This window comes from Terriglobus albidus, from assembly GCF_008000815.1.
In the GTDB taxonomy this organism is placed as follows: Bacteria; Acidobacteriota; Terriglobia; order Terriglobales; family Acidobacteriaceae; genus Terriglobus; species Terriglobus albidus_A.
Window position 1 is genome coordinate 2,130,052 of sequence record NZ_CP042806.1, and the last position, 57,091, is coordinate 2,187,142.

At 58.7% G+C, this 57,091-nt stretch carries 53 protein-coding genes (2 of these 53 running past the window's edge); 20 read left to right on the forward strand and 33 right to left on the reverse strand.

Annotated features, from left to right (window positions below; all coding sequences use genetic code 11):
• Positions 1 to 1,185, reverse strand: partial view of a glycerol-3-phosphate dehydrogenase/oxidase gene (locus FTW19_RS08575; protein WP_147647229.1) — the 5' portion only. The gene continues 375 nt to the left of window position 1, outside the view; the window shows 1,185 of its 1,560 coding nt (coding positions 1-1,185); its start codon is at positions 1,183 to 1,185; its stop codon lies off the left edge, out of view.
• Between the two features lie 304 nt (positions 1,186 to 1,489).
• Positions 1,490 to 3,490 carry a M3 family metallopeptidase gene (locus tag FTW19_RS08580; RefSeq protein ID WP_147647230.1) on the reverse strand — a complete coding sequence of 667 codons (2,001 nt, stop codon included), beginning with the start codon at positions 3,488 to 3,490 and terminating at the stop codon, positions 1,490 to 1,492.
• 136 nt (positions 3,491 to 3,626) lie between these two features.
• Here FTW19_RS08580 and FTW19_RS08585 point away from each other — a divergent pair, with 136 nt between their 5' ends.
• Together FTW19_RS08585 and FTW19_RS08590 are read left to right on the forward strand one after the other, a co-directional pair.
• Entirely contained in the window at positions 3,627 to 3,890 is a 264-nt protein-coding gene (locus tag FTW19_RS08585) for a hypothetical protein (RefSeq protein WP_147647231.1), read from the forward strand.
• Between the two features lie 53 nt (positions 3,891 to 3,943).
• The gene (locus FTW19_RS08590) at positions 3,944 to 4,444 is read left to right on the forward strand and encodes a hypothetical protein (RefSeq protein WP_147647232.1); all 501 of its coding nucleotides are present in this window, start codon (positions 3,944 to 3,946) and stop codon (positions 4,442 to 4,444) included.
• A 22-nt stretch (positions 4,445 to 4,466) separates the two neighbouring features.
• Here FTW19_RS08590 and FTW19_RS08595 read toward each other — a convergent pair whose 3' ends face one another.
• Complete coding sequence (locus FTW19_RS08595) at positions 4,467 to 4,799, reverse strand: phage holin family protein (protein ID WP_147647233.1); 333 nt, start codon at positions 4,797 to 4,799, stop codon at positions 4,467 to 4,469.
• 53 nt (positions 4,800 to 4,852) lie between these two features.
• Between FTW19_RS08595 and FTW19_RS08600 the strand changes: the two genes are divergently transcribed.
• Positions 4,853 to 5,737: a hypothetical protein gene (locus tag FTW19_RS08600; RefSeq protein ID WP_147647234.1), complete on the forward strand. Its 885-nt coding sequence runs from the start codon at positions 4,853 to 4,855 to the stop codon at positions 5,735 to 5,737.
• 81 nt (positions 5,738 to 5,818) lie between these two features.
• A complete protein-coding gene (locus FTW19_RS08605; protein WP_147647235.1) occupies positions 5,819 to 6,694 on the forward strand; it encodes a hypothetical protein in 876 nt (291 codons plus the stop codon).
• A 68-nt stretch (positions 6,695 to 6,762) separates the two neighbouring features.
• Here the strand turns inward: FTW19_RS08605 and FTW19_RS08610 are convergent, their stop codons facing one another.
• The 6 genes from FTW19_RS08610 to FTW19_RS08635 all read right to left on the reverse strand — a co-directional run bounded on the left by FTW19_RS08610 (position 6,763) and on the right by FTW19_RS08635 (position 11,343).
• A complete protein-coding gene (locus FTW19_RS08610) occupies positions 6,763 to 6,963 on the reverse strand; it encodes a cold-shock protein (protein WP_147647236.1) in 201 nt (66 codons plus the stop codon).
• Between the two features lie 381 nt (positions 6,964 to 7,344).
• Complete coding sequence (locus tag FTW19_RS08615) at positions 7,345 to 7,758, reverse strand: LIC_13387 family protein (RefSeq protein WP_147647237.1); 414 nt, start codon at positions 7,756 to 7,758, stop codon at positions 7,345 to 7,347.
• The gene (locus FTW19_RS08620; RefSeq protein WP_147647238.1) at positions 7,758 to 8,234 is read right to left on the reverse strand and encodes an SRPBCC family protein; all 477 of its coding nucleotides are present in this window, start codon (positions 8,232 to 8,234) and stop codon (positions 7,758 to 7,760) included. Before FTW19_RS08620 ends, FTW19_RS08615 begins: the two co-directional genes overlap by 1 nt.
• Positions 8,235 to 8,238: 4 nt before the next feature.
• Entirely contained in the window at positions 8,239 to 8,640 is a 402-nt protein-coding gene (locus FTW19_RS08625) for an ArsR/SmtB family transcription factor (RefSeq protein ID WP_147647239.1), read from the reverse strand.
• A 263-nt stretch (positions 8,641 to 8,903) separates the two neighbouring features.
• The gene (pgeF, locus tag FTW19_RS08630; RefSeq protein WP_147647240.1) at positions 8,904 to 9,677 is read right to left on the reverse strand and encodes a peptidoglycan editing factor PgeF; all 774 of its coding nucleotides are present in this window, start codon (positions 9,675 to 9,677) and stop codon (positions 8,904 to 8,906) included.
• Between the two features lie 262 nt (positions 9,678 to 9,939).
• Positions 9,940 to 11,343 (reverse strand): sigma-54 interaction domain-containing protein, encoded by a 1,404-nt coding sequence (locus FTW19_RS08635; RefSeq protein WP_147647241.1) that lies wholly within the window; start codon positions 11,341 to 11,343, stop codon positions 9,940 to 9,942.
• A gap of 250 nt (positions 11,344 to 11,593) precedes the next feature.
• Here FTW19_RS08635 and aroE point away from each other — a divergent pair, with 250 nt between their 5' ends.
• Complete coding sequence (aroE, locus tag FTW19_RS08640; protein ID WP_147647242.1) at positions 11,594 to 13,522, forward strand: shikimate dehydrogenase; 1,929 nt, start codon at positions 11,594 to 11,596, stop codon at positions 13,520 to 13,522.
• Positions 13,523 to 13,739: 217 nt separating this feature from the next.
• Here the strand turns inward: aroE and FTW19_RS08645 are convergent, their stop codons facing one another.
• A complete protein-coding gene (locus FTW19_RS08645) occupies positions 13,740 to 14,390 on the reverse strand; it encodes a TetR/AcrR family transcriptional regulator (RefSeq protein ID WP_147647243.1) in 651 nt (216 codons plus the stop codon).
• 66 nt (positions 14,391 to 14,456) lie between these two features.
• Between FTW19_RS08645 and FTW19_RS08650 the strand changes: the two genes are divergently transcribed.
• Entirely contained in the window at positions 14,457 to 15,335 is an 879-nt protein-coding gene (locus FTW19_RS08650) for an aldo/keto reductase family oxidoreductase (RefSeq protein ID WP_147647244.1), read from the forward strand.
• Between the two features lie 70 nt (positions 15,336 to 15,405).
• Here FTW19_RS08650 and FTW19_RS08655 read toward each other — a convergent pair whose 3' ends face one another.
• The gene (locus FTW19_RS08655) at positions 15,406 to 15,939 is read right to left on the reverse strand and encodes a vitamin K epoxide reductase family protein (protein WP_246153649.1); all 534 of its coding nucleotides are present in this window, start codon (positions 15,937 to 15,939) and stop codon (positions 15,406 to 15,408) included.
• A gap of 47 nt (positions 15,940 to 15,986) precedes the next feature.
• Here FTW19_RS08655 and FTW19_RS08660 point away from each other — a divergent pair, with 47 nt between their 5' ends.
• The 8 genes from FTW19_RS08660 to FTW19_RS08695 all read left to right on the forward strand — a co-directional run bounded on the left by FTW19_RS08660 (position 15,987) and on the right by FTW19_RS08695 (position 25,663).
• Complete coding sequence (locus FTW19_RS08660; RefSeq protein WP_147647245.1) at positions 15,987 to 17,630, forward strand: MFS transporter; 1,644 nt, start codon at positions 15,987 to 15,989, stop codon at positions 17,628 to 17,630.
• Between the two features lie 124 nt (positions 17,631 to 17,754).
• Positions 17,755 to 18,888, forward strand: a complete 1,134-nt coding sequence (locus FTW19_RS08665) for a CocE/NonD family hydrolase (protein ID WP_147647246.1) — start codon at positions 17,755 to 17,757, stop codon at positions 18,886 to 18,888.
• A gap of 27 nt (positions 18,889 to 18,915) precedes the next feature.
• Positions 18,916 to 19,902, forward strand: coding sequence for a threonine ammonia-lyase (locus tag FTW19_RS08670; RefSeq protein ID WP_147647247.1), 987 nt, complete (start codon positions 18,916 to 18,918; stop codon positions 19,900 to 19,902).
• A 54-nt stretch (positions 19,903 to 19,956) separates the two neighbouring features.
• Positions 19,957 to 20,955 (forward strand): SH3 domain-containing protein, encoded by a 999-nt coding sequence (locus tag FTW19_RS08675; RefSeq protein WP_147647248.1) that lies wholly within the window; start codon positions 19,957 to 19,959, stop codon positions 20,953 to 20,955.
• Between the two features lie 180 nt (positions 20,956 to 21,135).
• Positions 21,136 to 22,002 carry an undecaprenyl-diphosphate phosphatase gene (locus FTW19_RS08680; RefSeq protein WP_147647249.1) on the forward strand — a complete coding sequence of 289 codons (867 nt, stop codon included), beginning with the start codon at positions 21,136 to 21,138 and terminating at the stop codon, positions 22,000 to 22,002.
• Between the two features lie 110 nt (positions 22,003 to 22,112).
• The gene (locus tag FTW19_RS08685; RefSeq protein WP_222705548.1) at positions 22,113 to 22,490 is read left to right on the forward strand and encodes a gamma-glutamylcyclotransferase family protein; all 378 of its coding nucleotides are present in this window, start codon (positions 22,113 to 22,115) and stop codon (positions 22,488 to 22,490) included.
• A 119-nt stretch (positions 22,491 to 22,609) separates the two neighbouring features.
• On the forward strand, positions 22,610 to 22,954 hold the full coding sequence (locus tag FTW19_RS08690; RefSeq protein ID WP_147650549.1) for a PadR family transcriptional regulator: 345 nt from the start codon (positions 22,610 to 22,612) through the stop codon (positions 22,952 to 22,954).
• A 12-nt stretch (positions 22,955 to 22,966) separates the two neighbouring features.
• On the forward strand, positions 22,967 to 25,663 hold the full coding sequence (locus FTW19_RS08695) for an ABC transporter permease (RefSeq protein WP_147647250.1): 2,697 nt from the start codon (positions 22,967 to 22,969) through the stop codon (positions 25,661 to 25,663).
• Between the two features lie 18 nt (positions 25,664 to 25,681).
• Here the strand turns inward: FTW19_RS08695 and FTW19_RS08700 are convergent, their stop codons facing one another.
• The 6 genes from FTW19_RS08700 to FTW19_RS08725 form a co-directional block, all read right to left on the reverse strand.
• Positions 25,682 to 27,925 carry a PQQ-binding-like beta-propeller repeat protein gene (locus FTW19_RS08700; RefSeq protein ID WP_222705549.1) on the reverse strand — a complete coding sequence of 748 codons (2,244 nt, stop codon included), beginning with the start codon at positions 27,923 to 27,925 and terminating at the stop codon, positions 25,682 to 25,684.
• A 216-nt stretch (positions 27,926 to 28,141) separates the two neighbouring features.
• Entirely contained in the window at positions 28,142 to 28,561 is a 420-nt protein-coding gene (locus FTW19_RS08705) for a hypothetical protein (RefSeq protein WP_147647252.1), read from the reverse strand.
• Between the two features lie 115 nt (positions 28,562 to 28,676).
• Entirely contained in the window at positions 28,677 to 29,630 is a 954-nt protein-coding gene (locus FTW19_RS08710) for a nuclease (protein WP_246153651.1), read from the reverse strand.
• Entirely contained in the window at positions 29,627 to 30,715 is a 1,089-nt protein-coding gene (locus tag FTW19_RS08715) for an alkaline phosphatase (protein ID WP_147647253.1), read from the reverse strand. Before FTW19_RS08715 ends, FTW19_RS08710 begins: the two co-directional genes overlap by 4 nt.
• A 205-nt stretch (positions 30,716 to 30,920) precedes the next feature.
• A complete protein-coding gene (locus FTW19_RS08720) occupies positions 30,921 to 32,348 on the reverse strand; it encodes an MFS transporter (RefSeq protein WP_147647254.1) in 1,428 nt (475 codons plus the stop codon).
• 136 nt (positions 32,349 to 32,484) lie between these two features.
• Positions 32,485 to 32,832 (reverse strand): helix-turn-helix domain-containing protein, encoded by a 348-nt coding sequence (locus tag FTW19_RS08725; RefSeq protein ID WP_246153652.1) that lies wholly within the window; start codon positions 32,830 to 32,832, stop codon positions 32,485 to 32,487.
• A 271-nt stretch (positions 32,833 to 33,103) separates the two neighbouring features.
• Here FTW19_RS08725 and FTW19_RS08730 point away from each other — a divergent pair, with 271 nt between their 5' ends.
• Complete coding sequence (locus tag FTW19_RS08730; protein WP_147647256.1) at positions 33,104 to 34,027, forward strand: PhzF family phenazine biosynthesis protein; 924 nt, start codon at positions 33,104 to 33,106, stop codon at positions 34,025 to 34,027.
• Between the two features lie 542 nt (positions 34,028 to 34,569).
• Positions 34,570 to 35,019: a response regulator gene (locus FTW19_RS08735; RefSeq protein ID WP_147647257.1), complete on the forward strand. Its 450-nt coding sequence runs from the start codon at positions 34,570 to 34,572 to the stop codon at positions 35,017 to 35,019.
• A 289-nt stretch (positions 35,020 to 35,308) separates the two neighbouring features.
• Here the strand turns inward: FTW19_RS08735 and recG are convergent, their stop codons facing one another.
• On the reverse strand, positions 35,309 to 37,624 hold the full coding sequence (gene recG / locus FTW19_RS08745; RefSeq protein WP_246153653.1) for an ATP-dependent DNA helicase RecG: 2,316 nt from the start codon (positions 37,622 to 37,624) through the stop codon (positions 35,309 to 35,311).
• A 133-nt stretch (positions 37,625 to 37,757) separates the two neighbouring features.
• On the opposite strand from recG, the gene FTW19_RS08750 reads away from it, so the two are divergent.
• Both FTW19_RS08750 and FTW19_RS08755 read left to right on the forward strand, forming a co-directional pair.
• Positions 37,758 to 38,669: an ABC transporter ATP-binding protein gene (locus FTW19_RS08750; RefSeq protein ID WP_147647258.1), complete on the forward strand. Its 912-nt coding sequence runs from the start codon at positions 37,758 to 37,760 to the stop codon at positions 38,667 to 38,669.
• Positions 38,662 to 39,906 carry an ABC transporter permease gene (locus tag FTW19_RS08755; RefSeq protein ID WP_147647259.1) on the forward strand — a complete coding sequence of 415 codons (1,245 nt, stop codon included), beginning with the start codon at positions 38,662 to 38,664 and terminating at the stop codon, positions 39,904 to 39,906. Before FTW19_RS08750 ends, FTW19_RS08755 begins: the two co-directional genes overlap by 8 nt.
• A gap of 95 nt (positions 39,907 to 40,001) precedes the next feature.
• On the opposite strand, the gene polA is transcribed toward FTW19_RS08755, so the two are convergent.
• The 15 genes from polA to FTW19_RS08830 form a co-directional block, all read right to left on the reverse strand.
• Positions 40,002 to 42,764: a DNA polymerase I gene (polA, locus tag FTW19_RS08760; protein WP_147647260.1), complete on the reverse strand. Its 2,763-nt coding sequence runs from the start codon at positions 42,762 to 42,764 to the stop codon at positions 40,002 to 40,004.
• Between the two features lie 121 nt (positions 42,765 to 42,885).
• A complete protein-coding gene (gene queA, locus FTW19_RS08765) occupies positions 42,886 to 43,908 on the reverse strand; it encodes a tRNA preQ1(34) S-adenosylmethionine ribosyltransferase-isomerase QueA (RefSeq protein ID WP_147647261.1) in 1,023 nt (340 codons plus the stop codon).
• Positions 43,909 to 44,547: a lysophospholipid acyltransferase family protein gene (locus tag FTW19_RS08770; protein WP_147647262.1), complete on the reverse strand. Its 639-nt coding sequence runs from the start codon at positions 44,545 to 44,547 to the stop codon at positions 43,909 to 43,911. It abuts the gene before it with no gap.
• Positions 44,548 to 44,558: 11 nt separating this feature from the next.
• On the reverse strand, positions 44,559 to 45,899 hold the full coding sequence (gene glmM, locus FTW19_RS08775) for a phosphoglucosamine mutase (protein ID WP_147647263.1): 1,341 nt from the start codon (positions 45,897 to 45,899) through the stop codon (positions 44,559 to 44,561).
• 27 nt (positions 45,900 to 45,926) lie between these two features.
• Entirely contained in the window at positions 45,927 to 47,390 is a 1,464-nt protein-coding gene (gene xseA / locus FTW19_RS08780; protein WP_147647264.1) for an exodeoxyribonuclease VII large subunit, read from the reverse strand.
• Positions 47,391 to 47,400: 10 nt separating this feature from the next.
• Entirely contained in the window at positions 47,401 to 47,625 is a 225-nt protein-coding gene (locus FTW19_RS08785; protein WP_147647265.1) for a DUF2905 domain-containing protein, read from the reverse strand.
• Positions 47,626 to 47,633: 8 nt separating this feature from the next.
• Positions 47,634 to 47,999: a response regulator gene (locus FTW19_RS08790; RefSeq protein ID WP_147647266.1), complete on the reverse strand. Its 366-nt coding sequence runs from the start codon at positions 47,997 to 47,999 to the stop codon at positions 47,634 to 47,636.
• Between the two features lie 160 nt (positions 48,000 to 48,159).
• Positions 48,160 to 48,882, reverse strand: a complete 723-nt coding sequence (locus tag FTW19_RS08795) for a tetratricopeptide repeat protein (RefSeq protein ID WP_147647267.1) — start codon at positions 48,880 to 48,882, stop codon at positions 48,160 to 48,162.
• A 177-nt stretch (positions 48,883 to 49,059) separates the two neighbouring features.
• A complete protein-coding gene (locus FTW19_RS08800) occupies positions 49,060 to 49,338 on the reverse strand; it encodes a hypothetical protein (RefSeq protein WP_147647268.1) in 279 nt (92 codons plus the stop codon).
• A gap of 31 nt (positions 49,339 to 49,369) precedes the next feature.
• Positions 49,370 to 49,933, reverse strand: coding sequence for a flagellar basal body-associated protein FliL (locus tag FTW19_RS08805; RefSeq protein WP_147647269.1), 564 nt, complete (start codon positions 49,931 to 49,933; stop codon positions 49,370 to 49,372).
• A gap of 41 nt (positions 49,934 to 49,974) precedes the next feature.
• A complete protein-coding gene (locus FTW19_RS08810; RefSeq protein WP_147647270.1) occupies positions 49,975 to 50,421 on the reverse strand; it encodes a hypothetical protein in 447 nt (148 codons plus the stop codon).
• 55 nt (positions 50,422 to 50,476) lie between these two features.
• The gene (locus FTW19_RS08815) at positions 50,477 to 51,553 is read right to left on the reverse strand and encodes a hypothetical protein (protein WP_147647271.1); all 1,077 of its coding nucleotides are present in this window, start codon (positions 51,551 to 51,553) and stop codon (positions 50,477 to 50,479) included.
• 50 nt (positions 51,554 to 51,603) lie between these two features.
• Positions 51,604 to 52,617 (reverse strand): hypothetical protein, encoded by a 1,014-nt coding sequence (locus FTW19_RS08820; RefSeq protein ID WP_147647272.1) that lies wholly within the window; start codon positions 52,615 to 52,617, stop codon positions 51,604 to 51,606.
• A 29-nt stretch (positions 52,618 to 52,646) separates the two neighbouring features.
• Positions 52,647 to 53,054: a hypothetical protein gene (locus FTW19_RS08825; RefSeq protein ID WP_147647273.1), complete on the reverse strand. Its 408-nt coding sequence runs from the start codon at positions 53,052 to 53,054 to the stop codon at positions 52,647 to 52,649.
• A 38-nt stretch (positions 53,055 to 53,092) separates the two neighbouring features.
• The gene (locus tag FTW19_RS08830) at positions 53,093 to 53,653 is read right to left on the reverse strand and encodes an SRPBCC family protein (protein WP_147647274.1); all 561 of its coding nucleotides are present in this window, start codon (positions 53,651 to 53,653) and stop codon (positions 53,093 to 53,095) included.
• A gap of 248 nt (positions 53,654 to 53,901) precedes the next feature.
• Here FTW19_RS08830 and FTW19_RS08835 point away from each other — a divergent pair, with 248 nt between their 5' ends.
• Positions 53,902 to 56,523, forward strand: a complete 2,622-nt coding sequence (locus FTW19_RS08835; RefSeq protein ID WP_147647275.1) for a TonB-dependent siderophore receptor — start codon at positions 53,902 to 53,904, stop codon at positions 56,521 to 56,523.
• A gap of 60 nt (positions 56,524 to 56,583) precedes the next feature.
• On the forward strand, positions 56,584 to 57,091 hold the 5' portion of the coding sequence (locus FTW19_RS08840) for a Fe2+-dependent dioxygenase (protein WP_147647276.1). 173 nt of this gene lie beyond the right edge of the window; only the first 508 of its 681 coding nucleotides appear in the window; its start codon is at positions 56,584 to 56,586; its stop codon lies beyond the right edge, outside the window.

A 57,091-nucleotide genomic window follows, 5' to 3' on the forward strand; every position in this document is an offset into this window, starting at 1 on the left:
TGTTCTGCACGCTGCGGCAGGCAACATCTCATGTTTGATGGCAAAGTCCACCAGATCCTGCGCCATGCGGCGATAGGTGGTCCACTTGCCGCCGGCAATGGTCAACAAGCCTGACGAGGAACGTTCGATATGGTGCTCGCGTGAGAGCTTTGCGGTCGATGCCCCGGGTCCGGTAATGAGCGGACGCAGACCGGAGAAGACCGAAAGGATATCGGCACGGGTGATGGTGTGCTGCAAGTAAGGATTGATGTGGTGCAGGATGTAGTCGATCTCGTCATCCTGATGGCCGGGTTCGACCTCGGGTTTCGGAGCAGCGAGATCCGTGGTCCCGATCACGACCTTGCCCAACCACGGAATGGCGAAGATGACACGGCCATCCTCCGTCTTCGGCACCATGATGGCGTAGTCGCGTCCGAGAACTGTCGGTGGCACGACAATGTGTGTGCCGCGCGAGACGTTCAGCAGCGAAGCGTCAGATGGGTTGTCGAGATGGCGCACCTCATCGGTGAAGATGCCGGTGGCATTGACAACAACCTTTGCGTTTACCTGGAAGGAGTTGCCGGTCTCTTCATCTCTCAGCACTGCCCCGTTGATCTTGCCGGAGGCCTTTTCGAAGGAGACGCAGCGGACGTAGTTCAACACGGTTGCGCCATGGTCGACCGCCGTGCGGGCCAGGGCCAGGCAAAAACGCGCGTCATCGAACTGGCCGTCGTAGTAGACGATGGATCCCTTCAGATTCTTCCGTGCAATGTTGGGTAGCAACGTCAGGGTCTTGTCATGACCGAAGATGGAGGTCGGCCCCATAGTCGCCTTGCCGCTGAGGACGTCGTAGAGCTTTAACCCGGCGCCGTAATATGGCAGATCGAACCACCGATACGCGGGTGTGACGAAGGGAAGAGGCTGCACCAGGTGCGGGGCATTGCGCAACATGGCTGCTCGTTCGTGCAGGGCTTCATAGACCAGAGAGATCTGACCTGAGGCAAGATAGCGAACGCCGCCGTGGACGAGCTTGGTCGCCCGTGAGCTGGTTGCCTGCGCAAAATCGCCGGCATCGACCAGAGCGGTGCGATAACCGCGGGTAACCGCATCGACGGCGATACCGAGGCCGGTGGCTCCGCCTCCAAGGATGAGTACATCAAATGTGTCGGACTGGATCTGTTGCAGAGCCTGTGTGCGTTGGTTCATGCCGGTAAAGCATTTCTCCTGTAGGTGTAGTGCGGGGCTTGTGCATCGAGAGCATTTCTCCTAAAGCTGTAGATTTGGAAAAATCTGCGAATGCCGTTTTCTTCGCGGAAAACGGCGCAAACAGCCAAAACTCCGTTCTACACCATTAGGAGAAATGCTCCATGGGCGTTTTCCTCAATGAAAACGCCGCTGCACGCTTCTCCCGGGATACCCAGCAACAGGAGAAATGCTCTAGAGGAAATGCTACGACATGAGAATGAAACAGAAAACCCACGTCTTTCTCCGGCGTGGGTTTTCTTTGTTCCTACTGCGCCGGTAGACCCAGTGCGATCCAATGTTTGAGGGCGTCCATGGACTGAGGACGTCCGAGAAAATCTTTGATCAGATCGTTAGCCGATTTATTGCCACCTGGTTCAAGGACAGTCTTGCGGTACCTCATCGCCGCAGGCCCGCCCAGCAGGTTCTTGGGATCGAAGGCTGAGAAGAGATCGACAGCGATCACCTTATCGAGCACATAGGTGTAGTAGTTCGACGAGTAGCCGGTCAGGTGCGTGAAGCTGGCATACATGTGGCTGTCATCAAGGAAGACATATGGCATGTGGTCGACAAAGGTCTTCTTGTTTATGGCATCGAGATCGATCTGCTCCGGAGCACGGTCGTGAACGGAGAGGGAGAGCTCAGAGTAGCGAAGCTGTCCCTGCACCCACGATCCGCGGGCAAAGCGCCCGGCACGCACCATTTTGTCGATCGTCGTCGAAGGAAGTACTTCGCCGGTCTTGTAGTGTTTTGCGAAGGACTGCAGAATTCCAGTGTCCTCGAAGAACTCTTCCAACATCTGCGAAGGAGCTTCGACGAAGTCACGCTCGGTGCTGACGCCGGCCGTCCCCGCCCACTGACCGTGGCCGCCAAGCACCTCGTGCATCATGTGCCCGAACTCGTGGAAGAAGGTCACCACATCGGAGTACTGCAGCAGACCGGGATCACCGTTCTCCGGGCCAGGGAAGTTGCACAGCAGGGCTGCTTCGGGAATCTGCGAACCGGAGCCCGGAATTACGCCGGACTCTGAGAACCACTTGTCCTTGCCCTCACGCGGATGCATATCCAGATAGATACGGCCGGCCAGCTTGCCCTGGTCGTAGATGTCATATACCGTGACGGTCGGGTTCCAGATAGGAGCTTTGCTGGGGCGGAACTCGATATGGAACAGCTTGCCTGCGGTGGCCAACACGCCTTTCTCCACCTCGGGATAAGGGAAGTAGGGACGTACCGACTGCGAGTCGAAGTCATACTTCGCGCGGCGGTACTGTTCGCTCCAGTAGCTGGAGTCGCTGGCGGCGAGCGGCAGGGCAGAAGGGTCCTTCTCCTTGACGAAGGCCTCCAGCAGCGCGAACTCCTTGGCCGCGGAGGGACGGGAGGCCTCGTCGACCTCCTTCAGGAAAGCGCGCAGCTTGTCGGCGGAGCCGATCATCATGTCGGCGGTGGCGAGATCCGCCCAGGTCTTATAGCCGAGCGTGGTTGCCATCTCCTGCCGGGTCTTCAGCAGATCGAGCAGGACGGCCTTGTTCCCCGGGAAAGCGCGGTTATTGTAGGCAAGGTACATATCCCGCCGCAGGCGCGGGCTCTTCGCATAGGTGACGACCGGCAACATATCAGGCTGGTCAGTGGTAAGTGTGATGGTCCCATCGGCAGCGGGTTTGTGCTTCTCGATGTAATCCGCGGGGAGTCCATCGAGATCGGCGGGATCCTTCACGACGACCTTGCGGACATCGTCCTGCACCGTGCGGGAGAAGTGCAGCGACTGCTCGGTGATCTGGTCTGAGAGTTTGCGGACTTTCTCGCGGATCTCGGCGTCCTTATCCACACCGGCAAGGCGGTATTCCAGCAGCGTGCGGTCCAGGTAGTATCTGGTCGCGGCGTCCGCCTTTGTCTTATCCACGGCTACCAGGGCGTGGTAGACATCCTGGTTGAGCTGCAGGGCGGTGCCTTCAGCGGAGATGTTCTGCAACAGCGCCTGCGCTTTGTCGCGCACGTCTTTGTTGTCGTGCAGGCCGAACATCAGGTAGTCCTGGTTGCCGGCGATGTTCAGGTGAAACTGGGCGCGGTCGAAGGGTTTGAGCGTGTTCTCGATCGTACGGGCTCCCTTGACCGCAAGGATCTCTGCGACGGCCTTCTTCTCTTCCGCGATGTGATAGTTCACCCAGTTCTCGAGATCGGCAGGCGAGGTCATGCCGACCCAGGCGTGAAGGGGATCGGAGGGCGGCTTCGGCGCGGCTGTTTGGGCAACAGTGGGGACAGCAAAACTCATAAGCAGGGCAGTGCTCCGTATCAGGTTCACAAGGAATGTCCTCGTTCTTTCACTAGGGTGCCTATTTTCTCACGTACGTAAAAGCGGGGGACACGGTTCCGGGACGCGCGAGTTTGTACCGTGGTACATTTGTACCATGAGTGATCAAGCCCAGCCGATCGAAGTTGAACGTGTACAGACCGGAGTCAGGATCGAAAAGAGACTGCTCAAAGTTCTCAAAGGCCTGGCAGAGCTTAAGGACATGAGTCTCGGCGACCTTCTGGAAGGAATTGTCCTGCATTCCTTCGCGGGCAAAGCGCCGTTCTCCCAGGCAACGCTCGGCCAGATCGAACAGCTTCGTGAGCTGTACGGCTTAACGCTGCGAGCCAGGGACAGCCACCAGCTCAAGGAGCGGCGATGACCTTCAGAAATCTGCGAGTTGCAGGGATGTGTTTCGCGTTAGCGAGGGGAACGATGATGCACCATGCAATGGCTCAAACATCGACGGCGGCGGTTCAGGAAGGGAATGCCCACGTGGTGAATACCTTCCGCTTCGAGATCGCCGCTCCCATGGCGCAGGTCGCTCCTCTATTCGCGCCGGAGGCCGAGCGCAGATGGGCGGGCGAGCACTGGAATCCGGTCTTTGCCTATCCTCAGCCGGGAAGCGATGTGCAGGGCGCGGTATGGACGATCAGGCATGGAGACGTGGACAGTGTATGGGTCAACACGCTCTTCGACGTAGCTGGCGGGCGAATGCAATATGTTGCCGTTGTAGGTACCCAGTTCACGATGACTGTGGATGTGCGTGTCACTGCCTTGCAGGATCGGCGGACGGCGGTGGAAGTGACCTATGCCCGCACGGCTCTCGATCGCGGTGTGAACCAGCGTGTCATCGAGCTAGGACGGCATGACCGCGAGAGCGGACCGGAGTGGCAGCACGGTATCGAGACGGCGCTCGGTTTGCAGCAGAAATAACGGAACTGCGGCCGAACTCGGCTCAGGCGTACGAGAAGACGATATGGATCAGGACCAGGACGATCGCGCCGATGAAGGCTGCCAGAAAAGTTTTGATCCGGAAGCCGGGAACAAATTTGGCAGCGACATAGAGCACGACCGCGTCGATCAACAGCATCATCAGGCGCGGCAGCAGCCAGACAAGCGGGAAGGTAAAGATGCTGAGCAGCCATCCGAGAGTGACGTTCAGCAGGCCTACTACCAGGGCGCCGATAACAGCAGGTCCGATGCCATCCACTTCGAAGTCGGGGACCACGTAGGCGGTGATGACCAGCGCCAGGGCATTCAGCAGCCACTCGATGAGCAGTCGTATCATGGTTGCCAGCATACCCCGGAAATGGATGCCTCGTAGGAACGAATCTTCTCCTGGTGCGTATCACTGTCATGCCTCTGCGCTCCCTGTTGCTCGTTCTCCTTATGACCGCGCCGGTTATGGCGCAGGAGTCTGCCACACCTGCGTCCGCCAGTGAAGCTCCGCTGCCGGAGTTCGCGACTCTCTTTGCCGGGGTGCGGACACACCAGGATGAGTTGGAATCTCTGCGCCGCAAATACATCTGCACCATGCAGCAGACAGCGGATGAGCTGGATAAGGACGGAGGCAGCAAAAAGCAGACGACCGAGGAGTATGAGGTCTTCTTTCTGAACGGAACCGAGGTACGCCGCCATCTCCGTCACAACGGCAAGGAACTTTCCCCGTCCGACGCAAAGAAGGAGCAGGAGCACGTCGATAAAGAGGTGGCCGATCTGAAAGCCGGCAAAAAGCCGAAGCACGGCGGGGATGTGAACCTTTCCGTCTCGCGTCTGTTGAAGCTTGCCACGTTCTCCAACGGCCGACGGATCCGCGTGAACGGGCGCGACCAGATCTTCTATGACTTCACCGGCAATCCCAAGGCAGATACCAACGGACTCTCCGATGAGATCATGCGCCGGCTCGACGGTACGGTAGCGATCGACGAGCAGGACCAAGTGGTCTCGCGGCTGGAGGCCCACCTCGCTTCCGACTTCAAAATCGGCGGAGGCATGCTGGCGAACGTCCATAAGGGGTCTCGCTTTACCTGGACGCAGGCTCCGGTGCGCGGAGAGATATGGCTGCCGGAGACGCTGGACGTCAACGTCGATGGCCGGGTGTTGCTCTTCAAGGGATTCCAGGGAGCTGGTAAGCAGCGCTTCTACGATTACCGCAAGCTGGATGCAACAGTAAGGATTCTTCCGGACGTGACCAAGGTTTCCGAGGAGGAGGCGAAGCCGGAGTAGTCACCGAGATACCTGCGAACTTTCGCGAAACCGTCGCATCGCCGTCATCAGGCCGTAAACCGGTTGCTCCATTCTTGGTGCATGATCTTCCCAACTCAGTGCTCCGCCGTTAGGAGAAGCTCTGGTTTCGAACGATCCACAGCCAAGACGCTTCTTCAAATTGCTGTTTTCCTTTCGGTTCGTCCGAGCTGTGTCTTTGCACAGCAGGTTGACCTGACCACCCTTGTTCCTGAAGTCATTGCCCATCAGCACGCCGCTGAAACCTTCCGGAAGCAGATCTTTTACCAGGGGCATGAGTCGCGCCTGGAGTTCGACCACTCCGGAAAACTTAAAAAGCAGGAAGAGCGAGACATTGAAGCGGTAACGGAAGACGGTTTCCAGGTCATCCGTACGCTGCGTCATAACGGCCACGCGCTGACCGACGAGGAGCAGCGCAAAGACGACGAAAATATCCGTAAGCAGATCAACAAAGCACGGGAGCGTAAGGCGCATCCGCCGAACTCTGAGATTGCGGTCTCGCGCCTGCTGGAACTCGGCAGGCTCTCCAATCCACGCCATGGTGTTGTCGATGGACGCCCAGTCCTGTTGCTCGACTACCAGGGCGATCCCAGCATTCCTACCCGTAACCGTTTCGAAGAGGTAACCCGCTGCCTGACCGCGACGATCGTCGTGGACGAGGCGGATCGTTCGGTCATGCGGGTCGACGCCAGCTTTATCCGGGATTTTAAGATCGCCGGGGGGCTGCTGGTCGATATCCGCAAAGGGACGCGGTTCACCGTCGAACAGGAACGGATCCAACCCTCGCTGTGGCTTCCGGCACACATGGATGCTACGGGAAGTCTGCGGGCGCTGCTGTTCTTGAACTTCAACGGAAGCGCAACCGCGAACTACAAAGGGTATCGCGGTCTGAAAGACGAGGACGATCTCAGTGCGCACATCGCCGGCGCGCGTGATTAAAGCAAAACGGCAGCCATAGGCTGCCGTTTTGCTTTACATCCTGTCCTCGAAAGGTGTTGCAAGCGTGCTTACAGGGGCTGCACGTCGCTTGCCTGCCAGCCCTTTGGTCCCTTGACGACATTGAACTGAACCGCCTGGCCTTCCTGCAGGCTCTTGAAGCCGGTCGTATTGATGGCGGAGTAGTGTACGAACACATCCTCACCATTCTCGCGGCTGATGAAGCCAAACCCCTTGGCGTCGTTAAACCACTTCACTGTTCCCTGTTCCATGTTGCAAATTCCTTGTGCGGATAGAGTTTTGACGCTGAATCCAAATGGGGTTCGGCAGAGGTGTACCTTTGCTTCAGACCAATCTGTTTCAAACGATTGCCTGTAGCGTACCACAAGAATCAATGTCAAGCGCAACACCTTTGCTAACAGAAAATTCGTCTCCACCGTCCCTCGTTTCCTTATAAAAATCATGGACCTAGCGTCGGTGGGCCTTTAACAGATGGCGTGGCCGGCCCGCGCCGTTAACCTTTTCTTTAACCTCTGGAAGCCCACCGCTTTGTGCCCCACGTTACTCCGCGTGAGGTCGTACAAAGGGCGAAATGGCATCCAGCCGCCTCTGTTCCGTGGGCTCGCGGAGAAAGATCCAGATGATCCGGATGGTTACTTTCGTAGCATCGCAGCCACGGTAAGGGTCGTTGTCGTCGCCACGGAAAAGATCAGTGGTGCCAGAAAGAAGTAGCGCCAGGTCATTGCGGTAATGACGGCAAGCGCGATCGCCAGGCTCCAGCGGATCAGCTTCATCCGGGAGAGTGTCTCCTGGGGCAGATCCGCCATCTCCCATGCCACCACGGCAGCGAAGAGCATCATCACGGTGACGAACAAGCCAAAGCCGACGTAGAAGTCCCAATAGCTCCGCAGAAAGCCGTCTGCCGGGAAGTGGACGGTCTGCATACCGGCCACTACCGGCTTCACTGTGTCCGGCCACGCATCGGTTCTGCGGAAGCCCAGCGTGTGGCCTATGGCGAACAGGACGAGCAACAGGGAAGAGCCGCGATACCACCAGGCTACCTTCATTACGCCTCCCCCCGGCTGTCGATAGTCTCGCCCTTCTCCACGAAGGCCTGCACCCAGCCGAGCACGCGCATCCATCCCTGGGCATGCGATTCACGTACTGCAGAGGCATCACCGAAGGCAGAGTGACGGATTTTTACCAGGGTTCCACCATCCTGTGACAGGAGGTCGAAGCGTACGAGTGTCGGCCGTTCACCGTCCCAACTCGGTTTCCAGGTGTGAACCAGGAGGTGGGGAGAGGCGACTTCCAGGTATTCTCCGCCGACGTGAAACGACGTGCCGTCGGCTCCAGCTCCTTCGCTACGCCATTGGCCACCCGGACGAATCTCTCCGCTCCAGGATGTGACGCGGTATTGAGCCGGAGTTCCCCACCACAGCGGCACTTTGGCCGGGTCGGTCAGAGCCTGAAAGATTCTGTCGGCCGTGGCTGCAATAAAGATCTCTAGTTCGATGGAATCGCTAACTGTTGTTTCTGTCATCTGCTCACTCTCCCTTCTTCTTTCTGGTTCTTGGGTTTGTACTGCGATGTCCCTTTTCGCTGGTATTCGGTGCTGCAAATTCCATCTCGACCATCGCCTTCAGGTTGTCCAGGCTTTGCGTCCAGAAGGCGCGATATTTCTCCAGCCAGCTTTCGACGGCGCGTAGAGGTTCAGGGTTGAGTTCATAGATCCGATTACGGCCTTCCCGTGTCTCCCGCACCAGGTGAGCATGCCGAAGCAGGCGAAGATGTTTGGAGATGGCCGGCCGCGAGACAGGGAAGGCTTCGGCGATGGCTCCGGCAGGCTTCCGTCCCTCTCGTAACAGGTCGAGCATGGCCCGCCGCGTTGGATCAGCAATGGCCTGAAATGAGGCTGCAGGCGAATATGTAACCGATCGGTTTCTCATTAACGCGTAACTTTACGGTTACGCATTACCAGTGTCAACCGAAAAATGCGTGGGAAGTCTCCCGACACTGCCCTAACCTCGCTTTGAACGCGTTCAGTAATTTGTTTGCGCAGGCAGGCCTGCTGCCAATGAATTTGTGAACATGTTCAAAAAAATCTTCGAGAGCAGGTTGCTGGTATCCCGGAAAGGTCTGCAGCGGCGTTTTCATTGCCGGAAACTCCCATAAGTGCGGAAGCCTACATCACACCTACAGGAAAAATGCTCTAGCTGCGCCTGATACCGGCGGCGGAGATCATGCGTCCGGTCACACCCTTTTCGGCACGGTGCGAGAAGAAACGGTCGGTCTGGTGGGCAGTGCACTCGCCGAGGACGGTGACATTCTCAGCGTTGAAGCCGGAGTCGAGGAGCTGGCGTTGGTTTGCCTGCCACAGGTCAACATTGCGGCCACAGAAGAGCTGCTCTGCATATGGCCAGCGATCGCGGAAGGTATCGCGGACCTCGTCGCCGACCTCGAAGCAGCATGGGCCGATTCCCGGTCCGATCGCGGCCAGCATCTCCGCCGGTTGCGAGCCGAACTCAGTATGCATGCGCTGGACACCTGCTTCGACGATACCGGCAACGGTGCCTCGCCATCCCGCGTGAAAGACACCCGCTGCCCGGTGGACCGGATCCACCAGGATGACGGGGATACAGTCTGCGGTCTGTACACCGATGAGCACGCCAGGCTCGTTGGTGATCAAGCCATCACCCTCAAGAACGGCTCGGCCTTCCGGTGTTTCCAAAGGCGTCATGCCGGCGTCCACCCGGTTGATGGCAACGCCGTGTGTCTGGCGCGTCAGGACGGGGAGAACCCCAGGCTCCTGCGTAACAGTAAAGGCAAAGCTGCGCCGGTTTTCGACAACGGAGGCATCGGTGTCTTCGTTCGTCCAGCCGAGATTCAGATCGCCAGAACGTCCGTAAACGTTGGAGACACCCCCGAGCCGGGTGCTGAATCCATGCCATAACCAATCGAAGTCCCATGCCTGCAGAATGCTCATGGACTTGATCTTAATGTGGAAGACCCTCCTTCCGGAGGGTCTTGAGAGGCAGTGAGGAGGGGGTATAGGAAGTGAGTAGAAGATGTGTGTCCGCAAGGGACAAAAACTAGGATTCACTGCATCAGGTGGGACTACTTGAATTTGCCTCTGAACTTAACCTTGCAGTCAGCAATAAGCATGCCACTGTTTTCCACAGGATAAGTGCTGTTATTTCAATCCTAGCTTAAGGCGGCCATTACTGGGTGGCAATTATTTGCCACATTTAGGCTATGAGATGCCGCTTTGTTGTTTCGTCTCGATCGATCTGCTCAATCTTGCTTCGCAACGAGCGGTAGCTGATTCCCAGTCGTTGTGCGGCCAGCTTTCGGTTCCAGCGCACAGCTTCGAGGGTCTCCAGAATCAGGCGTCGCTCTGCCTGCCAGGCTGCTCGCTTTCCGACCTCAAGCAAGTTTGTACCGACCGGGTGACGGACGGCGGCCGGTTCAGATGAGGGCAAAAGTGCGGCGGCCAGTGGAGGTGGAGCAGTAAGCGGGACTGAAGCCGTGTGTTGGTTGCGGGAGGTGAGTTCGCGCAGAATCTGGGTCTCGCCACCGACGATCACAAACCGTTTGCACAGGTTTTCGAGCTCACGAATATTGCCGGGCCATGAGTAAGTCAGCAGGGCGGCCATTGCCTCCTGCGAGAAGGACGCCTGCTCACGCCCATAAATGGCGGCGTACTTGTTGAGAAAGTGGCGGATGAGCGGCCCGATCTCATCGCGGCGTTCGCGCAGCGGCGGAATATGTACAGTGACAACGTTGATGCGATAGAAGAGGTCTTCGCGGAAGAGTCCTTCCGTGACCCGCTGTTCCAGCAGCTTGTTGGTTGCGCACAGGACGCGGACATCCACGGCGACGTCCTGTTTGGCTCCGAGGCGTGAGAAGGCCCCGTCCTGCAGGACGTGCAGCAGTTTAGCCTGCAGAGCCGGCTGCATCTCGCCGATCTCGTCCAGGAACAGGGTGCCGGTGTGCGCCATCTCGAAGCGTCCGGGCTTGCTACGCGTGGCTCCGGTGAACGCCCCTGCCTCATAGCCGAATAGCTCGCTTTCTAGCAGGTCGTCAGGAATCGCGGCGCAGTTGACCTTGACGAAGGGCTTGCCCGAGCGGCGCGACTGTTCGTAGATCATGCGCGCGACGACATCTTTTCCCACGCCGCTTTCGCCGCGAATGAGCACGGTGGCGCTGGTCGTGGCTACCTTCGAGATGGTGTCGCGAATCTCGGACATGCGAGGGTGATTGCCGAAGAGCACCGGCAGGCCCTGAGGTTCCGGGGTCCTTGGTTGGGCGGTCAGAAGACCGCGGAGGCTCTGGCGTATTTCGTCCGGGCCGGCGGGAAGCGTAATGAGCTCCTTTGCTCCTGCCTTGGATGCTGCAAAGGCGAGGTCGGCGCGCGCGGAACGCAGCAGGACGATGATGGGTGTTCCGGTCACCTCGTCGCAGATGCCGCGAAGCACCGAGAGGTCGTCTTCCACCTCGACCAGAAGAGCATCCGCCGGTACGCCGCGCCAGTGGTCGGAATCGATGAGCGTAAGCGCGAATTCGGGAGCCAGCAGGGCATGCTGTATAGCGGCTGACGCGGCCTGAGACGCCAGGATGGCCGCTACGCGGATTGGCAATGTCTGGCTCATGACGAACGGAGTGCTGGAGCATTTTCCCTGTAGGTCCGGAGTAGGGCTTCCGCATCCATGGGCGTTTTCCGCAATGAAAACGCCGCTGCACGCCTCTTCCGGAATACCCAGCAACAGGGAAATGCTCTATGCGCATTTTATGCGGAAATACAGAGCGGTTGGGAGTTTGTGGCAGGGGGCGAATAAGAGTCTATGCATCAGTGGCTTGCATCCAAAGCCCAGCGACGATACTATACGCGCGATTAGAAAAATGACTTCTTCCTCACCGAACCTCGCCCTTCAGTCGCTGCGTTCGCGTCTTGGCCATGTCTGCGTTGCCCTGCAGGGTTCAAGCCCGTCCGAGCTTTTCCAGAAGGCTGAAGCTGCGGCTCCGGAGCATCCGTTTCTGGAGTTCCGGCTGGATTCACTGCCGAATCCCGCTGCCGCATTGCCGCGCCTGAAAGCATTTCTGGAAGCAAATCCGCTGGTCACCGCAATTACCACCTGTCGGCGGAAGCCGAATGGCGGCGGATTTCCGGGAAGCCTCTCGGATGAGGCGGAGATCCTGGCGAAGGCAGCGGCCGGCGGAAGCCAGTTGATCGATCTCGAGATCGAGTCGGCCGAAGCGATGAAGCACGCCGACCTGGACAAGCTGCGGGCGGCCGGTGCTGCGATCATCATCAGCTATCACGACTTTGAAACGACCCGCGACCTCGATTCCGTCTATGAACGGATCCAGAAGTTCCAGCCGGACTTCATCAAGGTCGTTCCGACGGCGCGTTCGCTCGCGGATAACCTGACGCTGTTCTCGTTTCTGGAGAAGTATGGCGAGGCAGGCAATATCATCGGCATCTCGATGGGAGAGTACGGTGTCATTTCGCGTGTGCTGGGTGTGCGTGCCGGCTCAGCGTTTACCTTTGCCGCTTCGAGCGTGGAAGATGCCACCGCTCCCGGTCAGATTCCTGCACGTGCCCTGGTAGAGAACTACAGGATTGACCAGATTGCGGCGGGAACCAAGATCTACGGTGTGGCTGGAAATCCGGTGCGGTCGTCGCTCTCGCCCCTGATGCTGAATACCGCCTTCCGCCGTGAAACGGTGAACGCTGTCTATCTGGCGCTGCAGACCTCCAAGCTAACCGATCTGTTGAGGGTCGTGCAGGCGATACCGATACACGGGCTCTCGGTGACGATGCCATTGAAGCAGGAGATTCTGGAACACCTGGAGCGGACCGATCCACTCTCAGCCAAGATTGGCGCGGTGAACACCATCGTGCGTGCCCAGGATGGGAAGCTGTATGGCTTCAATACAGATGTAGGCGGCATCGTCGGACCCATCGAGCGCCGACGGCCCATCCGCGGGCTTAAGGTGCTGGTGTTGGGCGCCGGTGGAGCATCACGCGCCGCTGTCTTCGGTCTTAAGGAGAAGGGTGCGGATGTGACCATCTATAACCGCACGGTGGAGACCGCGCAAAAACTGGCCAAGCAGGCCGGGGCGAAGACTATCAAGCGTGAGCTGATCGGTAAGACGCACTTCGACCTCATCATCAATTCGACTCCCGCCGGGATGAAGGGCAACAAGCTGACCCATATCCTCGAGCCCGGTGAGCTGCACGCGGATCTGGTCTTTGATTTGGTCTACAACCCGGTCGAGACACCTTTCCTGCGCATGGCGCGGGAGAAGGGCATTCCGGTCATCACTGGCGTGGAGATGTTTGTCCATCAGGGGGCACGGCAGTTCGAGATCTGGACGGGTAAGCCCGCTCCGGAGGATGAGATGCTGCGTGTGGTGGTACATGCACTGAAGCAGCTGCAAGCAGAGGCTCTGGCTTCCGCTCCGGTCAAGGAAGAGCCAAAGCATGTAGAGGTGCCGAAGCCTGCAGCCGTGAAGGTAGAACACAAGCCGGAACCAGCAAAGGCTCCGCCTGCTAAAGCTCCTATGGCGGCCCCGCTCACAAAGAAGCCGGTGGCAACGGCTGCGCCGGTCAAAGAAAAGGCTCCTGAGAAGAAGGCTCCAGCGCCGGTGAAGAAAAGTGCGGTGAAGGTAGCGCCAACGAAGCCCGCCGCAAAAGCGCCTGCGAAGGCTATTGTGAAATCGCCTGTGAAGAAAGCGGCGGCTAAGCCGGTACCCGCAAAAACAGCAGCGAAGAGCGCTAAGAAGGCTGTCGCCAAAGCTCCGATAAAGGCTGCGAAAAAGAAGTAGCTGCGGGCATATCAACAGATCCGATGATTGAATACATCGGGTGCCCCATCCCACCCATCGCGATGGGTGGCATTCGTGGCTCTATGAAATCTATGAGGTAGAGAAGCAGATTTCTCCGCTCCCGTTGGTCGCTGCGAAATGACAAACAAATGATCGCGCATAGCGCGATATCCCACCCATCGCGATGCGATGGATGGGCCATCCAGTGTAGGGGCGGCTATTCCTGCTCGGTCGGCGGTGATGCAATACAGGTCTGCAGATATCCACGCACAAGCACGAGAAGCTCTTCACGCAGGGGTGCTAGTTCGCGTTCCGGTGACTTCGCCTCCAGCAGTCTACGTGAGACTCCGTTGAGCGCGGCCATCACCATGGTGGCAACAATCTCCGGGTCTTTGGTGAGACCTTCGCTTGCGGTTGCGAAGAGTTCGGCGACAACGCGGCGTCCGCGTGCGCCGGCTGCTTTGGCGATCGCGAGACCATCCAGGTCGGAACTGACGGAGTAGAGCGCCGCGCTCTCCTTGACGTTGTGCATCTTGGCGCTGAGATAAGCGTCGATCAGCGTCTCTCCCATTGTGAGCAGGCTGGCGGAACGGTATTCCTTACAAACGCGGTCGACGGATGTGGCGACGCCGTGCATATGCCGTTTCAGGCTGGCCTGCAGCAGAGCGCTCTTGTTGGGGAAGTACTGATACAGCGTTCCCACGGAGACGCCTGCGCGCATGGCCACAAGTGTCGTGGTCAGCCGTTCCTTGCCGACCGAGACCAAAACCTGAATAGCCGCCTGCAAAATGGCATCGACGGTAGCGGTAGAACGCTCCTGAACTGGCGTTTTTCGCGGCTGCAGCGTGCGTGGAGAGGTCGTAGGCAAATGCGAACTCCAAAGCTGAAGGTTCCTTCATCTAAACACACGTCGCAGCAATTTGGAGGGGAAAGCATGAGCGAGAGACAGCAGACAACATTCACACTTCCGGGAACCGGCATCACCTTGAACCGCATGGGCTATGGCGCGATGCAGCTTGCCGGGCCTCACGTCTTTGGTCCGCCGAAGGACCGCGCCATGGCCGTGACGGTGCTGCGTGATGCGGTGGCGTGGGGTGTTGACCACATCGATACTTCAGATTTCTACGGTCCTCATATCACCAACCAGATTCTGCACGAAGCCCTGCACCCCTACAGTGGGTTGACGATCGTGACGAAGGTTGGCGGTAGGCGTGGACCGGCGGGCGAGTGGCTGCCGGCACAAGAGCCGGCGGAGCTGGTTCAGGGCGTCCACGACAATCTGCGTAATCTTGGTGTCGATGTACTGGATGTCGTGAACCTGCGCGTGTGGGGCGGCGTGAGTTCGCCGACCGAAGGTTCTATTGCTGAGCGGTTTGAGGCTCTGGCGAAGCTGCAGCAGCAGGGGCTGATCCGGCATCTTGGGTTGAGCAATGTGACCGCGAAGCAGGTCGAGGAAGCGCTGACCATTGCTCCGGTGGTTGGGGTGCAGAACCAGTACAACCTTGCCTCGCGGGAGGATGATGCGTTGATCGACAGTCTGGCCGTGAAGGGGATCGCTTATGTGCCGTTCTTCCCACTGGGTGGATTTACGCCGCTGCAGTCTTCGACGCTGTCAGATGTCGCGGCAAGGCTGAACGCGACGCCGATGCAGGTTGCGCTGTCATGGCTGCTGCATCGCTCGCCGAATGTTTTGCTAATCCCGGGAACCTCATCGGTAGTGCATTTACGGGAAAATCTGGCGGCCGCGGAGCTGGTGCTACCGAAGAATGAGTTGCAGGAGCTGGATGGGATCGGTGCGTTGGCGAAGCAGTGATTCCCCCCCCGAGAAAATAGAAAAGCCCGGAGCGATCCGGGCTTTTTCTCTTTTGGCAGCGATTACGCTGCTAGTAGATCAGTTTGCGGCGGTTGCGGACGACCAGGTAGTTGATGGCGGCTACGATGGTGATGACAGCGATGATGGTCTGGGACCAGACGCAGTAGATGCACCATTTTTCGAGCACAAACGCTTCCAGATAGCTGAGAATGCCGGCAAAGAAGAGGCCGATCTGTGCGGCTTCAAAGGCAAAGAAATCGAGCTTGGTGAGAGCGAGAACGGCGATGAGGAGATAGCCGCCCAGACCGAGAACCGCGACTGGAATGTGTTTCCCATGACGTGGGTCCTCTCCGAAGGATGCGGCGGGAAACACGGCAAAGCGGGAGTGATTGACGGCTCCGCAGTCCCACTTTTCTGTTACGGCACAAGGTGGGGCGGCGTTGGGGTCCTGGAGGTGAACGCGAAGCGCCAACCCTGAGACCACCATGCCACCTACTGCCAGCAAAGCAATGAGATAACGCAGAAAAGCCATTGCGAACAGGGTACGCCCGTAACCATCGGTAACGCCAGCTTTCTCAGTGGCAACTGTTGCACTGGAAGGCACTTGCGTGCTTTCCGTAATGAGGAGCATCAAAGAGAGAGGAGAGATATTTGGAGACGCAGGAGATTATTGCGGAGAGCCCGAAGAGGCCGGAACACGGCTTTGGGCCGTTACAGATTCCGCTGTTTCGCGACCGCTGGATCGCCTCCACGGTCAGCAATCTGGGGACCTGGATGCAGGACACGGCGGGCACCTGGCTGATGACGGTGCTCTCGGCCGGCTCGCCCCTGCTCATCGCTCTGATGCAGACTGCCGCCAGCCTTCCGGTTTTGCTGCTGGGGCTACTGGCGGGAGCCACTGCCGACATCTTTGAGCGGCGCAGGCTGCTGATCTTCTGGCAGAGCTGGATGCTGGTGACGGTCGGGCTGCTGACGGTGCTGACCTTTGCCGGCGTTGTGGGGCCGTATCAACTGCTGGCGCTCACTTTCCTGATGAATATCGGCGCCGCGATGAATAATCCGGCATGGCAGGCGATTGTGCCGGAGCTGGTGCCGCGCGAACAGATTCCCGACGCCGTCAGCCTGAACTCGGCCAGCAATAACCTGGCGCGTGCTCTGGGACCAGCATTGGGTGGCTTGATGGTGGCGGCGTTTGTGAAGGCCTCTACCGGCGCGGGATGGGTCTTTGCCCTGAATTCTGCATCGTTTGCGGCGGTGATCTGGGTGCTGTGGCGGTGGAAGCGTAAGCCGCTGTTCAAGAGCGCGCTGCCGGCGGAGCGGATCGCAGGCTCCATCCGCAGCGGTCTGCGTTATCTGCGCTTCGCTCCGGAGCTGCAGGCGAGCCTGATACGTGCCTTCCTCTTTACCTTCTTTGTCAGTGCGGTCTGGGCGCTGCTGGCAGCGGTTGCGGCGCGTGAGCTGAAGCAGGGGGCGATGGGATATGGCCTGCTGAATGGAGCCTTGGGAGCCGGGGCTGTGGTTGGTGCACTGCTGCTGCCACGCATCAGGGCAAGGTTCAATGCAGACGCCATCCTGCGCGTGACTTCGGTGGCCTATATCGTCATTCTGCTGGTGCTGGCCTGGGTGCCGATACCGGCGGTGGCGATTGCTGTGTTGCTGGTGGGTGGTTTCTGCTGGACCTCCACGATGAGCACGTTGAATACCAGCGTGCAGCTGGTCTCGCCCGCCTGGGTGCAGGCGCGCGCTCTCGGAGCCTATCTCACGGTCTTTCAGGGTGGACTGGCGCTTGGGAGTGCTGTGTGGGGATATGTGGCGGAGCACAGCTCAGTCCCGGTCGCAATGACAGCCAGTGCGATTGGCCTGGCTGTGACGCTGCCGTTTGCGTTGCGGTTCCATATCCTGCAGGGCAAGCTGCCCGATCTTGGGCCGTATGTATGGCGCCGGCCGGCAAGGGAACTTGTCATCCAGCCGGAGCTCGAGGATGGGCCGGTGCGCATCGTCATCGAGTACTTTGTCGCTCCCGAAAACTACGCCGAGTTCACCCGCTTGATCCACAAGATGGAAAATGTCCGGCTGCGTACGGGCGCCATTCGGTGGGGTGTCTTCCGCGACGCCGCCAACCCGGAACGCATGGAAGAGACCTTCGTGATGGAAAGCTGGCTCGATCACCTGCGGGCGCGGGAGAGGATGACCGCAGCGGATGCGAAGGTCCGCGATCGTTTATGGGAGCTGCACAAAGGCACCGCTCCACCGCGCGTAGAGCACCAGCTCTACGTGAAGGAAGTCACTCCTTAATTCAATGAAGGAATAATTGAATCATTGAATAAGGGGATGTACGGCTGGTTATTCAATCATTCAATTCTTCAATTCTTCAATTAACCAGTTGAATGGTTGAATCGTTGAATAGTTGAATAGTTACGTGACGAAATGGTTGCGGTACTCCCTTGGAGCGCTGGCTCTTCTGGTCGTTGTGTTGCTTGCGAGCTGGCCTTGGGTTAAGGCTCGGCTGCAGGCAGTGGCGGTGTTGAAGACACTTAGCCATGAGCCGATTCCGTTGCCGGTGCGGGCCGTGACGGCTTCGAATGTTCTGACGCAGGACGTTGCTATCCCCACGGCAAATGGCACGTTGCGTGGGCGGCTGTATTCGCCCGCAGGGATAAGCGGTGCGCCGGGCATGGTGATTGTGCATGGAGTCCATCACCTTGGGATGAACGAGCCGCGACTGGAGCTCTTTGCTTCGGCGATGGCGAGTTGTGGGCTGCAGGTTCTGACTCCGGAGCTTCCGGCGATTGCGGACTACCGCATCGGACCTGAGAGCGTGTCGGCAATCGGTGACAGCGCTCGGTGGTTCGCGCAACAGACTGGTGGCAAGGTGAGTGTGCTGGGACTGAGCTTCTCGGGCGGGCTAGCGTTGCTGGCGGCAGAACAGCCTGCGTACGCGGCAGAGATGAAGATGGTCTTCGCGGTAGGGTCGCAGGCCAATATGCAGCGGGTGGCTCGGTACTACCGCACGGGGCAGGATCTTCGCCCCGATGGATCGGTCCAGACTCTGACGGCACACGAGTATGGGCCGCTGGTGATGGAGTACGAGCACATGGAAGACTTCGCCTCGGCAGCAGACCGGGCAGCGTTGAGTGGAGTTCTAAAAGAACACCTGTATGAGGACGGCGCAGGGGAGCGGAGAGCGCTGCAGACGTTGACACCCGCACAGCGCGTGGTCGTAGCGCAACTGCTGAAGACGGCTGATGCACGGACAGTCACCTTGCTTGCGGCAAACGAGATAAAACATGCCCGGGAGATGGAAGCAGTCTCGCCGGACCGCGATCTACAGTCTGTCGGCGTGCCGGTCTTTCTGTTGCATGGAGAGGCCGACAATGTAATTCCGTCGGCGGAGACACTGTGGTTGGCGAAGGGGCTGCGTCCGCAGGTGCTTGAGGGTGCTCTGGTAAGCCCGTTGATCTCCCATGTGGAGATGGGGAAGTCCCCTGGCGCAGCAGATGCGTGGCGGCTGGTGAATTTTATTGCCAGAATGATGCGTCGGGCGGAGCAGTAGACTCTGTAGAGAAGGGAAACGAGAACGATGATCGCGACGGAGTTGGTCGGGCTGACGGAGATTGAGGCTGCGCAGAAGCGTATCGCTGGAGTGGCGGTACGGACCGGGATCTACAAACTCGAAGGTGAAGCTGCCTCCAAACTGCCCTACGAGGTCTGGATTAAGGCCGAGAGTGAGCAGCCAATCGGTAGTTTCAAGCTCCGCGGCGCCTTCAACAAGGTCGCATCCCTGGACAAGGATGCTCTGAGCCGCGGCGTCATCACCTACTCCAGCGGCAATCACGCCCAGGGCGTGGCTTATGCCGGACGGGAACTGGGATCGAAGGCTGTCATCGTTATGCCGGAGAACGCTCCGATCGTAAAGCGCGAGGCGACGCTTGCTCTGGGAGCCGAGGTGGTGCTGGTCGGTCCCGCCAGCAAGGAGCGTAAGGAGAAGGCCGAGCAGCTTGAGGCTGAGCATGGATACACGATGGTGCCGCCGTACGACGATCCATACATCGTGGCCGGGCAGGCGACCTGCGGCGCGGAGATTGTGGAGCAGGCTCCGGATGTGGACGTAGTGTTGAGCCCGGTGAGTGGTGGCGGTTTGCTGAGCGGTATCTCTACCGCAGTGAAGCTGAAGAAGCCGTCGGCGAAGGTCTTCGGTGTCGAGCCTGAGGTCGCCGGAGACGCTACAGAAAGCTTCGCCAAGAAGGAGCTGGTGGAGTGGCCGGCGGAGAAGACTGTGCGCACCATTGCGGACGGCCTGCGCACGCAGAGCCTGGGCGTGCTGAACTTCGCCCACGTGATGGAGTACACCGACAACATCTTCACGGTGAGTGAAGAGGAGATCGTTGCGGCGCTGAAGGTATACCTGAACGAAACGAACCTGGTGCCGGAGCCGAGTGGGGCGGTGACACTGGCTGGCGCGCTCTTTCACCCGGAGAAGTTGCCAGCCGGGACGAAGAAGGTTGTTGTGGTGTTGAGTGGCGGTAATATCGACCCGGCATTGAAGGCGCAGTTGCAGGGGAGCTAGGGCGCTCTTACCTTGCGTCGGGATGACGTGTGGACCGTCTATAGAGGTATGACGATGAAGCGGCTTGTGATTGGGGTGATGGTCTGCGCCGCCGCGATGTGCGGCGCGCAGAAGAAGTCGAAGCTGCCGCCGCAGTACCAGGGAGCGGCGCGGGCGACGGTGTTGCATACGGCGAATGTGTATGTTGCCGCCGAAGCTGGGTCGCAGAGGGTGAGCGTTGTGACGCCCGGGCACGAAGTCACCATCATGGACCGCTCCCCGGGATGGGTACGTGTCTTTGCCAATACCGACGAGCCGGAGCAGAATGACTACGACGCTCCAGAGATTCAGGACGACAGCCAATCGTCGCCGGTGAGCGGATGGATCAAGGACAAGGGAGTCGTCGGCCCTGGGACTGCGAACGGCGACAGGCTGATCTTCGGCGCGGCAGTCATTGCCGAGTCGCAGGCATATGCACCGCATGCGCCCAAGGATGCGGCTGCGATGGCCCATTTCCTATACAAGCGCATGTTCGAATACTTCCCACAGTCTCCATTGGCAGGCGAAGCAGCGTGGAGATCGGCGGATATCCGCTGGCAGTTGCAGAAGGCAGATTTCGCAACGCTACCATCGGCGAAGGAACAGGATCCCAATCTGCGTCCGCGCCTGTATGAGGATGAGCTGAAGAAAGTCATCAAGTACTTTCCGGGATCGAAGTATGCTGCGATGGCCGCGTATGAGCTGATCGACCAGAAGCTATGCGGCGACTGGCAGGGTCTGCCGAAATGTCCGGATAAAGAGACCGACTACTACGAGAAATATGCCAAGGAGTATCCGGATGGCCCTAAGACGGCTGAGGCGCTCTGGCAGGCGGTCTACCGTCAAGGTGTCGTGAGCAGCATGTATCTGGCCGAGGAGAACAAGAAGAAGGCAGATAATGCGGCCTCTCATGCCAGCTCGTTGAATGACCAGTTACAGTCTCGCTTTGGCTCGACAGACTGGGCTGCGCGCGGCTCGGCGCTGATCTACCGGTTGCAGCAGGGGATTCCTGTTTACGGAAACGATCGCGATTAGAAAATTTTCCGGAAGGTGTAGCGTTGGGCTTGCGGCATCTATGAACGTTTTCCGCAATGAAAACGCCGCTCCGCTCTTCTACCCTAGCAACAGGGAAAAATGCTTTAAGCAGCAGTTAATGCCCTTTCAGGTAGGCTGGAGTGAGAACGCTTCACGTACTCTGGCAGCCGGAGGGGCTATTTGAACGATTATCTGTTGAGTGTCATCCTTGGCATCATCGAAGGATTGACTGAGTTTTTGCCGGTGAGTTCGACCGGACATCTGCGCATCGCCGAGGCGGTGCTGCATCTTTCGCTCGACGATGCCTACTGGAAGATGTACACCATTGTGATTCAGCTTGGCGCTATTCTGGCGCTGCTGCTGCTCTTCCGCCATCGCATCATCGGCTACCTGCACACCTTCCCCAAAGGCAAGCGCGGCGATAAGACGGTGTTGACCCATCCGGTCTCGCTCACATTGATTGCTTTTGTCTGCACGGCGATTCCGGCAAAGATTCTGGACAAGGTGATTGGAAAGAACCTGGAGAATCTGACGGTGATCGCCTGGGCGCTGGTGATTGGCGGCATCGTGATGTGGGTCGTCGATACATGGGCCTCGAAGCAGACCTCGCGTACCAACCATGTGGACAACATGTCCCTCGGCCAGGCCATCTGGGTCGGTCTATGCCAGATTCTCAGTGCGGCCGTGCCGGGCACTTCGCGTTCGATGTCGACCATTGCAGCCGGCCAGCTTGCAGGAATGAACCGCGAGACAGCTCTGGAGTTCAGCTTCCTGATCTCGATCCCAACGATGATCGCTGCGACCGGCTATTCGCTGCTGAAGGCGCTGCGTCCCAAGGCAGCGGCCGGCGAGACGCTGACGCCACTGGTGATGACCGGCCACGACTGGGTGGTGCTGGCGATTGGTTTTGTGGTTTCGTTTATCGTCGCGTACGGCGTTGTGGCATGGTTCCTCGCCTGGGTGCGGAACCGTGGATTTACGCCGTTTGCCATCTACCGCATCATCGTAGGTGTTGCGCTGCTGGCATGGCTGAAGATGCACGTGTAGCAGTTTATAGAGAGGCAAAGGCCCGCCATCCGGCGGGCCTTTTGTCTTCTCTGTTCACATTTTTGTGCGGAAGAAGAATCTTGATATACCGAAGATCGGGAGCGGATGCTATGGCCTCAATGGAAGTAACGATGCGTTTGGCGAGCTACGGAACCCTGGCGCCAGGCAAACCCAATCACTACGAACTGGCGGGGCTGAAGGGGCGCTGGCTGAAGGGTGTTGTTCGCGGCCATCTTTACGAGAGCGGATGGGGAGCGGCTCTCGGCTATCCCGGCCTGATTCTCGATGAGAACGGGCCGGAGGTTACGGTGCACCTCTTCGAGTCTTCTGATCTGCCAGCGCACTGGGACCGCCTTGATGAGTTTGAAGGCCCTGGCTATGAACGTGTCGTGGTATCGGTGAGCACGGACGAAGGGGTTCTGGAAGCGTATCTCTATGCACTTGCTCCGGAGGCATCCGGCCCTCATCGGGTAATGTCTTTGGGCTAAGGTAAGAAGCAGATTTCTCCGCTGCGCTCCGAAATGACAAACAAAGAACTCACTCAGATAGGCGTGCCCGATCGACAGTTGACGAAGGCGTACGTAGTCATCTATTGTCTTCCCCTAAGATGATTAGGGAAGATAGTGCGGATTCCGGCTCACTGCTCCAGGGGACCCTGGAGATGCTCGTTCTGAAGGCCCTCGCGCGGGGACCGCAGCATGGTTATGCGGTCGCGGAGTGGATCCACCATGTCTCACACCAGTTGCTGAAGGTGGAAGAAGGAGCGCTTTATCCCGCGCTCCATCGGCTGGAGATGCGTGGCTTTCTCAATGCAGAGTGGGGCGCCTCTGAAAACAACCGCCGCGCCAAGTTCTACCGGTTGACAGCTGAGGGAACGAAGCGACTTGACGCGGAGTCGCAGCGTTGGGCCAGGCTTTCGGCGGCAGTCGCGTTTGTCATGCAGTCTTCCTGAGGAGGAACTACGATGCTCCCTGCAATCAGCGCATTTTTTGGGCGTTTGCGTTCTCTGTTCCGCAAGCGTCGCATGGACCGCGAGATGTCCGAGGAACTCGAGTTCCATCGGGAACGGCTGCGGGAGAAGTATCTCCAGGAAGGTATGTCGGAGTCCGCAGCAGAACGTGCCGCCCGCGTACGGCTCGGCGATGCGCGGCGTTGGCAGGAGCGGCTGCGTGAGGTATGGAGCTTCCGTCTCCTGGAAGAACTCATGCGCGACGTCAGGTTCTCCCTGCGTCTGCTCTGGAAATCGCCTGGATTCACTGCTGTGGCGATGGCGACGTTGGCACTTGGAGTGAGTGCAAATACCGCGGTGTTTGCGTTGATCGATAGTCTCTTGTTGCGTCCCCTGCCGGTACCGGCGGCACACGAGATGGTGGTGCTAGATCTGCTGGAGGACGGTTCACGGCCTGGTACTTCCTTCTGCACGCCGTTCTTCCGCAGCCTGGAAGGTCAGAGCGACGTCTTTCAGAATGTATTCGCATTCGTCAACGACACACTCCAGGTGCGGGCAGACTCGGGCAATGTCAGTGTCCATGGGGTGATGGTAAGTGGACAGTACTTTGCGGCAATGCAGGTGAAACCGCTATTGGGGCGTTACCTTACACCAGCCGACGACAAAGAGGGTGGAAGCCCCTCTGGATTTGCCGTCGTGATCAGTGAGCAGTTCTGGAAGAGCTGGTTCGACGGGGCTTCGGATGTGATTGGCCGGAAGTTGACGATCGCGAATGTTCCCTTCACCGTGGTCGGCGTAATGCCTAAGAGATTTATGGGAGCGGATCCGACGCAGCAACCGCAGATCTATGCGCCGATGTCGGCGGATCCAATCATCGACGCTCCACGGGATCACCTCCATGGTGGAACACACGCCTGGTGGCTTACGGTGATGGCCCGTCTGAGACCCAGTGTCGAACTTGATAAAGCGAATGCTGCCCTGCAAGCGGTTTCGACTTCCGTGTTGCTGGCATCGGGAGGGGAACCCGAGTGGATCAAGGATGAAGAGATGCATCACTTCCGGCTCGCGGCAGAATCGGGGTCCAACGGATTTGCGTATGTTCGTTCAGTGTTCCGCAAGCCTTTGCTGACGATGTTCGCGATGTGTGGCGGATTGTTGCTGCTCGCTTGTCTGAATCTGGCAAGTCTCTTGCTGGCGCGTGGAGCCGTGCGAGAGCGTGAACTGGCAACGCGGCGAGCTTTAGGGGCTACACGAGCGCGGCTGGTCCGGCAACTCATGATTGAAAGTCTGCTGCTGGCGGCGCTCGGGACGGGACTTGGGGTGGCATTAGCGCCGATGGTGAGCCATGCACTTGCGGCGATGCTTTCAGGAGGAAACGGTCCCGACAGCATGGTTCTGGATGCATCCGCAGACTGGCGTCTCTATGGTTTTGCTGCGGCGGTTGCTTTGATCGCCTCAGTACTGATCGGGCTCGTACCCGCTCTACGCGCAACCGATGGAGATTTGAATGAACAGATCAAGAACGGGCAACATGCGCAACAGAGACATGCTCGAGCAAAACTGATCCCTCGTTTGCTGATGATCTCCCAGGTGGCGTTGGCGCTGATTCTGGTCTCTGGTGCGGCTTTGCTTGCGACCAGCCTGGTACGGCTGTATCGCACGGGGCTAGGATTTGATCCGCACGGTGTGGTTAACATTGCTTTCAGCATGGACAAGCAGCAGTTGGATGGCGATCAGTTGATGGAGATTTATCGACAGATCGAGGTAGGGCTGAAGGCCGCGCCCGGTGTCAAAGAGGTGAGTTTCCAATCCATCGTTCCTCTCTCCCATCGCAATTGGAATGGCACCTATAGCACGCCCGGAGGAGTACGTCAGCTTATCTGGCTGAATAGTGTCGGGCCGGAGTACTTCCACACGATGCGCATCGCGGTGGAGCAGGGACGCACGTTCACCTGGAGTGACTCAAAAGCATCGGGCATGAAGATTATCCTGAACCGCTCCGCCGCGAAGCGGTTCTTTCCGAAGGGAGATGTTGTCGGTCGTCAGATTATCGATCACGACAAGGGAGTTTATGAGGTCGTGGCTGTGGTTGGTGACGCCAAGTATCGTGATGTACGTGGGCCTGCAACCCCAGCCGGCTATGTCCCGATCCAGCAGGATCCGCAAAAGAAGCCGTCACTCAATGCGGTTGTGCGTGTCGATGGACCGTGGGCTCCACTGGTTCCATTTTCGCGGGAGCTGGCAGCTCGGTTGGCGCCCTCCATTCCAGCGCCTGTGATCCGTCCCATGGATGATGTCATCGATACCTCAATCAGCACAGAACGGATGATGGCTCTGCTTGGAGTGTTTTTTGCAGGATGCTCGCTGTTGGTGACAGCGATCGGGCTCTACGGTACGCTCTCCTACACCACGGCGCGAAGGACGAACGAGATTGGAATCCGCATTGCCCTCGGCGCCCGGCGTCTGCGCGTGATGATGATGGTCTTCAGGGAAAACGCTGTCCTCGTTGTGATCGGCAGTGGAGCGGGATTGGCCGTAGCAGTGTCCCTCTCCACCATCTTGACGAGCTTTCTTTATGAAACTTCGACACGCGACCCATGGATATTGGCGGCAGCGACCGTGACGTTGGTGTGTGTCGCGAGCGCAGCATCGATTCTGCCCGCACTGCGAGCGTCGTGGATCGATCCCATGCAGGCCATTCGCGCTGAATGAGCTGAGCTCGCCTTCCAACTAGCGCTTGTTTTCACCGGCTGGAAGTGCAAATGCGATATATCCCTTCGATGTCGTCGGATTGGAGACTCCTCCAGGAGGGATGTAGGCCCCCTCGGGATATGGCGTGCCGCCACCACTCACCGCGAAGAGGACATACTCGCGTCCATCAACTTCATAGACAGCAGGGACACCCTGCGATCCGTTGGGTAGGTCTTTGGTGAAGATCACCTTGCCGGTGGCGCTGTCCAGAACGTAAAGCCTCGAGTCGTTGCCGGCAAACAGCACCAGTCCGCCTGCAGTGGTCACGAAGCCACTCTTCGGATAGATATTTCCTCGCAGCTTGTCGCTGGGACCTGCCTGGGGAACATCGCCGTACGGCGTCTTCCATTTGATCTTGCCGGTATTCAGGTCGTAGGCGGTGATGGTGCTCCAGGGCGGAGTGATGACGTAGGGCTCGTTGCCATATCCGGTCTTGTAACGGGAAGGAGGACCTTCGACATCATTCGGATAGGGCGGCTCACCCGTCAGCGATCGCATAAAGGCCTGTGTGGTTGCCGAAGGCGCCGAACCTAATGGTGCGAGGTCGGGCTGCTTGAGAAAGGCCATCAGATCATTCAGGGCTGGCGCCGGCAACGAAGAGAAGGACGGCATGGTCGCTCTGCCGCTGGTGATGGTGTTGCGCGTTGCTTCTATACCAAGCCGGCTGACAACGGTATCGAGCTCCGGTCCGCGATCGCCCTTTAGCTCCGGTCCGTGGCAGAACTGGCAGTTCTGCTCATAGACGGCGCGGCCCATCTGTTCCTGAGTAGGAATGCCGGTTCTGGGACGCACGTTGCGCGGCCGGCTCGGGATCAGGCCGCCTGTATTGGCCGTGGTTGACTCGCCGGCACGCACAAGCTTGATGATCGACGGCATGTCTTTGGAAAGGACATAGACGGTGCCGTCAGCCGCGTTTGCTCCGGTGCTGAAAAAGAGAGCACCGCCGTTCACACTGGGGAGGTTGATTGTGTCTGCGGTTGTCGACGGAGGCGTGTAGAAACCGGTTCTTGCTTTGGACAGGCGCTCTTTCCACCAGGGCACCTCTTCCGGCTTCATAAAGCCCTCGTACATATCTTTCACGGTCATGCCCTGGCGGGAGAACGGAGGCACAACCATGGGATAGGGCTGTGTCTTTGAGGTGACCTCGCCTGGAACATCGCTGGCTGGGACCGGGCGTTCTTCGATCGGCCATAGCGGTTTCCCGGTGAGCCTGTCGAAGACATACAGGAAGCCGTTCTTCGACGCCAGCGCGACCGCATCGACTGTCTTGCCGTTGTGCTTCACCGTGACGAGCTGTGGTGCTGAATCCGGGTCGTAGTCCCAGACGTCGTGGTGTACCGTCTGGTAGTGCCACAGATGTTTACCGGTGCGTGCATCGAGGGCCAGCAGGCAGTCGGCATAGAGATTGTTGCCCTTGCGGTCTCCACCGTAGAGCTCGTACTTGGCTGAGGCGACGGGGAAGTAGGCGATGCCGCGTTTGGGATCGACTGTAATCTCACCCCATACATCCACGCCGCCCATGTACTTGTACGCATCCTTCGGCCAAGACTCGTATCCGAACTCGCCCGGACGTGGAATGGTGTGGAAGACCCAGAGAAGCTTGCCGGTCACCACGTCGAAGGCGCGGATGTCGCCGGGAGGCGCAAGGTATCCCTCACCGGTGGCGCTGCCAAGGATGATGATGTTCTCAAAGATGCGGCCGGGAGTGCGGGACGAGAGAGGCCGGGTAGCGCGGTCGAGCCCAATCTTCAGATCGAGTTTCCCGTGATCGGCAAAGGAGTCGACGAGCTGTCCGGTGCGTGCATCCAGAGCCTGGAGGTAACCGTTGGCAGAGACGAGCACGCGACGGTCTTTGCGGTCTTTGCTCTCCCAGTAGTTGGCGCCGCGCATACCCGCGATGCCGGCAAAACGCGAAGGCGCATTGCCGGGAAGCGTAAAGGAATGGCTCCACAGCTCCTTGCCCGTCGTCGCGTCAACCGCCACCAGCGATCCTTGCTTCGCCGCTATATAGGCGATGTTGTCGATGACCAGAGGGCTGAAGGTGTAGGTGATGTCGTCACTGGTGAGATAGCTCCAGGCGACATCGAGCTTATTCACGTTGCCGGTATCGATCTGCTTTAGCGGCGAGTAGTGCGCACTCTCCGGTCCACCGAGATAGTCCTTCCAGCCAATAGGAGCCTGCTGCGCAGATGCAGCGGTACAGGCGCACGCCAGCAGAAACACTGTAGCGCTGAGTACGTGACCTGAGACTAAATGCGAAACGTGAGTTTGTCCGGAGCTTGCCCTCCGTGATGTTTGCGGGCCGTGCACTTTTCCCCTCCGTCTGAGAGCGCGTGTCATTGCAGGAGAGAATAGTACATTACGCAATATATGTTGCGCATTGTGCAATATGCGGAAGCTGGCTTCTTTGAGGAATTGGGCGATCCGCCGGAGAGGTGCTTATGGATTATTGGGGATGATGGGGGCTATCTGATCCGTGGTGGCATCCTGAACGAATACCTTGAACCAGGTGAGAAATCCGGCGCCCGGAATCTCACTCAGAACCGCACTGGTGAGCGTATCGACCCTGGTCGTGTCAGGGCCGGCAAGCGTAGCCTCGGTGAGACGCGTCTGTATAAGCTTGATCCGGGCTGGGGTAAAGCCACGGTTCTGAATCGCCTGCCACAGTGGTGAGTCTTCACTGTCGATGGCTTCAAAGGTGCGAAAGAGCTCTTCCAGTTGCGGCCTAACCTCGGAAGCCCAGACGGATTGAAAGAGTTCCACATCCTGCCTGATGCGGTTCTCTACCATGTCGTTCACGACGTTCATGATGAATGTCAGCAGAAAGAGAAACTTCTCTTTATTCTCGGGAAAGCTCATCCGTCACCTCGATTACAGGCCAGCATAGCAACTCCTGGAGATCAGGTTTGCCAGGGGGTAAGTGACAGAGCCGGTATGGTTGTTGCCTGTGCGGGTAGGCAGGGGACGCTTTTGTTTACTTCTTTTGGGAGGTCTCTGAAACCGGATTCGCACTCCTGGTCCAGGCCGTATAGATCATGTCACGCAGCATGCTTGCGGCGGCTGCAAGCCGTTCGCTGGTGAACTGCACTGCTTCCGGAGTGCCCTTTCCGTCGAAGCCGCCTGATTTCTCGATCTGATAGGTCTTTTCTACCAGCGTATGTGAGTGCCTGAGATAGGTAACATACGCAGCAAAGACATCCGTAAAAGTCTGAGGTGGAGCAACCAGCGCGGTGACATCCGACTGTTTGATGTTCGCTGGAAGAAAAATATTCTCCAGCTTTCCATGGACATTGTGACCGGGGACTGTATAGCGATCTGGGTTCTCCTGTACCCAGCCGTTGTAGTTGATGCTGGTGTGCATGGGATTGCCGCCGTCGCCTACGTAGTGGCCCATCCATCCGGCATAGAAGACGATCGCGAGCTCGACGGGCTTGGTGTCCTCGTTCGCCTGAATCCGGCGACGATACTCACGCATGGCTGCCTCCAGGCGCTCGTAGACCTCCATCGCGGAATACGGCTGAAGACCAATCTTCTCCGGTGTAAAGTCGCCGGCTGTCTGTGGATGTGTAAGCTGATACGCCGCGAGGAGACGGATGTAATCCAATCGTTTATGGGGCAGTGGTCCTGCCATATCTGCCAGATCGAGCAGAATATAGTGTTCGGGGCGAAGCGTATCGTTCAGGTCGGCCCCTCCAAGAAGATTCCAGCGATCCGGTTCTGGGCCAAGATACTCTACGGCATTGATGTTTTCCGGCGTGTGCAGGAACGCTGGCATGTCTGCAGGAATTGCCATGGCAGCCGCACGGTTGATATAGAAGTGCCCTTCACGTCCCCAGGCGAAGGCGGGAATTGGCAGCAGCAGAGAGCCGAGTGTGAGCCCTGCTGCTGCTCGTACGAAGGACTTGCTCAGAGTAGCTATGCATTTCATTGCGGCCAACCATAGGCCGACATCATGAAGGAAAAGACCTGCGTATTCGGGATGAACCCTTTGATGTGATCGGCGCCGGGACCGAAGGCAAAGAGTGGAACGTCTTCGGCGGTGTGATCGTTATCGAGCGTGACCATGGGGAGGATATCGCGGCTCTTCGGCTGTTTTTCTTTATGGCGCGTGAGGTAGAGCCCATAGGAATGATCCGCGGTAAAGATGACGAGGGTATTCTTGCCTGCCTGATCCACCGTCGCTTTTGTAATGTTGTCCAGATCTACAAGGCGGGAGAGTGTCTTTCGGGCATCGGGAATATGCGTATCGGAGTGAATGACCAGAAAGTATCCTTTAGGGTTTTTCGACAGGAGTTTGATCGAGTCCTGGACAGTTTGTCCGAGGTCGAAGTCCGGATTATCCGTAAGGACGACAGCTCGTGTCTTGCCGCCAAGGTTTTCCAATCCCGAAGTTGTGTCGAGGAAGGCGTAGCCGCGGTCGGCTAGCTCCTGAGCGGCATCATGACTGGTTTTGCTGGTTGCCGTGAGCACTGCCTTGCGGTCCGCACCGACGAGAAGATCGATTCCATCGCCGAAGCGGGGATGCATCGCCTCTTCGAAGAGTTCGCCGTACGCCAGTCGGTTCTTGTTGTGCGCATAGAAGGCAGCGACGATACCGTCTGTTGCTCCTGCATTGGAGATCACACCGGTAGAGAGGCCGCGCTCCTCAGCGTATTCCAGGATGGTCTTTAGCTTTTCTCCCTCATCGGTTCCGACGTGCACGACAGGCCGTTCGGAGACGACGGTATTGTTTGTTTTAACTCCAGTTGCATAGGCGGTAGCGCAGGCCGATGCATCGGTGACCCACTCTGAAGCGCTTGATGTGTCGACCCAGGCGATGTTGGAAGCATGCTGGAGAAAGAGAGCCTGCGGCGCTCCGTAGCCATAGAGGCTTGCAGCATTCAGGCTGGCCAGTCCAGCTCCGTCGCCGAGAATAAGGATGATGTTTTTTGGGCGCTGCGCACTTGCGAAGCAGCTACTGAAGGCAAGGCAAAGGACAGCCAGCCAGTAGCTCCTGGAGACAAACGAATGCATGGGAATCCATCCTGCGTTGCAGTATCTAAGGCGGCGTATCGGGGCGTGCTGAAGCTAGAGTGCCTGCGTGCGCTACACCGCGGTTTTATTTTTGCGTGAATTGGGGTTGGCCGATCGCAAGAACGCCGCGGTAAATAGCGACGATCTTGGCTCGATCCGGGTGCGACACAGGATGTTCTCAGTTGCAGTGGGTCAGCGATGTTATCTAAACCAGCGCGGACTCCGATTCCGGAACGTGCTTGTGGCCGCTGGTGCTGGCTCCTGCATGCGGGTGCAGCGCCAGGCTGTCGATGACCGGCCCCAGAGCGAAGATTGCCATGAGCACGATGGCCCAGCGGAAATCGCTGAGATCTGGGTGAGCTGCCGAGTGTCCTTTTGCCATGGCAACGATGCGCAGCGTGATGGCGCCCACCGCCACGCCCATGCCGGCGCTCAGTTGCATGATGGCGCTCAGAAATCCATTGGCGCGGCTCATTCGCTCCGCTGGAATTTCCGCGTAGGCCAGGGTCGTCAGGCAGGTGAACTCGAGCGACCGGCAGGCTCCGTGGATAAACAGGATGAAGAGCAGCAGAGCCGTAGGCGTACCCGGCGTCAGCAGTGCGCACAGGCCGATGGTGCCCACGGTGATCAGGCCGTTGACGATCAGCAGACGGCGAAAGCCGAAAGTGCGGAGTAGCGGCAGCACAATCGACTTCATGCTGAAGTCGCCGCCAAAGAGTGCCAGAAGATACAGGCCGCTGCGGAAGGCGGTCAGCCGGAACGCAATCTGGAACATGAGCGGAAGCAGGAACGGCAGGGCCATGACTCCCACGCGAAAGGCGCTCGCTCCGTAGATGGAGAGCGAGTAGGTCTTGTTCCGCATCGAATCGAAATCGATAAGAGAGGTCTTCGGTCGCCGGCGGGCATACAGAATCGCGAAGACGCCGCAGATCAGGCTGAATGCCAACGTCATTGCCGGAGTGACCCATCCGGATTCGCCTTCGCCGAACTTCTCCATGGCATAGACAGAGCCGGCAGAGGCGATACCCGCCAGGATGAAGGTGCCCCAGTCGAACGGATGCCGTTCGTGGACATGAGTGTTTTCAATCCAAAGCATCGCCAGAATCAGAGCCGCGATTCCGAAGGGGACGTTGATCAGAAAGATCCAGTGCCAGCTGAAGTAGGTCGTGATGAAGCCGCCCAGCGGAGGCCCGAGAACGAGGGCAGTCAGTCCTGGCCAACTGATATAGGCGATGGCCTGGGCCAGGCGATCCTTCGGTGTCTCGCGGAGTACGATCAGGCGGCCGACGGGAACCATCATGGCTCCGCCGATGCCCTGCAGAATGCGCATCAGGGTGAACTGCGTCAGGGAGTGCGCCCCGGCGCAGAGCACGGAGGCCAGGGTGAAGAGCGATACCGCGGTTGCAAAGACCGTGCGGGCGCCGAAGTGGTCGGCTACCCATCCGCTGATGGGGATCAGTACCGCCAGCGTCAGCATGTAGACCGTCATGCCGATGTTCAGGCTGACAGCGCTGGTATGGAAGCTCTTCGCCATCTGCGGAAGCGCGGTGGCGATGATGGTTCCATCGAGATTCTCCATGAAGAAAGCCCCCGCGATGAGCGAGGTGACATAGAGAGGGGATCGCGTCTTCATCTTTCTATGATAGGAGGCGCAACCGGGGTGCGGTGTTAATCCCGGCAAATCAGTGAGATCCCGGTATCGATGAGCAAAAAAAACACCCCCGAGGCTCCGGGGGTGGTTATAGAAAACTTTGGCTGACGGTGTGAGGCTAGCTCAGCGCGGTCTGAGCGAACTTGCGGACCATGGCGAGCAGGAGCTTGCGGTCCGAATCGGACAGGTTGGCTGAGTAGCGCTGGATCTGGGTGAGGAAGCGAATCTCGTCTTCGGAGAGATTCAGCGTGCTCATCTCGCGGCCGACACTGTCTTCGGCGAAGAACTGGCTCAGAGGCAGATCGAGTGCCTGAGCAATCTTTTGCAGTGTCTCCAGGGACGGCACCGTGTGCCCGTTCTCCACGCGCGACAGATAGCAGCGGAGCAACCCGGTACGCTTCTCGATATCGCCCTGGGACATACCCTTCTGCAGGCGGAACCCACGGATCGTCGCTCCGATGTTCATAGAAGCAGGCTCCGGGTCGGAGGGTAGAGATGGAAGGATTGTTTGCATGTCAGCCATTGACCACAAAGTAACGACCGGTGACTTTGATAGCAAGAGGGAAAAGCCGTAAACAGGTGAAAAATTAGGCTCCTGTATCTGCCCAGGTTCGTTTCAGCACGTTTCGGGCAGGAAACGAATCTACTTCGCCACCTGCTGGCAGCTCTTTCAAGGTGATGCACCTGAAGGTGATGCACTGTCTGAGAAGAGGGGGACCCTTTGCAACAATGAGCGTATGAGCGAGAGAGGTGACGGTATGCGTGCACTGGAGTGGGAGCAGGTCGACGTCTTTGCGGAGGCAGCGCTGGAGGGGAATCAACTGGCGATCTTTACCGATGCCCGCGGTCTGACGACGGAACAGATGCAGCAGTTGGCGCGGGAGACCAACCTCTCCGAGACGACATTCATCCTGCCGCGGGATGAAGCGACGGAGCGCGAACGGGGTGTGCTGGTGCGGATCTTTACCACCCAGGAAGAGCTGCGTTTTGCCGGACATCCGACGCTGGGCACAGCGGGCTGGATCTATCGGAACCATCCCGTCCTGCGTGGACAGGAGACCATCACGCTGGATCTACCGGTCGGACCGATTCCGGTGCACTTTACGGCGCCTGTGGAGGGCGAGGAGGGTGTCTTTGGGGAGATGCGGCAGCGTGACCCTGAGTTCGGTCAGATGCATGCACGGGAGGCAATTGCGGCCACCCTGGGCCTCTCTATGGACGATCTGCACCCGGAACTGGACCCGCAGACATCAAGCACCGGGATGGCCTTCTGTATCGTCCCTCTGCGGTCGGTAGAGGCGGCGGGAAGGCTCGCGATCAATCAGCGGGCAGCCCAGCAGTACCTGGCGTTGTCGGACGCGAAGTTCTTCTACTGCATCGCTCCTGTGGAAAACGGGGACGCAGACTGGCATGCCCGCATGCAGTTTTACAACGGCGAAGATCCGGCTACCGGATCCGCCGCCGGGTGCGCGATTAGTTACCTGGTGCGTCATGGAGCGGTAGCTCCCGGCGCCCGCATCATCATGCAGCAGGGGGTCGAGATGCAGCGGCCGAGCCGGCTGTTTCTCCGTGGAGAGGTCCGTGACGGAAAGGTGTGTGAAATTCATGTTGCAGGCCGCACCATTCCTGTTGCAAAAGGACAGTTTTTCCTGTCAATTTAAGCCACATTTCAACATGCAACATCGTAGAAATCTCCAATAACTACGGCGGTTCCACCAATTGCGGTGGAACCGCAAGTGGAAAGGCCGCGAATGTTCGCTCTACTTTCGCCATTGCGCCGTACCTCAGAGCTTCGTACTCTTGCCAAGCGTTCGTGGTACGGAACACCCCGACGCACAGGGTTTCTGATCTGACAAACAACTGAAGCTGAGAGGGGCACTGCGCAGGCCGCAGCGCCGATCCCTGGGGGCCCGAACGCACACCAGCACATGCAGCCGCGGTACGCGGCTGCGACGGCGGCACAAGCGTTTCGACCTTACGGACGACGGTGAAGGGCAACCTGCTTTCGCCTGCATCCCCCTCTCTCCGCGGCCCGGTATGCCTACGGTACGTCACTGTTTTCGCCTTGTGCGGAAGCAGCGGGAGAGCCTCGCCTTTCCCTGAGTCCAAGTGCATACCCGCCGCGGAATCTACCGCCCCAACCGCGCTGCCTCAGCGCCAGAGCAGCTCGTTCGCAGAGCAACACGAAGGAAACAGTTAAAAAATGCGCCCCAAAAAAACCATCCTTTGCGTCGACGATAATGAACAGTCCCTTTCCGTACGGAAGTTCCTTCTGGAGACGCGTGGCTACCGCGTACTCGATACCCAATCGCCCCATCACGCGCTGGAGATGCTGACCCGGGCCTTGCCGGGTTCGGTCGATCTGCTGCTGACGGATCTGACCATGCCGCAGATGGATGGAAACTCGCTCATCCGCCGCGCAAAGGAGATTCATCCCGCGCTCCCTTCGCTGATGGTGTCAGGAACAATCACCAGCGCCGATCGCAACGAAGCCGCCGATGCATTTTTGCCAAAGGGAGCGAACTCGGCATCGGAACTGCTGGACCGCGTGCGTATTCTGGTCGCCCGCAAGCGCGGACCGAAGAAACACGTCGTGCAGATGTCGCCACTCGCACCGCAGCAGCGGACCGAGATGTACCCAGCGACGGCCTAAAGGCCAGTTGCCAGTTGCCAGTTGCCAGTTGCCAGTTGCCAGTTGCCAGTTGCCAGTTGCCAGTTGCCAGTTGCCAGTTGCCAGTTGCCAGTTGCCAGTTGCCAGTTGCCAGTTGCCAGTTGCCAGTTGCCAGTTGCCAGTTGCCAGTTGCCAGTTGCCAGTTGCCAGTTGCCAGTTGCCAGTTGGACTAGCGATACAGCGATGGGTTGCCTGGACTGGTGTGTTGAGAATGCGAGGACGCGCCCGTGACGTACCTCGTCAACCGGGAACTGTTAACTGGCAACTGTTTCTAAGCTTCCACCAACCCATAGTGCCGTTGCCAGTGCTGTTTCAACTGGGTGCGGACGGTCTCTTTCTCTTCTTCCGTAGCTTCTGCATTGACGGCGAAGCTTGCTGCTTCGCGCTTGGCTAACTCCAGGATTTCGCGGTCACGGAGCAGGCTGGCGACGCGGAACTCTGGCAGGCCGGACTGGCGGGTCCCGAAGAACTCGCCGGGACCGCGTTGCTCCAGATCGATCTCGGCGAGCTCAAAACCGTTCTGCGAGCGCACCATGGCATCGAGCCGCTGATCGGCCTCCTGCGAGACCATCACTCCGGTGAGCAGAATGCAATAGCTCTTCGCAGAGCCGCGGCCGACGCGGCCGCGCAGTTGATGCATCTGGGCCAGGCCAAAGCGTTCCGCGTGTTCGATCACCATGACGGTGGCATTGGGAACGTCGACGCCGACTTCGATCACCGTGGTGGAGAGCAGGACATCGATCTCGCCGCGCTGGAAGCGTGCCATGACAATCTCTTTCTCGGCAGCATCGAGGCGTCCATGCAGCAGCCCAAGGTGCAGACCGCGCAGTGGGCCGGCGCTGAGTTCCTCGTACATCTGCGTGGCGGACTTGAGTTTGGCCTTGAAAAGATCGCTGGACTTCTTCCGTGAGCCTTTCTTCGGAGCAGCCTCTTCTTCCGGGGGCGGATCGTGCGCGAAGTCCAGTTCCGGCTGGTCGTCGTTGGTTCCTTCAATCAAGGGATATACGACGTATGCCTGGCGGCCGGCTTGGATCTGTTTCCGGACGAAATCCCACACCTCGGCGGAACGCTGTTCTTCTACGCGACGGGTGACGATGGGCGTGCGGCCCGGAGGCAGCTCATCCAGGATGGAGACGTCGAGATCGCCATACATCGTGAGCGCGAGCGTGCGTGGGATCGGAGTCGCTGTCATGACCAGGACATCGGGCTCCGCCGCGCCCGATTTCTTCATCAGGCGGAAACGCTGCTGCACGCCGAAACGATGCTGTTCGTCGACGACGATGAGGCCGAGCCGGTCGAAGTCGACCTTTTCCTCGAGCAGTGCATGGGTGCCGATTACCAGATCGGTCTCACCGCGATAGATCTTGCCGCGCGCCGCTTTTTTCTCCGCTGGCTCGAGCGAGCCGGTAAGTAGGGTGATGCGGTAGCGGCGATTCCCGTCTTCTTTGGTGGCCTTCTGGAGAACCTTGCGTGCGGAGAGGTAATGTTGTGTCGCCAGAATCTCGGTTGGAGCCATCAGGGCGGCCTGGTAGCCGTTCTCCATGGCCACAATGGCGGCTTCCAGCGCGACAATGGTTTTGCCGCTGCCGACGTCACCCTGCAGCAAACGGCGCATAGGCTGCGGATGCTGCATATCGGCGACGATCTCGCCCAGAACCCGCTTCTGTGCGGCCGTGGGGTGGAAGGGGAGAATCTGTTTCAACGCCTCGCGAACGTCAGTGCCGGTCTGGAAGGCGATACCTTCACGCTCACGCATGCGGCGGCGTTTGAGTTCAAGACCGAGTTCCAGATAGAAGAGCTCTTCAAAGACAAGGCGGCGGAGTGCCGGTGTGCGGGCATAGGTGAGGTCTTCCAGGCGGGTGCCTTCACTGGGGAAGTGAACCTCGCGCAGGGCTCCCATACGCCCCGGAAGCTTGAGCCGTTCGCGGAGCGCAAGCGGGAGGGTCTCCGGCGCATCTTTGACTTCGGCGAGCAGATCCCACAGCACCCGGCGCAACCATTTGCTGCCGAGCTTGGCGCCCCAGGCCGTGGTGCCGCCGAGGGACTCATAGACGGGCACGATGCGTCCGACCTCGAGGCCCGCGAACTCGGCGTCTTCGCCGGTGGCAGAGGCGTCCGGCAGGAACTCGAACTGCGGCTGGATCATCTTGAAGGCGCCCGCTCGGCTGCTGGAGGCCTCGACCTTCCCATAGAGCGCGACCATCTGGCCGGCCTTGAACTTACCCTGCAGATAGGTCCCGCGGAACCAAAGGCATTTGACCGTGTCGAGGCCCTGGCCGACGGTGACCTCGAAGATGGGCATCTTCTTGGTGCGAAGGAGTGCAGCGCCGCGGACCTCGCCGATGACAGAGGCCATCTCTCCCGGCTTGAGCTCGCGAAGGTGCCGCGGGTGCAGGCGGTCTTCGTAGCGGAAGGGGAGATGGTAGAGCAGGTCCTCGACCGTCTGTACCCCCCGCTCTCTCAGAGCTGTGGCGATGCGCTCGCCCACACCTTTGACGAACTTCACGTCCGTGGCGAATGTCTGGGTTTCGCGAGGGGGCTGACTGGTTCGTGGGCTGGCGGGCTGGGTCTTCATCAACGGGGACATCAGGTCTTATCGCATTGTAGGTTGCCGGCTGCCGTTTATCCTGCGTGCCCGCCGCTGGTCCTGAGGAAAGCGCAAACAATCCAGTATCCAGTCCCGAAATCGGCCAACTAGTAAACTTCCCTCAGGAACATCAATGTCTATTGTTCAGCTCGAACACGTTCGTAAGGTTTATGACAAAAAGGTCGCAGTCGAAGACCTCTCCTTCTCCATCGAACCCGGAACTATGTTTGGCCTGTTAGGGCCAAACGGCTCGGGGAAGACCAGCACCATCCGCATGATGGTTGGGATTACGCTGCCTGACTCTGGCGTTGTCCGGCTTTTCGGCGAGCCGTTCAAGCGCGATGCTCTGAAGCGGGTCGCCTATCTGCCTGAGGAACGCGGACTCTACAAGAAGATGAAGGTCATCGACCAGCTCGTCTTTCTTGGACAGTTGCGCGGGCTGGATGAGGCGACGGCGCTGAAGCGCAGCCACGAGTGGTGCGAACGGCTGCAGATTACCGAGGCGATTCCCAAAAAGACGGAAGAGCTTTCCAAGGGTATGCAGCAGAAGATCCAGTTCATCGCAACGCTGCTGCATGAACCGGAGCTGATCATCATGGATGAGCCGTTCAGCGGTCTGGATCCTGTGAATGCGACGCTGCTGATCGAAACGATGTTGGATCTCCGCAATGAAGGTCGCGCGATTCTTTTCTCGACGCACCGCATGGATCAGGTGGAAAAGATGTGCGATGCCATCTGCCTGATCTCTCGCGGTAAGGAGGTCCTGAGCGGAACCATGCGTGAGGTGAAGTCGCGGTATCCGCGCAACCGGGTGCAGATGACCTTCGAGGGAGACACTGGCTTCCTGCGTGCCCCCGCGATTGAAGAGGCGAAGCTCTATAACGGTTCTGCTGAGATCAGGTTGAAGGATGAGAGCGGAGCACAGCAGCTTCTTGCGCAGGCGGTGAACGCTGGGACGCACATTACCCGTTTTGAAGTGATGGAACCGACTCTGGAAGAGATCTTTATCCAGGAAGTTAGCGCAGGAGGTAATGTCGATGCCTAACAATATATTTTTGATCGCCAAGCGCGAGTATTTGGAGCGGGTCCGCACCAAGTCCTTTCTGGTTACGACGATGCTGATTCCGTTGTTGATGGGCGGAGGAATCCTGTTCTCCGTAGTTAAGTCCAGGCATTCGAAAGCTGCTTCGCATATCGCCGTGGTTGCAGCCGACACAGACCTCGCGTTGGCGCTGCAGGATGAGTTGGAGCATGGCAAGGATTCTGCCATGCAGGTGGATGTCATTTCGCCGCCGACGGGTAATACCCGCCAGGCGGTTGTAGACGAGACCGCGGAGAAGCAGATCGATGGCTTCCTGTGGATCGATGTTGACAAGGGCAAGCCGAAGGCGACCTATACCTCCATGAGCAATGCCGACATCTCGACAATGCAGTCGATTGAATCGGCTTTGCGTCGCGCCATTGTGCGCGAAGGCATGCAGCGCAAAGGCGTGGATGCCGGAGAGATCAAGCTGATGATGGCGCCGGTTGATCTCGAAACCGAAACCATCAGGAATGGTGAGATCTCTAAGTCGGATACCATGACGGCATTCTTCGGAGCCTACGTTCTGTTCTTCCTGATGTACATGGCGGTGATGCTGCATGGCATGAATGTGGCCCGCTCGATCATTGAGGAGAAGACCTCGCGTGTCTTTGAAGTCATGCTGGCGACTGTGCAGCCGCAGGAGATGATGGCCGGCAAGCTGCTCGGCGTAGGCTCGGTCGGCCTGACGCAGATCGGGATCTGGGTGTTGGCAGCGCTCGGCCTGTCGGCGGCCCCGATGGCCTCGGCGGTAGGCGCCGGCGCAATCCACATCAGCTTCTCGGCAGGGCAGATTATCGCGTTTATCGGCTATTTCGTGATGGGCTTCCTGCTGTACTCCGGCATGGCCGCTGCAATCGGAGCGATGGTGAACTCCGAGCAGGAACTGCAGCAGTTCAACATGGTAATCGCGCTCCCGATGGCGGTATGCATGTTTGTGCTGGTGCCAGTGATTTCGAACCCGAACTCACCCTTCTCGCGCATCATCTCGCTGATTCCGACGTGCACGCCGCTGATCATGTATCTGCGTATCGCGATCTCGAATCCGCCGTGGTACGACATTGCGGCTTCAGTGGTAATTCTGCTGGCAACCATCTACGGCGTGCTGTGGCTTACTGCCCGCATCTATCGCGTAGGTATCCTGATGTATGGCAAACGCCCGACGCTCCCCGAGATTCTGAAGTGGCTGAAGTACAGCTAGAAATTGAATGATTGAAGAATTGAATGATTGAAGAACAAAAGCAAAAGGCCTCCGCTTCAGGAGGCTTTTGCTTATTCAATCATTCCATCATTCAATCATTTGATATCTCTCCAATTATTGCCTACGCCGGTGTCGGCGACGAGTGGGACCTTGAGTTCGATGACGCTTTCCATCTCGTGCTTGACCATGGCTTCTACCTCTTTGGCTTCTTCCGGGGGAACATCGAAGAGCAGTTCATCGTGTACCTGCAGAGTCATCTTCGCCTTCAGTTGACGACGCGAGAGCTCTGCATCGATGTGCAGCATGGCCACTTTGATGAGATCGGCGGCGGTGCCCTGCAGCGGTGTGTTAACCGCGGTGCGTTCAGCAAAGCCGCGCATATTGGCATTGCGCGACTGGATATCCGGAATAGGGCGAACACGGCCAAAGAGTGTTTTGACCTTCTGCTCTTCGCGTACGGTCGCCAGCACGGCATCGATGAACGTGCGGACCCCCTTATAGCGCTCGAAGTAACGCTCGATATAGAGTTTGGCTTCCTTCTGTTCAATCCCGAGCTGTGCCGCCAGGCCGAAGGGCGAGATGCCGTAGACGATGCCGAAGTTGACGGCCTTGGCGCGATTGCGCGTCTCTTTGTCCATCGTCTCGGGGTCTACTCCAAAAACCTCGCTGGCGGTAAGCGTATGGATGTCTTTGCCAGTTCGATAAGCGTCAACCAGTAGAGGGTCATCTGAGAAGTGCGCCATCAGCCGGAGCTCGATCTGCGAGTAGTCGGCTGAGAGCAGTACGTTGCCGGGAGCCGCAATGAACGCAGCACGGATCTCCCGTCCCAGCGCGGTACGAACGGGAATGTTCTGCAGATTGGGATTGATCGAGGAGAGCCGGCCGGTCGCTGTGCCTACCTGATTGAAGGTCGTATGGATACGGCCTTCGCTGTCGGCGAGCTGCGGCAACTGGTCAAGATAGGTCGACTTCAGCTTGGCGAGCTGGCGGAACTCGAGGACCAGGCGGGGGACCTCGTGGTGCTCCGCGAGCTCTTCCAGAACGTCCTGCGCCGTAGAGATGACCTTGCCCTTGCCATACTTCAACGGCTTGGGTAGCGCCATCTTGTTGAACAGCACGTCGCCGAGCTGCTTGGGGGAGTTGATATTGAAGCGATGGCCGCTGGTCTCGTAGATACGCTCACTGAGTGAATCGATCTCGACCGCAAGACGGGAAGACATGTCACTCAGAACTTCGCGATCGATGCGTACACCTGCACGCTCCATCTTGAGGAGAAGCGGGACGAGCGGCTTATCGATCTCGTCATAGACCTTCATGGTTTCGGCCTGGGTGACGTCATCTCTCATCGGTTTTGCGAGGCGAAGGACAGCATCGGCAGATTCGACAAGTAGCGTGTTTGGATCTTTGCCGAGAGCGCGGCTGGAGAAGCGCGCGGCAATGTCGGCCAGTGTATGTGAGCCGTGCGTCGGATTGATGAGATAGCTGTAGAGCATCACATCGTCCACCACGCCACGTATTGCAAAGCCACAGGATTCGATCGCGCGCAGAGCCGACTTGAGATCGTGTACAGACTTAGGAACGTTTTCGGCTTCGAGCAAGGCTTTGAGCGGCTCTGCTTCCGGCCGTCCCATATCGACAAAGGTCACATCATGGCCTTCCACGGCAAGGCCAAGGCGTAATGATTGCGAAGCAGGTGGAACGGGCGCCGCAGGGGCTACCGGAGGTGGCACAGCGAAGAGACTGCCGGTCTCCGGTGGAGGAGGTTCAGCTTCGTCCTCCTCGGGCACGCTGACCTCGGAAGCAATAGCAGCGGCATTCTCGAAAACTGCGAGGGCAAAGCCTTTTTTCGCGGAGGTAAGCAGGGCTGCGAGCTGTTCCGGCGTGGGATCGAGGATGTAGGTCGCCGGTTTGGCATCTTCCGGCGGAGCAAGCTCCTTGAGCAGTGTCGTGAACTCGAGCTCGGTAAAGAGCTCGCGGCAGGCGATGGGATCAATCGCCTGTGTCTCCATCGCGGCGAGGTCGTACTCGACAGGCACGTTCGTGTGGATGGTGACCAGCTCTTTGCTGAGCATGATGTTGTCGCGGTTGTTCTGCAGGCTCTCACGATAGGTCTTACGTTTGACCTCTTCAGCACGATCGAGCGCGGCTTCTACTGTACCGAACTGCTGGATCAACTCCACGGATCCCTTGTCGCCGATGCCCGGCGCTCCAGGGATGTTGTCGACCGAGTCGCCTCGCAGAGCCATCACATCGATCACCTGTTGCGGTGGCACACCAAGCGTCTCCTCGACCTTCTTCGGATCGAGGATAAGATTGTCCTTCGTCGGATTGAGGATAAGAACATCGTCATTGACGAGCTGCATCATGTCCTTGTCCGAGGAGACGACATAAACCTTGTATCCCTCAGCCGCAAACTTGCAGGAGAGGGTGCCGATCACGTCGTCGGCTTCGAAGCCCTCGTGGAGCAGGACAGGGATGCGAAAGGCATCCAGGGAGCGGCGGATGTAAGGCATCTGCTGCAGCAGGTCAGGCGGAGTCTCAGTGCGGGTCGCCTTGTAGCCCGCATAGTCGACCTCTTCAAACTGCTGGGTTTTGATATTCCACTTGCGAACAGCCTTCATTTCGCGGGCGCGCTCGTCACGAAAGACGGGACCGGGCGGATCGTAAATAGCGGCGAGGTACTTCGGCTGGAAGTCGCGGCGCAGTTTGTTGATCATGTTCACGAAGACGTAGGTCGCCGCCGTGGGAATGCCGGTGCGCGTGGACATGGGGCGCTGCCGCTGCATGGCGTGGTAGGCGCGGAAGATGAACGCCATTGCGTCCAGCAGGTAGATTGCGGGTTTCTGCTCGTCAGCCATCCTTAGAAGGATACGCGTTCGGATAGTTGCCGGTTGAATTGTTGAATAGTTGAATGGTGCCTGGGATTCGTTATCAGAGACACGATCCTCGTGTCCTGGAAGGCGCAGATAACGGTGGATTTCAGGCGATAAACATGCAGTCGCCGTAGCTGAAGAAGCGATAGCGCTCCACTACGGCGTGGTTGTAGGCGCGGAGTACGTTTTCGCGACCCGCGAAGGCGCTTACCAGCATCAGCAGCGTCGATTGTGGCAGGTGGAAGTTAGTCAGCAGGGCCTGGACGAGTTTGAACTCCGCTCCGGGAGAGAGAAAGATATTTGTCTCTCCGGAGTGAGGTTCGAGCGAGGTGCGGACGCAGTGTTCCAGCGTGCGGACCGTTGTGGTGCCGGCGGCGACGATCCGTCTGCCCTCCCGCTGTGCAGACTGGATGGCGCGTGCGGTCTCTTCCGGAAGAGTGTAGTGCTCGGTGTGAAGCCTGATCTCGTCCAGCCGCTCAACACGTACCGGCTGAAAGGTTCCGAGGCCGACATGCAGCGTGATGGTAGCGATCTGCACCCCGCGGGCTTTGACCTCATCCAGTACGCGCGGCGTGAAGTGCAGACCGGCCGTCGGTGCAGCCGCCGAGCCCGGCTGCTGGTTGTAGACCGTCTGATAACGTTCGCGGTCTGCCTCGTCATCAGGACGGTGCATGTAGGGCGGCAGCGGAATATGGCCGATGCGATCGAGGCGCGCGAAGAAGTCATCGACTGGTGCAAAGCGAAGCGTGCGCTCGCCGAACTCACCGGCGGCAATCACTTCGGCCTGAAGTTGGTCAGCGAAGAGCAGTGTTGTCCCGACGCGAACCTTCTTCCCAGGACGAACAAGAGCCGTCCATTCCAACGGTGCAGTCTGCTGGGTGAGCAGCACCTCAATCTGTCCGATAAAGCCGTAGCGGGTGGCATAGAGACGCGCTGGAATAACGCGGCTGTTGTTCAGTACAAGCAGGTCCCCAGGCCGCAAGAGCGAGGGCAACGAACGGAAGCTGTCATCACGAAAAGCGCCGGTGTGGCGATCGAGCACGAGCATGCGCGAGGCATCACGTTCGGGCAGAGGCTGTTGTGCGATGAGCTCCTCGGGAAGATGGAAGTCGAAGTCGGAGACCAGCATCTAGAGGTCTCCTGTATGCGGTTTCGCCAGACGCACCGCCTCATCGAGGGCTGCCTGGGTCGCTTCCGGCGTGGGAACAGCTGAGGTATGTGGCGGCCACGTCACCGCCACACGGCTGAAAGGTTTGGGGATGAGGAAGCGGTCCCAGGAACGCAGTACCCAGGCGCGTTGCGGCTGCAGGTGAAATGCGCCCACGTTGGTTTCGACCCGATTCGCGAGGGCAGTTACGCCAGGCTTGGCAATCATGTTTGGACCGCGAGGCCCATCGGCAGTGAAGGCGCAGATATGGCCGTTGCGATAGGCGGTCTCCATGGCAAGCAGACCAACTGCTCCGCCACGCGAGCTGGAGCCTCGCACCGCCTTGAAGCCGAGACGTTCGACGGTGCGTGCGATCAACTCGCCGTCAAAGGACTGAGAGATAAGGATGGCGATCCTGAGATTGCGGAAGCGGTAGGCGGCCATCAGCAGGGAACGGTGCCAGAAGGCGAAGACACTGGGAGGAGGCATGCGATCGCCCGGAGTAACACCGGCAGCGCATATCTCCTCAAAGCGAAGCGTGCTGCCCAGAAGGCGGATGAGGAAGGCGGCGAGGCGCGGGATAAGAAAGAGCAGTATCCGTTGTTTGGCCGTCCATTTCATCCGCGTTCTTGTTAGATTCCGAGCTCGTTACGGATAGAGCTGGCGATCGCCTCGGCGTGATGCTTCATGCGAGCTTCGTCTTCCGCCTCGATCATCACGCGGGCAAGAGCTTCGGTGCCGCTGTAACGGATGACGACTCGGCCACTGTCCTTCAGCTCATCTTCGGCTGCGGCGATGGCGCTGACGATGGTGGGGAACTGGTCGAGCGGCTTCTTCTCACGCACCTTGACGTTGACGATCACCTGCGGGAAGACTTTGAGGTCTCCTGTCAGCTCTGCAAGCGATTTACCGCTGTAGTGCAGCACATTCAGTACAGCGAGCGCGGTCTGCAGGCCATCTCCTGTGGTGGAGAGAGCCGGGAAGAGGATATGGCCGGACTGCTCGCCGCCGAGCGATGCGCCTGTAGCCTGCATCTGCTCGAGGACATATTTGTCGCCTACCGGAGCGCGCAGCATCCTGATGCCGGAGCGCTTGAGTGCTGCTTCCAAACCCATGTTGGACATGGTTGTGGCGACGACGAGATCGTTGGCAAGCTGTCCGCGTGCCTTTAGATCGCGTGCTGCCAGCAGCATGACGGCATCGCCATTCACGACCTGGCCGTACTCGTCGGCAAAGAGAGCTCGGTCGGCATCTCCGTCGAAGGTGATGCCCATGGAGGCGCCGGAGGCTGTTACTTCGTCGGCGACGATCTCCGGATGCAGTGCGCCGCAGCCCTCATTGATGTTGCGGCCGTCAGGAGAGGCGTGGGTAATACGGATCTCTCCGCCAAGCTCTGCGAAGAGCTGTGCCGCAACGGAAGATGCTGCGCCATTGGCGCAATCGATAACGATGGTCTTGCCATCGAGAGAGAGGCCGGGAACCTGCCCGAGAAGGAACTGGATGTACTCGGCACGGTAGGCTTCATCGGCTTCAGGCAGTGCATTGGCAGCGATGGAGTCATGAGCAAGGTTGCTGAGGTGCCGGAAGATCTCCTCTTCCATGGCCAGTTCTGTGGCATCGGGGAGTTTGTAGCCATCAGGGCCGAAGAGCTTGATGCCATTGTCCTGCCACGGATTGTGCGAGGCCGAGATGACAACGCCCGCGCCAAAGCCGTGTTTGCGTGTCAGATACGCCACAGCCGGGGTGGTGATGATTCCGGCAAGGTGCGCAATGGCTCCTCCCGCTGTGAGACCGGCAACGAGTGTGGCGGCGATCCACTCAGAGCTCTCGCGGGTGTCCATGCCAAGCAGGACGTCCTTTGAGTCCCGCAGGGAGTGTGCCAATGCAAGGCCGGCGGCGTAGATGGTCTTCGGGTCGAGCGGAGCTTCGCCGGCGACAGCACGGATGCCATCGGTTCCAAAGAGCTTTCGCATATTGAATTTGAGGGTAACAGCTTGCCGTCAGGAACGCTTGCTGGTGACAGTAGCTTCCAGCGAGCCCTTGTGCAGCCGAGCGGTAATGGAGCTTCCGGGAGCGGCCTCGGAGGCGTCGCGCAGCAGCTTACCGTCTGCGTCATACACAAGGGCATATCCACGCTGCAGCACGGCAAGCGGAGACAGCGACTGAAGCGCGGTCGATGCGCCCTGCACGCGGTTCCGTTCGCTTGAAAGGCGATCGCGATGAGCGGTCAGCAGGCGGGTTTCAGCGATAGAAACGCGATGACGCGCTTGAGAGAGCTGCCGCGTCAGGTCGCGTGCAGCCAGGCGCTGATGCAGCGCAAGCAGACGTCGCTCATTGCGCTGAACCCCAGTGTTTACGGCAGAATTGGCGCGCCACGCAAGCTCATCCAGTCGTTGATAGCGGCGGCTGATGGAATCTTCCACACGATAGAGGATTGCCTGTGCATTGATGCGCGCAAAGCGCTGGCCGGCCTGCATGGTGGTATAGCGAGCGGCACGTACCAGCCGTTGGCTGAGTGTAGCTACATGGTCTTCAATGCGATGCTGGGCGGCTGTAATGAGTTCTGCGGCGGCCGATGGAGTGGGCGCACGCAGATCCGATACAAAGTCGGCGATGGTGAAGTCAGTCTCGTGCCCGACGGCGGAGACGATGGGAAGCTCACTGCCCGCAATCACACGGGCGAGAGCCTCGTCGTTGAAGCCGGCAAGGTCTTCGGCAGAGCCGCCTCCGCGGGCAAGAAGGATGAGATCCACGGCGTGGGGAGTTCCTGTTGCCCGGTTGAAGTAACGGATACCGTTGGCGACTTCCAGCGGGGAACTGGCTCCCTGTACTGCGGCGGGGTAGACCAGCAGATCGAGGCAAGCGTGCCGTCGCCGGATGACATTGACGATGTCGCGGATGACAGCACCGGTAGGTGAGGTGACGATGCCGATGCGTGTGGGAAAGGCGGGAAGCGGGCGCTTCCGGTCGGCATCGAAGAGACCTTCGGCCTGTAGGCGGCCCTTGAGCTGCTCAAAGGCAAGCTGCAGCGCTCCGGCTCCGCGGGGCTCAACTGATTCGGCGATGAGCTGAAGTTGCCCGCGCGATTCGTACACAGAGACGCGGCCACGGACCAGGACCTCCAGACCGTCTTCAATGCGGAAACGGTGTGTCTGTGCCTGGCGGCGAAAGAGCACGACGGGAAGCTGTGCCTCACCATCTTTCAATGTGAAGTAGACGTGGCCGGAGGTGGCTGGGCGGCAGTTGGAGACCTCTCCGAAGACGGAGATATTGCCGTATCCCTTTTCGAGCTCGCCCCGGATCAGCGAGACCAGTTCGGCGACGGAAAACGTGGTGCGGCGCGGCGCCGGCCGGGCCGCAGGTTCAGCCGGCTGAGGCGCAGCTTCGGGTTCTTCGAACGCGAAGCCAAGCTGGGGCGCGGTATCCGAGGTACGGCCTGAGCGGAGCTGTGCCAGCGTGGGCATAGCCTCTAGGTTATCGCCGGAAGTGGCTGAGGAGATAGAGGACCAGTGACAGGACGATGCTGATTACGATACTGGTCCCTAAAGGGATGAAAATCTGCCAGTTACGTCCACGGAAGCTGATATCGCCGGGAAGCCGGCCCAGGGGGAGCGAAAACTTCCCGGCAACCAGGAAAATGAGACCCGCGAGAATCAACAGGCAGCCGGTAGCGATCAGCATGCGGCCGATGGAGGTCATTGACACGCCTAGGCTAAAAGGTCGTTGGCTTCGCGCAGCAGATCGGTTGGATGAAGCGGTTTGGTTAGAACAGACCACGGTTGCGGCTGCTCTCTGGAGCGGTCCATCAGACTTTTCATCATGGAGTAGTAGCCCGTGAAGAGCAGGACACGGCAGTCCGGCTGCTCTTCCGTCAGGCGTGTGGCGAGAGCGACACCGTCCTCTCCGGGCATATTCACATCGCAGAGAAGGAGGTTTGGGTGGAAGTCACGGGCAGCAGACAAGCCATCTTCCGCTGTATAAACAGCGCGTGCATCGAAGCCATTTTCCCGAAAAATGATCCGCAGGGTATCGGCTACGAGATGCTCATCATCAACAACCAGGATACGGCGCATATGTATCTCCTGCTTCGGTGGAATGCAGGGCAGGTCAAATTGCCACAAGAACGACAGCGTTTCCGAAGTACTTGGGGGTATATTGCGCCGTGCCGACGCCGGAAATCCAATTAAACCTTCTTAAGAATGCTGGATTTCCGGCCCGGTACTGAAATGGGATTTACTGACGCGCGCCGGGATTCAGACGCTGATCGGCGATGGAGCCGGCAGCAGTCTTGGCTTCCTTGTCCTTGAGCTGTGCGTAGATTTTGCGAGCCTCAGCCTGCTGGCCCTTGGATTCGTAGAGAGAGGCGAGCTGCAGCTGGGCGGTTGCGGCCGGAACCGAATGATTCGGCTTGGCGATGAGTTGGTTGTAGATGTCGATTGCCTTCTGGTCCTGTCCGTTCTGGCGGTACAGGCTGGCCAGGGAAAGCTTCGCCAGCGAGGCGAGGTCGCCGTTCCAGGAGCCGGCAACCTTTTCAAGGGTGGCCTGCGCCGTGGAGATCTGGTTCGCTTCGATGGCGGTCAGGCCGGCGAAGTAGAGCGCGAGCTTGCCGCTTGCGGTCATGCCGTAGCTGTCAGCCACCTGCTGGAACTTCTCATGGGCAGCCTTGGCGCGCTCCTGTGCCGAAGGGAAGGTCTTGACCCCCTGCTGCGGCGGAACACCGGGTTCGGCGATGTCGGACTGATAGACCCCCATAGCCTCGCCAAACGCGGCATTGGCGGAGTTGGAACGCACGTTGTAGATCACCAGGCCGCCAATCACGACGAGCAGAACAACAAGGATACCGACGACGTAGCGAATCACGGCGCTGCGATTCTGCTGGGCCCACTTCAGGCCGTGCTCGGTTGCGGCGACGTAGGCGTCTGGCTGCTTCAGGGAGTGGCGGGTCTGGCTGTCCAACGTGATGTTCCTTAGGTCTCGGTAGAGGTGCCGTGCCCGGAATGGGCACGTAATTTCTAAGTTTAGAGCATTTTCCCTGTTGCCGGGAATCCCGGAGGGGTATGCAGCGGCGTTTTCATTGCGGAAACGCCCATAGATGCGGAAGCCCTGCCCTACACCTACAGGGAAAATGCTCTATCAGTGACCGGTTGCCGCTTCAATCTCGGTTACCTGCAGCACTTCGCCGGGTTTCAGGTAGCTCTTGCGGCGAAACCAGTCCTCCATGGAGCTCTGTAGACGACTGAGCGGCACACGGTAACCGGCCTCCATGAGGCCATCGGCGACAGGAAGGGTGTCGTCGAAGACGGCATCGTTGGTGAAGTTTCGCATCGCGAAGGAGTCAATATGAGCCAACGGAGCCGGGCGGGAAGAGCCGTCCGGAGCGATGCAGGCGATGCTGATACGGCGGATGAACATAATGCGGCCTTCTGAATAGACCATAACTATCTCAAAAGGGTTCGTGAATCAGCTGTTGCGAAGCGAGCTTTCCGTCGTGGCTGTAGTGAAGCTCGATAACCCAGTTGAAGACATCGTCCGGCCAGTGCTCGCCGCCGATCAGACGTGTGGAATCCGCCCCGAGTTTGGTGAGCAACTCAGGAATACCGCCATGCCTCCAGGAGATGAGAATGACTTTCCCGTGCGATTCCTTCTGGAGCTCGGTGACGAAGTCATCGTTCTTCTTCTCGACGAAGTGCGTGTCGATGGGTTTGCGAATGGCTGTGCTGAGCGGCTCTACGGTCAAGCGCGGACGCAGGCTGTTCTTGCTGTCAGTCGCGGCGAAGATCGTATCGATGGTGAGGTTCTGGCCGCTGGGATCGACGAAGGGAGCGAAGTAGGCCGCATACCGTTGCGCGCGAGCTTCGCCGGCAGGAGTCAGACGGTCGCCCACCACAGGCTTCTCCGCGTGCCGGATGATGAGCAGCGTTGTGTCACGCAGACCCTCCTGCGCATGGCAGAGCAGGGAAGAAGCGCCCATGAGGGCGGCACACAGGAGAGAGCGGCGAAGCAGCATGGCTCCAGCGTGCCGCAGGAAGCTTAAGGACGAATGAAAATCTATTCGGAGAGCGGGAGCTTATGAGGCTCGCCCGGAAGGACGAAGTCGAGCTCGTCCGGGTGCGAGTCGCGATTCACGAGCGGGAGCTGCGGCAGCTTGGAGGTATGTCCGGCTTCGCGGACCACCTGGTCAACGTGCTGCAACACCTCGTCAATGGACATGGTGTACATCTCGCGGCCATTGTCGTAGCCGGTCTCGATGATGGACTTCAGGTAGTGTCCCGCAGCCTGCGCCGCGAGATAGTCGGTAATGACGTGACCGTTCTTCGCCTTCTGCTGCACCCACGCGTCATTCGGCATGGCGATCCAGACAGGGCGGCCGTTCACGGCGAAACGGATATCGGTGGCGTCGGCGTGACGCGTTGCGATGGCGACGACCGTGCCCTTCCAGGTGCAATGCAGGTCTTCCCCGGTAAACCGGTCGCGAGCGTGAAAGTCCTCGTACATATCTACGAGCTTAAATGAGGGGTGGTGCCGGGGCAAGGTGGACCGGTTCAGAGATCTACCAGCCTGCGATGGCGAGGTTTGAGAGCGAGTTTGAGGAGTCGTTCGCTCCCGGGCCCAGATAGGCGTTCCATCCGGATAGGAAGCCGGCGGTGGAGACCTGGTTCATCTCTGGCCGGTAGACGCTGGTAATGAATGAGAAGTCCGTTACCCGCCCGTCTACGACGCAGGGAGAATAGGAACGATGCTTCATCTCTTCAGCGACATAGCCCTGGGTGAGGGTGTCGGCCCGCGATAGGACACGGATGTTGTCCGGCTTGCCGTTGCGGTCGACATGGACATACGCCTGCAGCCGGGGGGTGTGCGACTGCGGCAGGCCGACGGGGCTGTATCCTCCCTGGTCGCAGGCGGCTAGCTCAGCGCCATGGGCCGGATGCAGGCGAATATTGGAGGGCGGGTTGTCCAGGGAATGATCGAGTGGCTCCAGCAGGGTGACCGTCAGCTCGGCGATCTTTCCCTCTTCGCCGAACACTGTAATGCGGCCGGGGACGCGATGTTCACGGAGCGTATTCCAGTCGAGGATCGCGGTCACGATGCCGTTGCGCTTTACGGCTCGCAGTTCTCCGCTTGTGGCCTGGAAGCAGGTTGTTGGCGCGTCGACCAGGGAGACGGCATACATGCCGGACTCATCCGTTCGTTGCGTGCCGAAGCAGGCCAGGTTGCCATGACCGGGAGCATGTTCGCTCAGGAAACGGTCACGCGGAAGTACATCGGGGACCCCGGTCTCTCCAAGTCCGGCGAGGGCGAGCAGAAGTGCTGGTGAAAGAGAGATATTGCGGACGTCGACGAACGTTCCCTCTGCGGTCGTGTAGGTCGTGAAGTGCTGCTTCGTAGAGGTAAACACCCGGCGCTGGCTGTCAGGGGAACTATAGAAGTCTTCGACCGTTCCGGCCTGGATCGGGTGTCCTTGTTGGTCGTAGAGCTGGAAGCTGACAATGCGATGCCAGGGCTGACGGTAGGCCTCACGGACTTCGAGACGCTGTGCCCGAAGCACGTCGGCGGGCTTCCATGGTTGTTCCGCCGGGGCCCCCATGACCGCGATTCCGCAGAGTGCGAAGATCAGTGCCCGCATCATGCCGAACATCATAGCCCCGGTGCGCCATGGTTGGGGGGAAGGTTATTTGCTTAGAATCGGGAAAAAGGCCCCTTTCGGAACCGAAAGCGATCGGGTCCCCACCAGAGCGTCGTCAGACCATAATCTGTCGCTTTTCCGGAGATTACGCATGGAGCGTATGTTTTCTTCCGGATCTCGTCCTGCGCCTCGCCCTCGAATAAAGCGGAGGCGGAAGCGATGACGGATGTGCGGTCAACCTTTCCCTGTTCATTGATATGAACATCGAGGAACACGCCACGTGTACTGAGCGAGGTCGGAGCGGATGCGGTTATCTCGGTTCCTCCGGAATCGCATGAGCTGATCTCGGATCGTTCGCCAGGATAGATCGCCTCCGAAGGCCTCTGGATGGTTCCGTTTTCAGAAAGAGATTCCAGCAGTGTCGTCTCGAGAGAGGCGAGGGTGCCTCCCTCAGTCGCGACCAGGACGCGGGAGGGAACGTATCTCTGATTGAGCAGTAGCTGCGCGTTAACCGCAGTCATGATGTGTTCCAGGGTCACAGTTCGTAGTATCCCGCCTTGATCGAAGCAGAATGAAGGAACACTTCTGCTGTTGAATGCGATGAATCCGGAGTCGTCCCGCCTTTCGATCTGGTAGCAGCTGAAGTTAGTGTCAGGGAGAGCCGCAATAGCGAGAATGCGGTCCTTAGCCAGGAACTGCGGCACAAGTTGAGGGGACATGCCTTGCAAGCCGAAGCGAAGCATTCCAGGAAGGATCGCGTTCTTGCGATCCGTAAATGTTCCTTCCGGAAGCGTGTAGATCGAGAACGATTCCTTCGCGGAACTGTAGGTGCGTTTCTGGTGAAACGGAGAATAGACGGTATCTTCTACCGTGCCGGTGATCTCTTTCTTCTTATCGCCGGGAAAAAGAATGAAGTGAACGATGCGATGCCAGGGTCTTGAATAAGCAGTGACGAATGCATCTCGTTCGGCAGCAAGCAGGCTCTGCGGAGACGGCTGCCTGCCGGGCTGCGTGCCGATCAGCGAGGCTGACGATAGCAGGAAAACGCTAAGGAGAACTCGCCTCAATCGACCCCCTAGTTGAGGGCTCGATCATCTCACTTGACGACAAGCAGGGCAATCATCAGGGCGATGGCGGCGAGCAGCAGTGCAAGCAGGATCCAGAACCAGCTCTGGAAGCTGTGGAGCTGATGCTCCAACTGATCGATCTGGCGGCTGCTTGCCTCCTGGTGGGTGCGGAGCTCGGTGGAGAGATGCTCGATCCGCTGGTTCAGGTCCTGATGTGTTTCAAAGATCTGCTTGCTGAGGGAGACGTGAGAACGGGCAACCTGGCCGAGCTCGGTTTTCAGCGCCTCCGTCGCCTCGTTGAGCGGAGTGAGGTCGAGTTCCGCCGGCGCAGCGGCAGGAGCAGCCAGGCGAGAAGCGACCAGTGACTCAAGCAAAGGAATCAGGCGGATGAGCTTGGGAAGGTGTTCCGTCAGTTGGAGAAGAAGCTTGGGCCACATAGGTTTAGGGTGCCGGGTATCGCCGGGAATCGCAAGTCCTAACGCCGGTTGAGGCTGGCTACCAGCTTCGGCAGGATCGAATCCAGTTTCTTCTGACGGGTCCGGAAGTTGGAGGCGAGTTGCCGCCTGATGATGGCGGACGAGGCGAGAGCCATGGGTGGGGTGAACTCAATGTCATCGGTGACCCGGGTGCCGTGGATCGGGACTCCGGCCTCATTGGCGCGGGTCTCTTCGCTGACGCTGTGGGTGTGTTTCCAGTAACGGAAGGGACCGCGAAGCTGAACATCTGTGAAGTGATGGTTCCACGCGAACTCGGTGATCTCGACCTCCCAGGGAACCCGGAAGTTGATAAGCGGCAGGGGAACTAAACAGGCTGAGACCGTAAAGCGGCTGCCGGCACCCGCGGCGATGCTCTTCAGGCGCAGGGCGGGGTCCGGCGCCACAGGCCGTGAAGGCGGAGGAGCAAGAGCGGCCTCCTCGATCCGGACCTTGAAGAACTTCGGCATCAGCAGCGGCAGATTGTATGGATTCGCAAAAAAGGCGAAGACCAGCTCGACCGGGTAGGGGACCCACTGCTCGGTATGAAATGTGGCCGGCACGGCTTTCAGAGTACTCGAACGATTACCGACCGAAATAGTCGGAAATTTTTCTCAAATAGGACTCGAAAGGTCGCCAATTGCGATATGCTGCCTATATCGGACTGAAAAAGTCGTTGATCGCTCTCAGGAAGTTTCTGAGGGGCGAAGGTGTGCCGCGAACGGTTGAGGGGCTGCTTCGGGCGGAAGACAAGACTGGGAAGCGTGTGAAGGTGAGGGCCTCCGCGCAGACCAAACCCTGGAGGATTGGCATGAAGAGGCCTTTGGATCGTTGGAAGCTTTGGCAGAAGCGTAGTGCGAAGGTGGTGGCGGTAACCCTTGCGGCATATGGCGCCGGCGAGGGAGCAGTTGCCCAGGAAGGTCATGGACATGATCATTCGCATCACGCGCCTATCTCGCAGGGCGTGGTGAAGTTCAATATCCCCGCCGGACAGATGGATGAGGCGCTGCGGAGCTTTGAGTCGCAGAGCGGCAGCAAGGTGAACCTGAAGGTTCCCGCTGAGACGGTCGCGGGCTTCCGCACCAAGGGCGTCAGCGGCATGATGTCTGCCGAGCAGGCGTTGCGTGCGTTGCTGGGCGAAACCGGTCTGGGCGTGAAGGTTGTAAGCGATTCGACCTTTGAGATCGGCGTGCAGAACTCCGAGCAGGTGGACGTAACGACGCAGTCGACGACCGTCGCGCTGACGCAGTTCACGCAGCCGCTGCTGGACACGGCGCAGACCGTCAATGTGATTCCGCAGTACATCATGCAGGAGCAGCAGGTCACCACGCTGCGCGATACGCTGCGCAACTCGCCGGGCATATCCATCGCCGCCGGAGAGGGAGGAGCCCAGGGAGACAATTTGACGATTCGCGGATTCTCCGCGCGGAACGATATGTTCCTCGACGGCATTCGTGACTTCGGAAGCTACTATCGTGATGCTTTTGACTACGAGCAGGTGGCGGTGCTGCAGGGACCGGCCAGCGTACAGTTTGGCCGTGGATCGACGGGTGGCGTCATCAACCAGGAGACGAAACAGCCGCAGACGAATCAGTTTGCGCATGGATCGCTGCAGCTAGGTACGAACCTGATGCGGCGTGTTACCGGTGACATCAATGTTCCGCTGCAGGACACGCTCGATGGCGCGGCGTTTCGTTTGAATGTGGTTGGCTCCCAGAGCAAGGTTGCACAGCGCGATTATGCGGAGATTCGGCGCTTCGGTATTGCTCCATCCCTTATCTTCGGCCTGAACTCGCCGACGCGTTTCAGCCTCAACTATCTACATGAAGGCGAGAACTCGACTCCGGATTATGGCCTGCCTTACTTTGGGCCGCGTGTCGCTCAGGTGAACCGCAAGAATTACTACGGCTTCGCGAATGACAACTTCCTGCGGACGAATCCTGATGTTGTCACGGCGAAGGTGGAACATGACATCGGCACACGGGCAACGCTGCGCAACGTTACGCGCTGGGGCAACTACCCTCGCAATGTCGTGATCACCGAGCCTCAGATCCTGACGGCGGGCACGCTGACTGCGATTAAAGACTCGACGGGAAAGATCACCGGATATAACGCTACCTGCGCTCCGACCAATGCGACTGCTTGCTATCCGGTAACCACTCCTCTCAGTAATGTGCAGGTCACCCGTGCACAGATTCCGGTCAACAGCACGGAAGACATCATCTGGAACCAGACCAGCGCTGTCGGCCACTTCTCGCTGGGGCATATCGAGAACGATGCTGTGATCATGGCGGAAGGCGGGCGTGAGCGTTCGATGCCACAACGTACCAACCGTACAGTTGGGTCTACGAATGCGCTGAACCCAGCGCAGGATGTGTATGCCGCAACTTACGCAACGCCTCCCGGACGTACGCATATCACCTCATGGAGTTATGGCATCGGCTTCAACGACACCATGAAACTGACGCAGTGGTTGATGCTTTCCGGCGGTGTGCGATTCGATCACTTCGAGACACAGTCCGACCAGGCAGCTACGGTGAATGGCGCGGTGGTGCTCCCATGGCGTGTGGACGATAAGCCGACCTATCGCGCGGCTGTCGTGGTGAAACCGAGGCCAAACGGAAGTGTGTACTTCGATTGGGGCACCAGTTTCAATCCTTCCGCAGAGAGTCTAAGCCTGAGTGCCAATAACGCAACGCAGGCGCCGCAGGAAAACGAGACCTACGAGGCTGGTGCGAAGTGGGCGTTCATGCGCGATCGTCTCAACGTCAACGGAGCTTACTTCCGTACGACGAAGTCGAACGTCTATGAAACCGATCCGTTCGATACCACTCAGGTTCGCAATGTAGGCAATCAGCGAATCCAGGGCGTGCAGTTCGGTGTCTTAGGGCACCTCCCTCAGCACTTCGACATTCTTGCCGGTTACGCCTATCTGTCCGGACGTGTCACAGCAACTGCCTTGAATGCATCCCCGTTTGCTACTCAGGCCGCAGCGATTGCGGCACAGGGAGATGCGGCCAGCCTGGCTCTTTCAAGGACGGCGCCGTTCTACATCAATCCGGTAGGCATGCCGTTTGCTAATGTACCGAAGAACACGGGCAATCTGTGGGTGACGCACGATATCGGATGGGGCTTTGTTGGCGGCTTCGGATCCAATTACACGGCAGCGCGCCGCGCCAGCACCGGGGCTCTGATTGCGGTCTATGACACGACGGCGTCCACGAACGTGAACAATGTCCGCCTGGATTACAAAGCCATCCCTGATTACTGGATCTTCTCAGCGATGGTACGCAAGCCTCTCAGCGACCGTCTCGACTTCCAGGCCAACCTCAACAACCTTGGCAACAAGTTCTATATTGACCAGCCGCATCCGAATCACCTGATTCCCGGAGAAGGCTTCAACGCGCAATTCGGTTTCAACATGAAGTTCTAGCCTGAGGCCGCGGGCACACCGTTTGCTGCTCGCGGCTTACTTTCGAAAGCCTGTACCAAAATGCTGATTACGATTCCCGATGTATTAAATCCCGAGCAGGTAAGACAGGCACGGGTTCTGCTGGACAATGCGGAGTGGATGGACGGCAAGGTCACCGCCGGTCATCAGTCCGCGCTGGCGAAGCATAATGCCCAGTTGGCGGAGAACTCGCCGGTAGCGCAGCAACTCGGCGAGATGATTTTGAACGCGCTCGGACAGAATCCTCTCTTTATCTCGGCCGCCCTGCCTTCCAAGATCTTTCCTCCGCTCTTCAATCGTTATGCCGGTGGACAGAACTTCGGCACGCATGTCGACAATGCCATCCGCCAGGTAACCGGTACGCCGTTCCGCATCCGCACGGATCTCTCCTGCACGCTGTTCTTCAGCAATCCTGAGGAGTACGACGGTGGTGTGCTGAATATTGAAGATGTGTATGGCGTGCAGAGCGTGAAGCTACCCGCGGGGCACATGGTTCTGTATCCCTCAACGAGTCTGCATCATGTCACTCCGGTGACTCGTGGAGCTCGTG

What these genes read in the sequence shown, in the direction of transcription:
- FTW19_RS08580 (WP_147647230.1), bottom strand. Translation starts at nt 3,490, where the DNA reads ATGAGTTTTGCTGTCCCCACTGTTGCCCAAACAGCCGCGCCGAAGCCG.
- FTW19_RS08585 (WP_147647231.1), top strand. Translation starts at nt 3,627, where the DNA reads ATGAGTGATCAAGCCCAGCCGATCGAAGTTGAACGTGTACAGACCGGA.
- FTW19_RS08590 (WP_147647232.1), top strand. Translation starts at nt 3,944, where the DNA reads ATGATGCACCATGCAATGGCTCAAACATCGACGGCGGCGGTTCAGGAA.
- FTW19_RS08595 (WP_147647233.1), bottom strand. Translation starts at nt 4,799, where the DNA reads ATGATACGACTGCTCATCGAGTGGCTGCTGAATGCCCTGGCGCTGGTC.
- FTW19_RS08605 (WP_147647235.1), top strand. Translation starts at nt 5,819, where the DNA reads ATGATCTTCCCAACTCAGTGCTCCGCCGTTAGGAGAAGCTCTGGTTTC.
- FTW19_RS08610 (WP_147647236.1), bottom strand. Translation starts at nt 6,963, where the DNA reads ATGGAACAGGGAACAGTGAAGTGGTTTAACGACGCCAAGGGGTTTGGC.
- FTW19_RS08615 (WP_147647237.1), bottom strand. Translation starts at nt 7,758, where the DNA reads ATGAAGGTAGCCTGGTGGTATCGCGGCTCTTCCCTGTTGCTCGTCCTG.
- FTW19_RS08620 (WP_147647238.1), bottom strand. Translation starts at nt 8,234, where the DNA reads ATGACAGAAACAACAGTTAGCGATTCCATCGAACTAGAGATCTTTATT.
- FTW19_RS08625 (WP_147647239.1), bottom strand. Translation starts at nt 8,640, where the DNA reads ATGAGAAACCGATCGGTTACATATTCGCCTGCAGCCTCATTTCAGGCC.
- pgeF (WP_147647240.1), bottom strand. Translation starts at nt 9,677, where the DNA reads ATGAGCATTCTGCAGGCATGGGACTTCGATTGGTTATGGCATGGATTC.
- FTW19_RS08635 (WP_147647241.1), bottom strand. Translation starts at nt 11,343, where the DNA reads ATGAGCCAGACATTGCCAATCCGCGTAGCGGCCATCCTGGCGTCTCAG.
- aroE (WP_147647242.1), top strand. Translation starts at nt 11,594, where the DNA reads ATGACTTCTTCCTCACCGAACCTCGCCCTTCAGTCGCTGCGTTCGCGT.
- FTW19_RS08650 (WP_147647244.1), top strand. Translation starts at nt 14,457, where the DNA reads ATGAGCGAGAGACAGCAGACAACATTCACACTTCCGGGAACCGGCATC.
- FTW19_RS08670 (WP_147647247.1), top strand. Translation starts at nt 18,916, where the DNA reads ATGATCGCGACGGAGTTGGTCGGGCTGACGGAGATTGAGGCTGCGCAG.
- FTW19_RS08675 (WP_147647248.1), top strand. Translation starts at nt 19,957, where the DNA reads ATGAAGCGGCTTGTGATTGGGGTGATGGTCTGCGCCGCCGCGATGTGC.
- FTW19_RS08685 (WP_222705548.1), top strand. Translation starts at nt 22,113, where the DNA reads ATGGCCTCAATGGAAGTAACGATGCGTTTGGCGAGCTACGGAACCCTG.
- FTW19_RS08690 (WP_147650549.1), top strand. Translation starts at nt 22,610, where the DNA reads ATGATTAGGGAAGATAGTGCGGATTCCGGCTCACTGCTCCAGGGGACC.
- FTW19_RS08695 (WP_147647250.1), top strand. Translation starts at nt 22,967, where the DNA reads ATGCTCCCTGCAATCAGCGCATTTTTTGGGCGTTTGCGTTCTCTGTTC.
- FTW19_RS08705 (WP_147647252.1), bottom strand. Translation starts at nt 28,561, where the DNA reads ATGAGCTTTCCCGAGAATAAAGAGAAGTTTCTCTTTCTGCTGACATTC.
- FTW19_RS08710 (WP_246153651.1), bottom strand. Translation starts at nt 29,630, where the DNA reads ATGAAATGCATAGCTACTCTGAGCAAGTCCTTCGTACGAGCAGCAGCA.
- FTW19_RS08715 (WP_147647253.1), bottom strand. Translation starts at nt 30,715, where the DNA reads ATGCATTCGTTTGTCTCCAGGAGCTACTGGCTGGCTGTCCTTTGCCTT.
- FTW19_RS08720 (WP_147647254.1), bottom strand. Translation starts at nt 32,348, where the DNA reads ATGAAGACGCGATCCCCTCTCTATGTCACCTCGCTCATCGCGGGGGCT.
- FTW19_RS08725 (WP_246153652.1), bottom strand. Translation starts at nt 32,832, where the DNA reads ATGAACATCGGAGCGACGATCCGTGGGTTCCGCCTGCAGAAGGGTATG.
- FTW19_RS08730 (WP_147647256.1), top strand. Translation starts at nt 33,104, where the DNA reads ATGAGCGAGAGAGGTGACGGTATGCGTGCACTGGAGTGGGAGCAGGTC.
- FTW19_RS08735 (WP_147647257.1), top strand. Translation starts at nt 34,570, where the DNA reads ATGCGCCCCAAAAAAACCATCCTTTGCGTCGACGATAATGAACAGTCC.
- recG (WP_246153653.1), bottom strand. Translation starts at nt 37,624, where the DNA reads ATGTCCCCGTTGATGAAGACCCAGCCCGCCAGCCCACGAACCAGTCAG.
- FTW19_RS08750 (WP_147647258.1), top strand. Translation starts at nt 37,758, where the DNA reads ATGTCTATTGTTCAGCTCGAACACGTTCGTAAGGTTTATGACAAAAAG.
- FTW19_RS08755 (WP_147647259.1), top strand. Translation starts at nt 38,662, where the DNA reads ATGCCTAACAATATATTTTTGATCGCCAAGCGCGAGTATTTGGAGCGG.
- polA (WP_147647260.1), bottom strand. Translation starts at nt 42,764, where the DNA reads ATGGCTGACGAGCAGAAACCCGCAATCTACCTGCTGGACGCAATGGCG.
- queA (WP_147647261.1), bottom strand. Translation starts at nt 43,908, where the DNA reads ATGCTGGTCTCCGACTTCGACTTCCATCTTCCCGAGGAGCTCATCGCA.
- FTW19_RS08770 (WP_147647262.1), bottom strand. Translation starts at nt 44,547, where the DNA reads ATGAAATGGACGGCCAAACAACGGATACTGCTCTTTCTTATCCCGCGC.
- glmM (WP_147647263.1), bottom strand. Translation starts at nt 45,899, where the DNA reads ATGCGAAAGCTCTTTGGAACCGATGGCATCCGTGCTGTCGCCGGCGAA.
- xseA (WP_147647264.1), bottom strand. Translation starts at nt 47,390, where the DNA reads ATGCCCACGCTGGCACAGCTCCGCTCAGGCCGTACCTCGGATACCGCG.
- FTW19_RS08785 (WP_147647265.1), bottom strand. Translation starts at nt 47,625, where the DNA reads ATGACCTCCATCGGCCGCATGCTGATCGCTACCGGCTGCCTGTTGATT.
- FTW19_RS08790 (WP_147647266.1), bottom strand. Translation starts at nt 47,999, where the DNA reads ATGCGCCGTATCCTGGTTGTTGATGATGAGCATCTCGTAGCCGATACC.
- FTW19_RS08800 (WP_147647268.1), bottom strand. Translation starts at nt 49,338, where the DNA reads ATGTTCATCCGCCGTATCAGCATCGCCTGCATCGCTCCGGACGGCTCT.
- FTW19_RS08805 (WP_147647269.1), bottom strand. Translation starts at nt 49,933, where the DNA reads ATGCTGCTTCGCCGCTCTCTCCTGTGTGCCGCCCTCATGGGCGCTTCT.
- FTW19_RS08810 (WP_147647270.1), bottom strand. Translation starts at nt 50,421, where the DNA reads ATGTACGAGGACTTTCACGCTCGCGACCGGTTTACCGGGGAAGACCTG.
- FTW19_RS08815 (WP_147647271.1), bottom strand. Translation starts at nt 51,553, where the DNA reads ATGATGCGGGCACTGATCTTCGCACTCTGCGGAATCGCGGTCATGGGG.
- FTW19_RS08825 (WP_147647273.1), bottom strand. Translation starts at nt 53,054, where the DNA reads ATGTGGCCCAAGCTTCTTCTCCAACTGACGGAACACCTTCCCAAGCTC.
- FTW19_RS08835 (WP_147647275.1), top strand. Translation starts at nt 53,902, where the DNA reads ATGAAGAGGCCTTTGGATCGTTGGAAGCTTTGGCAGAAGCGTAGTGCG.